Consider the following 43,231-nt stretch of genomic DNA (forward strand, 5'->3'; position numbering starts at 1 on the left):
ACCGGCCGCGCCTCGCGCTCCCGGTCTGCCCGTCATGCCTCCGCGCCCACAGGCCACGGCCGCTCCGATGGCTCCGACCGCCCAGGCAGCTCCGAGAGCGCCCGTCATGTCCGCGGCTCCCGCGCCCCGGCCTCCGCCCGCCGCCGCTCCGAGCGCGCCCATGGCCCCGGCCCACGCCCAGGCCGCCGCTCCTCGTCCTCCGCCCGCCGCCGCTCCGGTGGCCCCGGCCCACGCCCAGACCGCCGCGCCCCGGCCTCCGCCCGCCGCTGCTCCGAGCGTTCCCATGGCCCCGGCCCACGCCCAGCAGGCCGCCGCGCCCCGTCCTCCAGCGCCGCCTCCCCAGGCTCCCGCCTTCAACCTGCCCGGCGTCGCGGCCCCGGCCCCTCGCTCGAACACTCCGGCCTTTGGCATTCCAAGCGCCTCGGCTCCGGCTCCGCAGCAGCAGGCGCCTGCTCTGGGACTGCCTGTGATGCGTCCGCAGGCCGCGGCCAGCCTCCCTCAGGAGCGGCCCGTCCCTCCCGCTGCCGCGCTGGAGCTGCCCGTTGACGAGGAGGAGTCCTTCTCCGTCGACGTGGAGGAGTCCGAGCCGCCCGCTCCTCCCGTGGCCACCGCTCCCGCCCGGCGCCCCGTGACTCCCGCGCCCGTTGCCGCGAAGGTCTCCTCGGAGCCTGGGGTGACGGAGATCCACGCCCGCCCGGCCTCGCTCTGGCGACGGTTGTTGGCGCTCGCCATCGACACCGGCGCCATCGCCGGAGTCGCCGCGCTGTATCTCATGCTCGCCTCCTCCGTGGCCGGCGTGCATGCGCCCCAGACGGGCCTCTCCGGACTCGATGCCTTCGTCGTCCAGGTCCGCGCCCTCCAGTCCGTCCTGGTGCCCGGCGCCGTCCTCCTGGCGGTGCTGTCGCTCGTCTACTGCGCCGTGTCCTCCTTCCTCTGGAATGGCCGCACGCTGGGCAGGCGTCTGCTCGGACTGAGGCTCGTGGACACCCACGGGCTCGCCCCCGCTCCCGGCCGGGCCGTCCTCCGCGCCGTGCTCGCCAGCCTGTCCTTCGGGCTCTTCCTCGCCGGCTTCTGGATGGCCCTCTTCGACCGCCGCGGCCAGACGCTCCACGACAAGCTCACCTCCACATACGTCGTCCAACCGAGCTAGTGCCCCCCTCCGCCGATGCAGGGATTCGTTGTGCCTGCCGGCCGCGGCTTTAAGATGCCGCGTCCCCCATGCCTTCCCATCTCGCCCACACCCTGATCGCGCAAGGCCTCCTCCCCCAGGACAAGGCCGAGGAAGCCTTGCGTCATCAGACGGCACAGGGGGGGTCCATCGATACCGCGCTGCTCGAGCGCCGGCTCCTGCCCGAGTCCCAGGTGCTGCACGCGCTCGGAGAGGCATCGGCACTGCGTCCGGTCAACCTCGCCGACTTCGAGCCCAACGCGGACGTCGCCTCCTTCATCCCCCCGAAGATCGCCGACCGCCTGTGCGTGGTGCCCCTGTCGCTCGACGGCAACACCCTGCACGTGGCCTGCGGCTACCCGGTTCCCAAGAAGGAGCTGGAAGAGGTGGGCTTCCTGCTCGGCAAGCCGCTCGAGCTGTGGGTGGCCACCGAGGTCCGCGTCCGCGAGTGGATCTCCGTCATCTACCGGCAGCCGCTCGCCCCGCGCTACACCTCGCTCCTCGCCTCGCTCGACCCCGAGCGCCCCCAGCCCGTTCCTCCCGCCCAGCCCGCGCCTGCGCCCGCTCCGGCTCCGAAGCCCGCCGCCGCAGCTCCGGCGCCCGCTCCGAAGCCCACGGTCGACGAATCCGCCGCCCTCACCCTGGAGATGGTGGAGCGGCTGGCACGCGCTGTCGCCGCCGAGCCCGTCCCCATCGAGAGGACACCCGCCGCGCCGCCCGCGCAGCCGCAGCCTCAACCCCAACCTCAGCCCCAGCGGGTCAACGGTGCCGCTCCGGCCCCCAGCGCCGCGCCCACCCAGCCTCCGCGTCCGGCGGCTCCCGCCGCGCCCATGGCTCCCGCGACGACACCTGCCGCCGCCGTCCGTGAGCCACTGCGCCTGAACATGCCCGAGCCCGCGCGCCCCGCGGCCGTGCCTCAGCCCGCACCGGCGCAGCCCGCTCCCGTCGCGCGTCCCGCCGCTCCGCCGCCCCAGGCCCCGCAGCCGGCTCCCGTCGCGCGTCCCGCTGCGCCTGCTCCGGCTCCGGCTCCGGCTCAGCAAGCACCGGCACAGCCCGCCGCTCCCGCCGTCACGCGTCCTCCGGTCCAGGTCCAGGCGCCGCCGCCCCAGGCGCCCGCGTCCGCGCCCCAGCCCGTCGCGGCCATGGGTGGGCCCCAGCCGCGCCCTCAGCTCGAGCCGCGTGCTCCGGAGGCCGCCGCGCCCCAGTCCGCTCGCGACGAGGTGCCCGACTGGACGCTCGCGCAGGCGCGCGCCGCCCTCAAGGAGTCCACGCGAGACCGCGATCGGCTCATCGACACCGCCCTGCGCTTCGGGCGCCGCACCTTCGACTACGTGGCCGCCTTCGCCGTGCTGCGCGGCTCGGCCGTGGGCTGGGATGCGCGCGGTGACGGCCTGGGGAGCGACAAGCTCTCGCAGGTGTCCATCCCGCTCGACGCCTCCAGCGTCTTCCGCACCGTGGCCATCACCCGCGGCAGCTACGCGGGCCCCATGCCGCCGGACAGCCTGACGCGGCACTACCTGGAGCTCTTCGGCCGGCAACCTCCCCGCACCCTCTTCCTCTACCCGGTGGAGGTGCGCGGCCGGCTCGTGGCCGTCCTCTACGGCGACTGCGGCCAGAAGCCCATCAGCCAGCGCCGCCTCTCCGACTTCATCCTGTTCTGCCAGGACCTGCCCGCCGCCTTCCAGGAGCTCATCCTCTTCCGCAAGCAGCGCCTGGGCGAGCTGCGCAACGTGCTCGAGTTCGACGTGGACGTGGACGAGCCGGCCGTCGCCAGCACCGGCACGGCCCCGAGCGCTCCTCCTCCCACGATGGCCGCGGGCCTGGGGTGGAGCCCCTTCGTCACCCGCTCCGCCAACGCGCTGGGCCGCGCCGCCGCCATGGCCCCGCTCGTCATGTCCCAGGAGGAGCGCCCGCCCCCGGACTTCGGGCCCCTCCTCAAGCGCCTCACCGGCCCGGACGCCAACCAGCGCTCGAGCGCCATGGCCGAGCTGGCACGCTCGCCCGAGGCCAGCGCCAAGGTGCTCGCCACCCACTTCCCCGGCCCCACCGCGTGGAGCCGTCTGCCCGTGGTGGAGCTGCCCGAGGCCGATGAGCTGGGCCCCATCCCCGGAGCCCTCTCGCGGCTCGGCCGGCCCGCGGCCCAGGCCCTGGCGCCCCTGCTGGACTCGAGCGACGCGGACACGCGCTACTTCGCGCTCCTCACCGCCGGCACCCTGCCCTACGCGGAGCTGGTGGACGGCGTGCTGCGCGGCCTCTTCGACTACGAGCCGGACATCTCCAGCGCCGCGCGGGTGGCCGCCGCCGCCCTCAAGCACCTGCCCCGCCTGGACGCGGCCAAGAAGGATCTGCGCCAGGAGCTCACCAGCCGGGACTCGCTGCGGCGCTCGCTGGCCGCCCGCGCCCTGGGCACGCTGCACGACCGCGAGGCGATCGAAGGCCTCATCAACCTCACCGGCAGCGACGACGAGATGTGCGCCCAGGCCGCCGCCGAGGCCCTGCGCGAGGTGACGCGCGCCACGCTCGGACTGGACAAGCACGCGTGGACGGCGTGGTGGGCGGAGAACCGGCAGCGCCGCCGCGCGGACTGGCTCGTGACCGCGCTGCGCCACCCGGAGCTGGACATCCGCCTGGCCGCCATCGAGGAGCTCAGCCGCGGCCTCAACGACACCCTGGGCTACTACGCCGACGCGCCCGAGGCCGATCGCGAGGCCGCCGTGCGCCGGTGGGAGGCCGCGGTGGCGGACCCCTCGCGGGCTCGCCGGCTGGCCCTGCTGTGAGGCGCGGGTAACGGAGGGCCCATGACGACCCAGGCGTGGATCAGCCTCGGGGCCTGCGCGGGGCTGCTGGCCCTGGCGGGCCTGGCCGTGGTGCGCGTGGGGCGCAGCCCGCTGGCGCTGCCGCTGTCGGTAATCTCCATCGCGCTGTCCACGTGGAACTTCGCGGACTTCGCCCTGGCACACTCGGGCGGGCCGGGCTGGCGGCTCATCGCCACGGGCGCGGCGCTGATGAGCGCTCCGTCCGCGATGCACTTCATCCTCGCCTTCGTGGGAGAGCGGCGCCGGCTGGCCGCGCTGATGTTCACCGCGTACGGCGTCTTCGGGGCGCTGACCATCACGGCGCTGGTGGGATTGGGCTCGGAGCGCGTGGCCACGGCGGTCGTTTCCCGGGGCTTCGCCGTGGCGGTGCTGTCACTCACCGCGCCGCTGCTGCTCGGAGGCTTCGGCCTGCTCACCTGGCACCTGCGCCGCGAGGTCCGATCCACTGAGCGCACCCGGGCGGGGCTGCTGCTCACCGGACTGGCGCTGCTGGTGACCATGCTGGGGACGGACCTGGTGGCGGTGCTGGGCCAGGACGTGCCGCGCCTGGGCAACCTGGGCACGCTGCTGGGCCTGCCGGCGATCGCGGTGGTGGCCCTGCGCCTGCGACTGTTCGGCCAGGAACTGTCCAACTTCCACGCGATCTCCGCGCTGCTGCTGGCCATGGTGGGCGTGCTGTCCTACCTGGCCGTGTTCCAGATCTTCGCGGCGCAGTACGGCGTGCTGGTGGTGGGCACGTCGGCCATCACCCTGGCGCTGCTGGCCATCACCCGCCGGGGCGTCATCGCCTTCGCCGCCCAGCGCGAGCGCCTGGAGCAGATGGCCACCCTGGGCCGCTTCTCGGCGCAGATGGCGCACGACCTGAAGAACCCCATCGCCGCGCTCAAGGGGGCCGCGCAGTACCTCAAGGAGGAGCACTCGCAGGGCCGGCCCTGGGATGACAAGGGCGAGTTCCTGGACCTGTTGCTGGAGCAGGTGGAGCGGCTGGACCGGGTGGTGAGCACCTACCAGCGCCTGGGCCGGGTGGAGCCGCTGACGCAGCCCTTGGACGTGAACCAACTGGCGGCGAGCGTGCTGTCCCTGCAGGCCTTCACCGGGCTGACCGGGGTGGAGATCCGGCGCGAGCTGGCGGAGGGACTGCCGCGCTGCTCGGGGGACTGGGATCTGCTGGCCAACGCGCTGGAGAACCTGGTGCGCAACGCCTTCGAGGCCATGCCGCGCGGAGGCACGCTCACCCTGCGGACGCGGCTCGAGGGGACGGGCGTGGTGCTCAGCGTGGAGGACACCGGCGAGGGGATGAACGCGCGCACCCGCGAGCGGGCCTTCGACGACTTCTACACCACCAAGGCCACGGGGAGCGGACTGGGGCTGGCCTTCGTGCGACGGGTGGTGGAGGCGCACGGCGGGCAGGTGACACTCACCAGCCACGAGGGGAGCGGCACCACCGTGACGCTGCGCCTGCCGGCCGCCCATGCGTCCGCTGGTGTCCCCGTGCGCGGATCCGCGGAACCCTGGCCGGGCTGACGAAGCGCATGTCTCATCGCCCGGACTCCTGACACATCCGCTTCCACTTCGCGTGCATGTCACTCGGGCACGATCGAGGCCTACATTTCTAGGCCAGCGGGTGGGTCCATTCATGTCTCACGGGGGTGCCGGCCTGTTCCGCTCGGGGCCGGGTGACACATGTTCTTCTTCCTCATCGTGATGTGCGTGGGGCTCGTGGGCCTGAGCGCCATGGCGGTTCCCGGGATCTTCCACCATGGGCAGCTGGGGCACGGAGGTGGGCACTCGGCCGGGCACTCGGCCGGACACGTGGCGCATCCCGGACATATGACGCACGGGCACGGACCCGCCTCGCCCACGCCGCACCACGGCCATGTGGTGCCCACGAGCGACTCAGGCCACAGCCTCCTGCACTTCCTGCCCGAGCCCCGGCTCGTCTTCAGCCTGCTGGCGCTCTACGGAGCCTTCGGGAACCTGCTGGTGATCTTCCTCACCCCCCACTGGCTCGCGGCCCTGCTGGCGCTCGTCCCGGCGCTCCTGGTGGAGCGGTTCGTGCTCGCGCCTCTCTGGAAGCTGGCGTCCCAGTTCCAGGGCCAGCCCTGCTCGCCGCTTCCCGGGCTCCTCATGGAGGAAGCCCACGCGGTTACTCCCTTCCACAACGGCAAGGGGATGGTGCAGGTCATCCACGATGGACGGAGCGTCCAGCTCAGCGCCCGGCTCGTCGACGGCCAGGCCCTGCTGCCCGTCCGGGTGGGGGACAAGCTCCGCATCGAGGAGGTCGACGCCGAGAACGAGCGCGTCACCGTCTCGTTGTTTTAAAGGAAGGAGACTTCCGTGAATGCATTGCTGATCGCGGCCGCCGTCACCCTGCTCGTCGTCCTTCTGACCCCCCTGGTCGTCAGCGCCTTCCTCCGGGACGTGGAGGCCGGAGAGATCCGCCTGGTGAGCTGGCTCAATGGCAGGCTCCGCATCTACCGGGGACCCTGCAAGGCGACGGTGATTCCCATCTTCACCGTCAGCCGGGTCATCCCCGCGTCCGCCATCAACGTGGACATCGAGATCACCGACCAGACCGCGGACATGGACACGACCGGAGCGCCCGCGCCCGTCAAGGTCACCGTCAAGGCCTCGGCCATCGTAAGTGTCGGCGAGGAAGACGCGATGGTGAACACCGCCGCGAACAAGTTCTTCTCCAAGCCCGCGGACGAGCAGCTCTCGACGCTGACCGACGTGCTGTCCTCGGCGGGACGGCGGGCCATCAACCTGCTCAAGCACGACCAGCTCTTCAACTCCCGCACGGCCGCCCCCGCCGCCTCCGCTCCGCTCAAGGACAAGGAGGTGTTGGTGGCGCGCGGTGAGGACGATGAGTTGGCGGTCATCATCAAGGAGGCCTGCTCCCGCGAGCTGCTGGACCTGGGGTTGTCCTTCAACAGCCTCAACATCAAGGCCGTGCTGAGCGAGGTGGCCGAGGCCCGGCGGCGCGAGTCCGCGGCGCGCGCCAAGGCAAGCGCGGACGTGGTGCAGGCACGGGAGGAGCAGCGCGCGAAGATCGCCCAGCTCGAGGCCGCGCAGAAGGTCAACGACCAGGAGCGGGCCCTGAAGTCGCAGATGGCCACCAACGGTGCGGCCATCGCACGCGCCGAGGCCGAGCGCCAGGCGGTGCTCCGAGACCTCCGGCAGGCCGAGCTGGGAGCCACGCAGATCACCCAGGCGCAGGCGGACGCGGATCAGAACGTCATCGCCGTCGAGGCGGAGGGACGAGCCCAGGCGACGCGCATCCGGCTGGTGGCCGAGGCCGAGGCAGATGCCATCCGCAAGAAGGCCCAGGCACTGCTGGACGCGGGGCAGATGTATCTCGACCTGCGCCGCCTGGAGCTGGCTCCCGAGCTGACCCGGGCGGTGGCCGGAGCGCTCGCCAACAGCCAGTTCGTCAACTTCGGCGCCGCGAACTCGAACGGTGGCCAGAGCGCCGTGGCCACCGGCTCGGACGACGTGCTGCGCGTGGTGCAGACCTTGATGGCCGCCCAGGTCCTCACCCATGCACCCGCCCAGGGAGATGGCGCCTCACGCGCACCGAGCGCCCATGGCGGCGGGGGCACGGAGGGGCTGACGTCGTGGAGCACGACCACCCACGACTAGAGTCCGGCCGCACGAAACAAAAACGAGCGCGCCCCCGGCGGAACCGGAGGCGCGCCCTGTCCCCCCCCACAAGCTCACTGCGACTGCTGGCTGTCGCCCGGTTGCGACAGCGCCTTCCTGGCGACCCGGCGCCCCTGGGACTGGATGACCGAGCCCACCTGCGAGGCATTCACCTCGGCCACGCTCACCAGGCGCCCCTGCTGCTGCAGCCGGCCCACGGCCTCCCGCGTGGCCGCGGACTCACCGTGCTTCGGCTGGACCTCGAGGATGCGCACGCTGGCGTTCCTCAGCTCGTCGAGCCCCAGGCCTGGAATATCGACGAAGAAGGTTTCAACGTCCGTGACCCCGTGCTCATCCGGCTCACCGGGGTGCCCCCCCGCGGACCGCTGCTCGAAGTCGACGTCCAGGCCCTGCACGGCGAGCACGTCGTTGCCCGAGCGCACCTCATACACGTACTGCCGGTCGCCGAGGTTCTTCTCCAGCTTGAGGAAGCCGGGGAGCTCCACGGCATCCACCACCTGCAGGTACCCATTGCGCTCCCAGCGCAGGGTCAGCCGCGTGGACACCTGCTCACGTCCAGGCTGCTTCACGGCCAGGGTCTGTCGCTCGAGAGACCCGGTGTCCTGCGGTTCACTGCCCACCTGGGCCTCGCACCCTCCGAGCACCAGGGCCAGGGCCATCCACTTCAACTGTGCGCGGTTCATGGAATCACCTGATCAAGACTGGATGGAGCGGAAGGTGAGGATGCGCGACGTCTTGCCGCTCTCGACGCCCGGCAGCTGACACTGCAGGTAGAAGTGCGCGAACGTGTAGCCATCGGTGACCACGGGGATGGTGAGCCCCGTGTTGCTCGTCGTCCCGGTGGTGCACACCAGGGCGCTCTCCTTCGTGACGCCGCTGGGCAGCCGCGACACCGCCTTGCAGCAGACATCGGACGTGGTGCTCTGGTCGCTCACCCAGACGGTCGCGCTGAAGTTGGTCGCGAAGGCGCCGTTGATGACCTTGCGCTCCGAGGGGCAGATGGCCGTGACGGTGAAGGCCTGCGGGTTCTCCGCCTGGCCCGCGGTGTTGACGGTGAGCGAGTAGCCAGCCCCCACGCACATCGAGCCAGGGGCGTTGTCCATGTCATCGGCCAGCGCGGCGGTGGAAGCGGAGAGGGACAGGAGCGGAAGCGAGACGAGAGCGGCGAGACGACGGTTCATGACGTGTTCCTTTGTTTTCAAGATGGGAAGGGTTCTGGAAGGCGGCGCTCAGTAGGTCTGCTCGCCGATGCGGTAGGTGAGGACGCTCGAGGCCTTGCCGCTGGAGACGGCGGGGAGCGTGCACTTGAGGGCGAAGTGCGCGAACGTGTAGGGCATCCGCACCTTCGGGAAGTCCAGGAGCAGCTGCTGGTACCCGCTGCTGCTGCCCGTGGAGCAGACGTTCGCACCGGTGGCTAGGTCTCCGGCCGGCGTGCGGGCGAAGAGCTGGCAGCAGACATCCTCGGTGGGGCTCTGGTCGACGACGAACGCCTGGCCCATCAAATGGTTGGTGAAGGCGCCGTTCGCATCCTGGATGCGCCGGGTGGGGCACAGGACCGAGGCCGTGGCCGCGGTGTTGTTCGAGATGTTCGCCCCCGTGGTGTACGTGAGCGCCGCTCCCCCCACCGGCTGGCAGGTCGCCCCCGGGTAGTTGGCGTAGAAGGCGTAATCGGCGAGCGAGTCGGTGAAGCCCGCCAGCGTCTGGCTCAGCACGCGGCTGCACACCGGGCAGAACTGGTTGCTGTTGCCTCGCATCCGGTCATTGGATGTGGGCCGGTAGACCCCCACGCCGTAGGTCCCGCAGCCCTGGAACATGCCGACCGTGTCGTCCACGTCCATGGTCGCGCTGTCGAACGTCGATGGCGTCGGGATGGTGATGAGATCGGCCCAGACCGGGCTGGCCAGATCCGTGGAGCAGTTCTTGGTGTCGACGGAGCCGGGATAGGTCGTGCTCGAGTACGCGCTCGCGGTGTACTCGTCGAAGAGATTGGCCACCATGTGACCCATCTCGTGGCCAAGCACCTGCCAGGACGTGCCGCTCGTGACCGCGAGCGTGCCTCCACCGCCGCAGCCTCCTCCCTCGCCCGTGAGCACATTGAGGACCCGGACCTCCAGGTCCCGCTTGGGCACGAGCTGGTCGAGCAGCGTCTTGATGGCGCTCGCGGTGTTGGCGGAGCCCTCCATCCAGCAGCGGCCCCAGCAGCCCGTGTAGACGTAGTCGAAGGCGGTGTCGTGCGTGTAGCAGGCCGGGCTCGACGTGGCGTTGCACGTCGTGTTCAACACGTCGTCGTTATCGGGGCTCGTTCCACATCCCGAGCTGTAGCGCCGCAGCGAGACGCCCGACTGCGCGGAGTTCACGTCGACGCGGTAGACGTTGAACGCCGTGTGGTTGGCCCGGAAGAAGTCGTCGTGGGTGAAGACTCCGTCGATGACCGTGTCCTGCACGTACTGCTGGTAGTCGGCCATGTCGGCCGCGGAGTAGCCATCGCCGATGACGACGAGGACCTTCTTCTCGGCATCGGGACCGTTGTCGAGAATCTTGGTGACCGTCTGGGCGGAAGCGGGACTCGCGAGTGTCACCAGCGCGAGACCTCCGACGAGGAGAAGCGGTTTCATGGAGAGCGTCACCCCGAGGGGTGCTCCTTTCTGCGTGTGAGTCGAAGAGGTGTTGGCCTTCGCGGAGACGGGATTGCAGCCGCGATGCCAGCCGCCGGAGACGCGGAGGACTCGCGCCCGGCACACCTCCGGAGCACTTCGCCGTCACGCGTTTCCCCCTCGGAAACCAGCCCGGAGGGTGAGTCACCCGGCAGGCAGCGCGTGCCGGTGCCGTGGCACAGGTCGCCCGGCACTTGAGGCACTTGAGGCACAAGGTGGCACGTGCCACTGTGCCAGCCTCCCTCCGCACCACCCGCCCCTATGTCGACCCCCGGTAAGGAAGAGCGGACCCTCGAGCCGACCCTCGAGCCAGAGCCCACCGCCGCGCCCATGGCGGACCGCACCCTCCCGGGCGAGCGGGAGCCCCAGGCCGCGAACCCTCCAGCGCCCGCTCCCGCCGAGGGTGCGCGAGAGTCCTTCCCGGTTCCCCACTGGGACCGCTACGAGTTCCTCGAGATGCTGGGCCGCGGCGGCATGGGCGAGGTCTACAAGGCGAGGGACAGACGGCTGGGCCGCGTCGTCGCGCTCAAGTTCATCCGCGGGGCGGACCCCGATCGCGTCATGCGATTCCTCCAGGAAGCCCGAGCGCAGGCGCGCATCGACCACCCTCACGTGTGCAAGGTCTTCGAGGTCGGCGACGTCAGCGGCAAAGCCTACATCGCCATGCAGCTCATCGGAGGGCAGCCGCTCGACCGGGCCGCTCCCGGCATGTCCCTGCACGAGAAGGTGCAGGTGATGAAGGAAGTCGCCGAGGCCATCCACGAGGCGCACCGGCTCGGCGTCATCCACCGCGACCTCAAGCCCTCCAACATCATGGTCGAGCGCGGCGAGGACGGGCGCTGCTTCCCGGTGGTGATGGACTTCGGCCTGGCGTACGACATCGGCCAGGGGCACGGCCTCACCGAGACGGGCGCGCTGATGGGCACGCCCTCGTACATGGCGCCGGAACAGGCCCGAGGGGATGTGCGGAGCATCGACCGCCGCTCGGATGTCTACAGCCTGGGCGCGACGCTCTACGAGCTGCTCACCGGCGTGACACCGTTCTCCGACACCTCGCTCGCCGGCACGTTGCAGAAGGTGCTCCACGAGGACCCGCCGTCCCCGCGCTCGCACGCGCCCCACCTCCCGAGCGACCTGGACACCATCGCACTCAAGTGTCTGAACAAGGAGCCGGACCAGCGCTATCCGTCCGCGCGGGCCCTGGCCGAGGACCTCGGGCGCTACATCGATGGCGAGCCCATCCTCGGACAGCGCCCGAGCCTGCTGTACCGGCTCCAGCGGCGCGCTCGAAAGCACCGGGCCCTGGTGGCCGTCTCGGCGGTGTCGCTGGCGAGCATCGGGGTCGTCGGGGCCTTCGGTGCTCTCTCCTGGCTGGAAGCGCGGCACACGCGGCAACAGTCGGAGGAGCGCGCACGGCTGGCCGGGGAGCTCGGACAGCAGGTCAAGGAGATCGAATGGTTCCTGCGCGCGGCCTACACCCTGCCCCTGCACGACACCAGCCGCGAGCAGCAGCTCGTCCGCGAGCGCATGGCGCGGATCGCCACGCAACACCATGAGCTGGGAGACCATGGCGAGGGGCTCGTGCACTACGCCCTGGGCCGCGGCTACCTGGCGATGCACGAGTTCGAGCTCGCCCACCAAGAGCTGACGCACGCCCGGGAGAAGGGCATCGACTCTCCCGAGCTGCACTACGCTCGCGGCCGGGTACTCGGCGAGCTGTACCACCGGGCCATGGAGGACGCGCGGCACAGCGGTGACAAGGCCTGGGTCGCCGAGCGCCAGCGGGTGCTGGAGAAGCAGTACCTCGAGCCCGCGCTCCAGTCGCTCGAGCGCAGCCAGGGCCTCGAGCTGGAGTCCCCGCGCTACCTCGAAGGGCTCATCGCCTTCTACCGCCGGCAGTACGACGTGGCGGCCCAACGGGCGGCGCAGGCGGTGGACGAGGCGCCCTGGATGTACGAGGCCCAGAAGCTCGCCGGGGACGTGGCCTACGCCCGCGCGATGGAGCAACTGGAGCGGGGCGAGTATGACAAGGCGCGTGCGGGCCTCGAAGCGGCTGTCTCTCTGGATGAGCAGGCGGCCGAATCCGGACGCAGCGATGCACGCATCCACGAGTCCCTCGCGGAGGCGTGGCTGCAACAGTCGGTGCTCGACTCGCGGCAGGGGAAATCACGCAAGGCTTCGCTGGAACGCGCGCTGACGGCGGTCGGCAAGGGCCTCCACGCGGCCCCGCAGCGCGCCTCGGGGTACACCAAGAAGGCCCAGGTCCTGATGCAATGGTACCGGGTGATGAGATTCGAGAACGGCGGACTGGACCCGAAGCCGATCCTCGCCGAGTGGACCGCCACCGCCATGCAGGCCGTGAAGCTGGATCCGCGTGATGTGTATGCCTATGACATGCTGGGCTACAGCCACTTCACCCGCGGTCTGCTGCAGGCGGGAGAAGGCTCGCCGCCCAACGCCGCCTACGACGAGGCCATCTCCTGGTTGACGCGGGCACTGGAGCTCCAGCCCGAATACCCGTGGGGACACAACGACCTCGCGCAGGTCTACCTCTGGAAGGGCAACTATCAGTGGGAACACGGCGAGGATCCGCGCGCGGCCTACGCGCAAGCCGAGCACCACCTGCGCCAGGCGGCGCGGAGCGACCCGGCCTACCTCTTCGCGCACGTCAACCTGACGGACGTGTACAGCCAGCGGGCCGCGTACGACCTGTCGCGCGGGCGCAACCCCCAGGAGGACGTGGACAAGGCGCTCCAAGCGGGCCAGCAGGCCCTCGCCATCGACGGCAACTTCGTCCTGGCGCTGAACCAGGTAGCCCTCGTGGAGCAGACGCTCGCGAGCTACCTCATCGACAGCGGCGGTGACCCGCGCCCGCGGCTGGAGCAGGCGGTCCAGCACCTCGAGCGCTCCTCGGCCGTCAACCCCACCTTCGGGCGGACCCCTCTCTACCGTGCCATGGGCCACCTCCTGGAGGTGGACCACGCGATGCGGGAGGGCCGGGAGCCCACGGCCGCGCTCGAAGCGGGCTGGCGGGCCCTGGCTGAGGCGAGCCGTCATGACCCCGGTTGGGTCGAGTGCCGGCTCACCAGCTCGCGGCTGGCCCTGGCGGAGGCGGCATGGGCGAAGCGGCGGGGACGCCCGGAGCTGCCGTTCCTCCAAAAAGCGCTCGCGGAGGCCCGGCGCGCCTTGGAGATGTATCCCTATTACGAGACCCACCAGCAGCTGGCGCGGGTCCACTGGCGGCTGGCGGAAGCGCAGCCGGGCAAGGCGCCATCCTCCATCACCGAGGGCCTGGCGCAGGTGGACCTAGCGCTCCGGCTCGACCCGAACCTGGCGCACGCCCATGCCCTGCGCGGGGCGCTGCTCCTGAACCGGGCGCGGACGATGCGCGAAGCGGCGGAGCGCCTCGACATCCTCCGCCAGGCCCGGGCCGAGCTCGCGCGAGGCCTCGAGCTCAACCCGCTGCTGCGGCGGGAGTACGAAGCGCCGATCCGCGAGGCGGAGGCCCTGTACTCCCGGCCTGGACCGGACGGCTCAGGGCTTTGAGGGCTCCTGCTGCTTCTCCGCCGGACCGGTGGCGAACTTCCCCTGCAGGCTCCAATCCGCGGGCGAGCATGGGGGGACCCCATGGGTGTTCAGGTTGTTGGGATCCTGCCCCGCCCAGGCCTCCGCATCCGGGCGGCGCCGGTTCTCCGGGTTGAAGCACACCGCGCCCTGCGGGCCCCAGATCGCCTCGACACGAGGGATCGTGTCCTGCTCGAAGCCGTAGCCATACTGGTCCCTCTTGAGGATCAGCGTTCCCTTCTTCGTGTAGCTCTTGAAGTCACTTGCGCCGACGAAATAGGCGGCGCGCTTCGCCTGCAGGCAGGAACGGTAGACATAGTCGCGAGTCACGTCCCGCTGGCCTGTCGAGACATCCCAGGGCGTGTAGCCCCAGGCCAGACACGTGACGATGGAGCCCGACTCACAGGCCATGGTGGTCACGGTCGCGTCATCCGTGACGCTGGCGCTCACGCTATTGACCCGCTGCCCCTCGAGGAAGGAGACGACGAAGGCATCCGCCTTCTCGTCATTCGCCTCACAGTGCCTGGACCAGTTCGCCGGTACGTCGGGCAAGGTGGTGTTCCGGTAGCGGAGCTCGTACCGGGACACGCCATCCTTCGCGGTCTTCTCCGTCTGCACTGGGAAGAACTGGAGCTCGTAGCTGACGCCCGACGACCCTCCCGGCGACAGGCCAGGGACCTGGAGAATCAGCTTGCTCACCTCGGCCCCCGTCAGGGAGTAGTCCTGCCCATTCACCCGGTACTTGATGGTGAGCCGCGTACCGTCGCCGTGAATGGCATACACATAGACGGACGTGGAACTGCCCTCGAACCTGGCATGGACCGGCCTCTGGGTCCTGTTGCTGGGGTCGTCGAGGTAGTGGCCCTCGAGGAAGAGCCCCTTCTCGATGGTGACGAAGGCTTCCGGGCAGAAGAAGGCCGTGTTACCGGCCTTGAAGCAATAGTTGCCGCCCGTGGCGGCGTAGATGCCCTTGGCATTTCCAGTGCCCCCCGTGTCGCAGTTCCCCGAGGGGCAGATGCTGGCCAGCAGGGCTTTATCGATGCCGCACTTGGACCCCTTGGGACAACCCCCGTTGGACAAGAGCTCGCTCGTCCCCGAGCCGGGGGTGGAGTCCTCCGGGAGGGGCTCCCGAATCCCCTGCCCGCACCCGGCACACCCGTTAGCCGCCACCACCATCGCCACAGCGAAAAGCCACGCGAACATCCGCAGCGTGCTCTCGCGGCCGTGCACTCCGTGATTCCTGATCGTTTCCACTTCGCGCATCCCCCTTGGCGGCGAGTGCTGTCCGGCCCTTCCCAGCCCTGTTGCCCCTATCGCCGCGCTCACTGTTTGTCGGCTGGCATAGCCAACGTCATGCCAGCGGGTCAAAGGAGGAGGAGCACCAAGGAATCCGGGCACCTGGCTCGCGGCGAGGTCATGAGGCGACAAACCCCGGGCCCACGGCGTGACACAATGACACAGCTGCTGACACAGCTGCTGACACAGCTGCTGACACAGCTGCTGACACAGCAGGCTGTGCCAGGAGTGCCCGCCTATAATGCCCGCCCATGGAACAGGACGGGTCGACCCTGAAACCCAGTGGTATCCGCGGCAAGGACGCCTCCGGCGTGGAGCGCGTGCCGGGACTGATGCGCCTGTTCGCCCCGGGGAAGGCGATGGCGGTGGCCCTGCCGCTGCGCGGCGGCGAGCTGGAGCTCGGACGAGGCTCCCCCGCGTTGGGCGAAGCACAGGACCCCCGGATGTCACGCCGTCATGCCCGCATCCACTTCGACGGGCGGCGCTTCCAGGTCACCGACCTGGGCAGCCAGAATGGCACCTTCGTGGATGGAGAGCCCATCCCCGCCGAGACGCCCCGCGAGGTGCAGCGGGTCATCCGCATGGGGGACTCGCTCTTCGTCCCGTGCGCGGACGTGAATCCGCTCGAGCAGCTCGGAGTCGTGACGCGCAGTGGCTTCGTGCGCGGCCCTGCCGTCCAGGCGTTGCTCGAAGAGGTCTCGCGTGCGGCCCGGCTCGGCTTCCCCCTGCACATCCATGGGGAGAGCGGTACGGGCAAGGAGGGCGTGGCACGTGCGTTCCACGAGAACGGTCCCCGGAGCACGGGGCCCTTCGTGGCGGTCAACTGCGCGGCCATTCCGCAGACCATCGCCGAGCGCCTGCTGTTCGGAGCCAAGCGCGGTGCCTACTCGGGCGCCGAGGCCGATGCCCAGGGCTACCTCCAGGCGGCGGACGGCGGCACGCTGTTCCTCGACGAGGTGGTGGAGCTGGACTTGTCGGTCCAGGCCAAGCTGCTGCGGGCGCTCGAAACCAAGGAGGTGCTCTCCCTGGGAGCGGCGAAGCCGAAGGTGGTGGACATCCTCATCTGCTCGGCGAGCAACAAGGACCTGCGCGGGCTGGTGGCGGGCGGAAAGCTGCGCGAGGACCTGTACTTCCGCATCGGCCGGCCGGAGGTGACGCTGCCGCCCCTGCGCCAGCGCCCCGAGGAGCTCGCGCTGCTCATCCAGCGCGAGGTGCAGCAGGTGGCTCCCGAGCTGGGGTTGCACATCTCCCTGGTGGAGGCGTGTCTGCTGCGGCCCTGGCCGGGCAACGTCCGCGAGCTCCTGGTGGAGACGCGCAGTGCCGTCCAGGCGGCGCTCATGCAGGGAGCCCAGCGTGTGGAGGCCCGTCATCTGAGCCCGAACGCCGGCACCGCGTTCAGCACCGCCGCGCATGCTCCGCCCGCGCCCGAGGAGCGGACGCCACCGAGGGAGACCCCCTCGCGGGCCAGGCCCATCGACTCGGACGAGCGTGCCCGCATCGAGGAGGCCTTGCGGCAGCAGGGCGGCAACGTGGCCGCCACGGCGCGAGCGCTCGGCATGCACCGCACGCAACTGCGGAGGCTGCTCGAGCGCCACGCGATCGCCATTCCCGCGGGGAACGAGCCCGACTGATCAGTCCCGCTTGCGCTTCTCCAGCGCCTGAAGCGTGGCGAGGTTGGCCTTGTCCTCGCTGGTGAGGAGGGCGTCGGTGTACTGGGGGTTCTGCTTCAGGGTGGGGAGGTGGGCCCGGGTCCAGTCCTCGGGCCGGGGCGAGCCATAGAACAGCTCGTTCAGGTCCGGGTCCTTGAAGACGCGTCCGTGGCGGGCGAACACGCCATTGCGCAGCTTGCGGTAGGACAACGGGCCGAGGTTGTCCAGGAAGGAAGGACCTGCGGCCTTGCCCCGAAGGGGCTGACCCGCCAGCACCTTTTCCATGAGGGGACTGATGTCCTCCAGGAGACGTGGGTCGATCAGGTTCAGACGGAAGCGGATCTCATTCTCGAAGTATTCGATGGCGCGATTGTCCCGGTCGGTACACTTCTGGCCACAGGCCTTGCGCACGTGCTCCGCGGCGCGTTTCAGTCGAGCCGTGGAGACCTGCTCGCCCTGAGGCTGGGTCGCGGGTGGATCCATCGTGAGGCTGTCCTCGGTCACCAGTCCCTCATAGGCAACGGTCAACCACCACTCCCGGCAGGTGGTGGTGTCACGAGCGAAGGGCGAGGTCTGGTCCGGCCAGCGATGGGTGCACAAGGCCGCGGTGTCGGCGGCCCGGGTGTTCTGCGCGAGCAGCAGGCTGAGGAGGAGTGGCAGCATGAAGGGAGTGTGCCAGAGGCCGGCTGCGCGGGCGCTGCTGCTCGTCGTGCTCTCCTTCATCGGGTGGGGAAGCTGGACGCTCGCGAGCGACTACAGGCCCCTCTACGGAGGACTGACCGGGTATTTCTCGGATCAGGTCTCGCACATGAGCGCCGCGCTGCTGCTCGGCGAGTGCGGCACCCGCCTGTGGAGCCAGCCCGCCGGTCAGCTCATGAGGCGCTACAGCACCGAGGAACTGCGGCAACTGCCCGATGACCTCCGGCCCCACGTGAAGCCCGGCATCGACCTCTTCGTGAGACCGGGTGGGCCGCTCGACAAGCCGCTCGTGCTCAACTGGCCGCGCCTGCCACGCCCCTACCCTCCGGGGGCGCTCGTGCTCGCGGCACCCACGGCGCTCGCCTACCACTTCACGTCCCTCTCGTTCTCCAGCGCCACCCGGCTGCTGGACCTGAGCTATCTGCTGTATGCCCACGTCGGCTTCTTCTTCCTGCTGTGCTGGCTGCTGGCGGGGCGCGGCCAGCCATCGGCGCTCGGGCTGCTCGGTGGGCTGCTGCTCTACAGCGAGTCCATCCACTGGGCGCTCGAGGGTTTCTACGACGTGGCACTGCTCGCTCCGCTCGCGCTCTGTGGCCACTTCCTCTTCCAGCGGCGGGGACTGGCGGCGCTGGTGTGCTACTGCGCCGCGGCCTTCATCCACTACCGCGCCTACTTCTTCGCGCCGCTGGCGCTCTACGCGCTGTACCTCGCCGCAAGGGATTGGAAGCAACGGCCCTGGGGTGCGCGGCAATGGCTCGCGCTGGGGGCCATCACCGTACTCGGGGGAGCGAGTCTCTATACCTTCTGGCTCACCTGGCCGTGGCTCACCCGGTTCCCGCTCACCAATGTCTTGCAGCGTCCGGAGAGGCCGGCCATATGGCACGTGCTGCTCACGAGCGGCATGGCCGCCGCGGCGCTCTTCTACGCGCGGGCCTGGATGGACCTGGCGCTGACCGGCTGGGTGGCGTGGATGAGCACCCGCATCTACCAGACCCAACCCTGGCATGTGCTCTCCCTGCTGATGTGGCTGGCGCTGCCGGTGTTGAGCGCTCGCCCTGAGCGGGTGCCCGTGGTGCGCGACGTCCGGGTGGTGCTCCTCTGGGTGCTATCGGTGCTCGTCTATGGCCAGACGCTGCTCCCCTCCCGGTGGATGGAGCACCTCTGACTCGCGAGCGCCCTACTTCTCCGCCTCCTCGCCCCACAACTCATGCAGGCGCGCATCCCTGCCACAGGCGTACCGGTATGCCTGGTACTTGAGTGGGTTCTTGCGGGCATAGTCCTGGTGGTACGCCTCGGCCGGGTAGAACGCCTGGGCGGGGAGGATCGCGGTGACGATGGGCTGCTTGAATCGACCCGACTCCTCCAGCTTCCGCTTCGACTCCTCCGCGAGCCTCCGCTGCTCCTCGTCGCGCGCGAAGATGGCCGAGCGGTACTGGCTGCCGTGGTCGCAGAACTGTCCGTCCGCGTCGAGCGGGTCCACGTTGTGCCAGAAGGCGTCCAGCAACCGCGCGTAGCTGACCTTCGCCGGGTCGTACGCCACCTCGACGGCCTCGACGTGGCCCGTGCCGCCGGCCGAGACCTCCTCGTAGGTGGGGTTCTCCTTCTGGCCTCCCGTGTAGCCCGACGTGGTGGACACCACGCCCTCCACCTTGTCGAAGGCGGACTCCATGCTCCAGAAGCAGCCTCCCGCGAACGTCGCCTTCGCGAGTGGGCGTCCTGAGTCCTCGGGCGCCGCCTGTCCCATCCTCCCCGCCAGCCCCATCCACCCGAGCGCACCGGCAGCCACGAGTACCGCGAGAATCCGAGAGAGCCTGTTCATGACGCACGCTCCTCCTGAGAGAACCCCTGGGCGCTGCCCCATATGCCGGGTGCGGGGTGTCCGGTCGTCGAGGGCCCGGTGTAGCGTTCCCCATCGGGAGGTGTCCGGTGCCACGAAACACGCACGTTGTCGGAGCCGTGGTGGGAATGAGCCTCGTCCTCTCGGGCGGCCTGGCGGGAGCCGGGCCAGCGAAGCCCCCCGAGCCCGTGAAGAAGGAAGCGAAACAGCTCGAGGGCGAGATGCTCATCTGGTCCGGCGGGAAGACCCGGGACGAAGCCGAGCGCCAGCAGCAGGACCTGGCGGCCTACCAGAAGGTGCTCGACACCGTCCTCCCGCTGAGTCCCCAGGTCCTGGAGAGCGCCAGGATCCAGGGGCTGAAGCCCGGGTTCTTCGTCGTGGCCCTGGGGGTCTGTCCGAAGGACGAGGTCTCCGAGCCCCTGGGTGTCCTCCAGGCCATCTACCCCGATGTCTATACACGAACCGTGAAGTACCCCGCGGAGGAGAAGACACCCGCGCTCGGGTGTCCCGAGCTGGAGAGCGTCGCCAACGACAGCGCCGACGAACCGGTCCGCTGGAGCCTGCACCGGACCGAGCGTCTGGAGCAGGGTGGGAGCACCCTCATCGGACTGGCCTTCACCTACAGCTGGGAGGAGGCGGGCGATTTCGCTCGGGCCTACCACGACGTCAAGACGCTCTACCTGCTGGTGGGGAAGAAGCGGCGGCTGGTGGATTCCGAGGTCCAGGACGGCCCGAGCGACGCCACCACCCTCGAGTCCTTCACGAGTGAAGAGGGGCACCTCGTCTCCCAGTTGAAATACGCAGACCCCCGGTGCGACCCCGGCGGGGACTTCTTCAAGGGCTGGAGGAAGAAGGTCCGGGCCTCCATCGAGAAGGGCCGTCTCAAGCTCTCGGAGGACAAGCCCGTGCTCCTCGACCAGGGCGCCTGCGGCTTCGCGGACGAGGCCCGGATGGTGACGGGCCAGGACCACCTGGAGCAGGAATCCGGGAGCAACGAGGAGGAGTAACGCCACGCCCGGAGCGTCCTGGTGGAGGTGGCGCTGACGAAGCCCCGACCGGCGCGGTAGCATCGGAAGGATACGCCCTGTACCAGGAGACGAAGCACCGTGGCCGAGTTGCTGAAGGGAAGCGTGTTGCTGGTGGATGACGACCCTGCCGTGGCCAAGGTACTCGGCGCGCTGCTGGGCCAGGCGGGGCTCACCGTGCACACGGCGGCCCAGGGACAGGAGGCGCTCGCCCTGCTCGGCCGCAAACCCATCGACGTGGTGGTGAGCGACGTGCGCATGCCCGGCATGAGCGGCATGGAGCTGCTCACCGAGGTGGGGCGCTCCTGGCCGGACGTGCCCGTCATCCTCCTCACCGCGCACGGCACCGTGCCGCTGGCCGTGGAGGCCATGAAGGCGGGCGCCGCGGACTTCGCCCTCAAGCCGTTCGACCGGGAGGAGATCCTCTTCAGCATCCGCAAAGCGCTCCTGCGCGCGCAGCAGCAGCAGGAGGGAGCTCGCCCCCTGGTGAAGGAGGCCAGTTCCTTCGTGGGCCGCAGCACCGCCATGGCCGAGGTGCAGGCCCTGCTGGAACGGGCGGCCACGGGCACGGCCACGGTGCTGCTGCGCGGCGAGTCCGGGACGGGCAAGGAGCTGGCCGCCAAGGCGGTGCACGACGCCAGCCCCCGGCGCACCGGCCCCTTCGTGAAGCTGCACTGCGCGGCCCTGCCGGACACGCTCCTGGAGAGCGAGCTGTTCGGCTATGAGAAGGGCGCCTTCACCGGCGCGGCCACGCGCAAGCCCGGCCGCGTGGAGCTGGCCAACGGCGGCACCCTCTTCCTGGACGAGATCGGCGACATCACCCCGCAGGTGCAGGTGAAGCTGCTGCGGCTGTTGCAGGAGCGTGAGTTCGAGCGGCTCGGTGGCACGCAGACGCTGAAGGTGGACGTGCGCTTCGTGGCGGCCACGCACCGCAACCTCGAGGACATGGTGCACAAGAGCGAGTTCCGCGAGGACCTCTTCTACCGGCTCAACGTGGTGCCGGTGTGGCTGCCCCCGCTGCGCGCCCGGCCCGAGGACATCGAGCCGCTCGTGCTGCACTTCCTGGACGTGCACGCGAAGGCCAACGGCAGGCCGCCGTTCACCCTGACGCCGGACGGGCTCGCCGCCCTGCGGGCCCAGCCGTGGCCCGGCAACGTGCGCCAGTTGCAGAACTTCATCGAGCGCCTGGTGGTGCTCTCCGACGGGACCATCCTCACCGGTGACGAGGTGAGCCGCGAGGTCGCCCGGCAGCCGGGCATCGTCCCCATGGCTCCAGCCCCCGCGCCCGCGAGCCCCTCCCCGAGCACCCCGGCCATGCCAGCGGCGGGCGGCACCAATAGCGAGGGGCGCACCCTGGAGTCACAGCGCAAGGAGATGGAGCGGCAGGCCCTGGTGGACGCCCTGAAGCGGGCCGGGGACAACCGCACCCTCGCCGCGCGCCTGCTCGGCATCAGCCGGCGCACCCTCTACAACAAGCTCGAGGAGCACGGGCTGGTGTGAGAAACCACTCCCGTTCCAGCGGTTTCGCCTTCAAGGAGGAGCCCCGTACGGGCGTCTACTCCTGTTCTCACGTCAAGGAGGGAGCGCCCATCCTCTACGTGACGCACGATCGCGAAGGGGACTGGCAGTTCCTCTGCGGCCGCATCCACGATCCGAGCGAAGGCGTCCTGCTGTGCCTCGCGGACGTCGTGGCGCGCGACCCGTCCCTGAACTCGCTGGCGGGCCTGCACCACCATCATCGGGCGGAGCGGCAGAGCACCTCCCACCCCTGGAAGCTCATCGACGAGGCCGATGAGCGCATCGCGCGGCACATCGAGGAGACCGGGTGGTCCGTCCAACTCATCCCCGAAGGGAAGAGCGAGGCCGAGCCCGCGTTTGCCTATACCATCGGGCTCTTCCACCAATACGAGCACCCGGAGTTGATCCTCTTCGGGATGTCGCTGGAAGACATGCACGTGGTGCTCAACGACTGCGCCAGGCTCGTGAAGAAGGGCCGGAGGCTCCGGCCCGGACAGAAGCTCGGAGACATCCTGGCCGAGGGCTACGAGCTGCTCCTCCGGGAAGTGAAGGCCCCCCAGAGCTACAAGGAGCATGTCGGGTACGCGATCGCCTTCTACAAGGGGCTCAATTTCCCCCTCCTGCAGGTTCTCTGGCCCGACGCCCGGAAACGTTTCCCCGGAGAACCGGGAGCCTCCGAGATATCGGGCAGGCACCAACCCCTGCTGCCCTGAGCACCCCGCCACGCCATCGGACGCGGCGGAGGACGAGGAGCGGAACGAGCGCACCCCTTCCCTGGAGGCTCGCGATTCACCTCCCCCGAGCCCTGGAGGATGGGCATAGTCTGTGCGCCGCATGACCATTGAAGAGCACGCCTTGGAGAAGCTCGGCTGGGGGCCCCCCTTCCAGGAGGCCTGGGGTTCCCGCGCGAGCGAGGGAGAGGAACCGGCGCGCATCGCCGCCGACTATGGCGTGGAGTACGTGCTGTATTCGGCGCGCGGAGACCTGCGGGCCACCGTGCCGGGCCGGCTGCGCATGGCCATCCGCAAGGGAGAGTCCGTGCGCCCGGTGGTCGGGGACTGGGTCTCCTTCGAGCCTCGCCTCCAGGAAGGCACCTCCGTCATCCAGGCCGTGCTCCCCCGGCGCACCCAGCTCGCCCGCAAGGCGGCCGGCCGCGCTGACGAGGAGCAGGTGGTGGCCGCCAACGTGGACTCCGTCTTCCTCGTCTCCGCGCTGACGCGTGACCTGAACCCGCGGCGGCTCGAGCGCTACCTGGCGCTCGCCTGGGACAGCGGCGCCCAGCCCGTGCTGGTCCTCACCAAGGCTGACCTCTGCGAGGACGTAGTGGCGGCCCGCGACAACATCGTCCAGCTGGCCCCGGAAGTTCCCCTCCACGTGGTCAGCAGCGTCACCGGCGAGGGCCTGGACGCGCTCTGGCAGTACATCGGGGGCAACCGCACCGTGGCGCTCATCGGCTCGTCGGGCGTGGGCAAGTCCACACTCATCAACCGCCTGGTGGGCGCCGCGCGCATGGTGGTGGGCGAGGTGCGCGAGGACGACAAGGGCCGGCACACCACCACCCACCGCGAGCTGTTCGTGCTGCCGCAGGGAGGCCTCGTCATCGACACGCCGGGCATGCGCGAGCTCGGGTTGATGGAGAACGAGGAAGGCGTGCGCACCGCCTTCACGGACATCGAGGAGCTGGCAGCCCGATGCCGCTTCAACGACTGCCGCCACGAGAAGGAGCCTGGCTGCGCCGTCCGGCAGGCCGCCCAGGACGGGCGGCTCGCCCCGGAGCGGCTGGAGAACTTCCACAAGCTCGCCCGGGAAGTGGCCCGCCTGGAGCGCCAGTACGAGCCCCAGGCCCAGGCCCGCGCGAGGCAGGACACGAAGAAGGCCCCGCGCGCCTTCAATGACTCCCAGAAGAAGCGCGGCCGGTGAACACCGCCTCCTCGGGTTGCGCCCCTCCCGTGCTCCACCGGGCAGACCGGGATTGCAAGGCCTGTGTCTGGAGCACCTCGCCGGCCAGGGCCAGCACGGCGTAGACCTGCGCGAGCAGCAGCAGGCTCAGCATCACGAGCACCCCGAGGAGCAGGGGGCCTCGATGCCTCGGAGGAAGCCGCGAGATGCCGCTGTGGAAGAACAGCCAGGTGAACACGAGGGCGAATCCGAGCGAGCCACCCACGACCGCCGTGGGAAGGTATTCGGGTGGTGCCGCGTGGATGACGAGCGCGCCAGCGACGAGGAGGGCCACCGTGGTGCTCCTCGTCCTCCGGGATGCGAGAGCTCTCACGAGCTGTGTATAGACGTCGGTCATGGCGCCCTCCTTGTGTGGAGAGGGTTGGCACATGGCGCACCAGGGGCTGGTGCCAGCCAGGCGCCGCGCGAATGGGTTGAGGGCTGATGTGGCGAGGTGGAATGGTTCGGACAGCCACCGAGCAGACAGGCATCAGGGGTTACATCACCCGGACACCCACAGCATGGGACAAGTCGCCCTGCAGTCGAACAAGGCAAAGGCTCGCATTGTCTCCACGCGGCTCGAGTTCCATGACGTCGTCCCCCGTTGCGAGGGTTCTCTCAAAGAAGACACACGGACCCGCGTTTGTGAGTGAGGCCCGCGTCGCGCCTGCTCTCCGAGGTGCGCACCAGACCGGGCCCCGAAGGGTTCAACCCGGAGGGCGAGGGATCAGTGCAACGGAAGGGAATGTCCCGACTCCCTGACGGCTTCGGCCAGGGAGTCGAGCTCCGCCTCGAAGTCCTCGATGAGCTCGCGCGGCTCCGGCACCAGGCCCTCATCCGCCGCCACGCCCAGCGTCACGTGGCCCGCGTAGCTGAAGATGCTCAGGCCCAGTCCCAACCGCGCCGCCATCGGCACCCAGAACATCACTCCCGACAGCCTCGCCCCCGCCAGGTACACCTGCCGCTTCGGCCCCGGTACGTTCGTCAGCACCAGCGACGCCTTCTTCCGCATCACCTCCACCGCCATCCGCTCCACCGGCGCTGGCGCCATCCCCGCCGCCGACAACATCCCGAACACCACCGCCGCCTCCGGCGAGCGCTTCAGGCTGTCCATCCGCCGCTTCAGCTCCCACAGCCGCGCCACCGGGTCCTCCACCCCCAGTGGCAGGGGCAGGAACACCACCCCGAACCGGTTGCCCAGCTCTCTCGGAATGGGCTCCCTCAGCGAGCGCAGGTTCACCGGCACCACCGCCCTCAGGTCCTCCGGCGGCTGGCCCCTCGCCGCCACGTAGCGGCGCAGCATCCCCGCCACCACCGCCATCACCACGTCGTTCACCGTGCTCCCGGTGCCGTGGCCTATCTCCCTCACCTTCCCCACCGGCACCGGCCTCGACCAGGCCACCCGCTTCTCCCGTCCGAGCTGTCCCTTGAAGGGCGACGGCGGGTCATTCATCAGCGTCAGCACCCGGCTCAGCGCCGAGGCGCCCCGCGCCCCCTCCACCGCCAGGTCCATGAGCTGGATGGGCTCGGCCAGCAGTTGCGCGCCCCGCTTCCATGCCGCCCGCGTCGAGCCCACCACCGTCCGCGCTCCCCGCAGCAGCCGGTCCAACGTCCCCGAGGCCTCTCCCGCTTCCTCGAAGTCCGTGGCCATCCCGCCACCGGCCGCGCGCTCGTCCGTCAGCGACAGCAGCACCCGCGCCAGCGAGATTCCATCCGCGATGCAGTGGTGCACGCGCATCAGCAGCGCGCACCCGGCCTCGTAGCCCTGGATGACGTGCAGCTCCCACAGGGGCCGTGAGAACTCCAGGGGCGTGCTCATGGACTCGCCCACCCACCGCTCCAGCTCGGCATGGCCTCCGGGTGCCCGCAGCTTCGTGCGCCGCAGGTGGTCCTCCAGGCGGAAGTCCGGAGCATCCTCCCAGCGCGCTGTCCCCAACAACCCTCCCGGCACCACCCGCTGCCGGAAGCGCGGGTAGCGCTCCACCAGCCGCTCGCGCACCACTTCCTTCAGCCGCTCCCAGTCCACGGGCTCGTCGAACCAGAGCACCGCCGTGATGACCATGAGGCTCGTGGGTTCCTCCATCTGGAGCCACGCGGCGTCGGCATGGTGCATCCGCTCGGACATAGGTCTACTCGGGCTGTTCCTTCGTCTGACGGCTGAATTGGAACGTCTGCTTGGAGGGCGCCTGGGACGTCAGCGTGAGAGTGTCTCCCTCCACGTCGTACTTGTACACGGGCTGCTGGAACTTCCCCTTCGACAGGCCGATGACGCGGGGCTTGCCACACACCGGCCCCACCGCCTGCCCGGACTTCGTCCGCAACTCCACCGTGCCCTTCTTCTCGTCCACCTGGAAGGCGCCCCAGGAGCGGATCTCCAGGGCATTGCCTCGCCCCAGCGTGGCTTCCTCCAGCTTCGTGCGCAGCAGGAAGCAGCCCCCGGGCGTCACCACCAACGCCTGCTTGAAGTCCGGGCGCGGCTTCACGTCCGTGCCCTCGTCAGTGGCGACCCGGGGCCTCTCCTCCGGCCGGATGCTCGCAGCCTCCAGCGTCCAGCGGCCCACCACCTCCTTGGGCACCGTCCCCGCCCCCACCGAGGCCTCCGCGCATGGATCCTTGGACTCCTTCTCGGGGCTGGGCGGCGCGGGCTCGAAGGTGCGGTCGCATTGCTTGCCACAGACGCGCGCCACGCACACCGAGTCGTCCGGACCGCAGCCGGAGCTCGCGGCGCACTGCTCGAGCGCCTTCAGCGCTTGCTCGCACCCCTCGGCCAGGCACTGGTCCACGCACGTCACATCGATGCACTGGGACACGCACACCCAGTTGGTCGAGCCACACCGGCCGGCCAGGGTGCGGGGCTTGCCCGAGACCTGCGGGGCCTCGGGGGATTGTGCTCCAGCGGACGCAGTCAGCAGCAGGAGGAGCACGACGGAGCTGGAGACACGCAGACGGATACCCTCACACGAAGCTCCACCGCCATGTGGTGACGTCCGACAGTTCCGGCAACGACAGCTCCACGCCGATCGTCTCGTAGCGGGCAAAATCCCGGGGATCCATCCTCAGCAGGAGCACCGGCGTCCGGGACTGGCGGCGCTCGGGGAAGGTGTCGAAGGACAGCTCGGAGTCGAAGCGGGCCCGGAAGAAGAGGCACAGGCCGTCCACGCGTCCCTCGCGCACCGCCGGCCGCTCCAGCCTCAGGCGCTGCGGCAGCGAGCCCGTGCGCAGCGTCTCCAGGTCGAGCGCGAAGGCAGGCTCCGGGTCGCACAGCAGCCGCTCCACGTCTTGAGGCCGGATGAAGCGCGTGAAGTACGCGGGGCTCAGCGTGTCCCGCAGCATCTGCAGGCAGCTGAAGTCCACGTCGGGCAGGCGCTGGTTCCAGATGAAGGGCAGGCGAGCCTCCTCGCGCAATTGCACCGGCTCGAAGAAGACCTCGAAGCGGTTGGGCAGGATGCGGCCCCCGGGAGCCAGGATGCGGTCCCTCAGGTTCAACAGCTTCGGCACCAGCCCCGCGTCGAAGAGCGCGTCTCCCACCTGCTCGTGCAGCAGCACGTCCACCTTCTCCGGCGGCTGGAAGCGCGAGCTGTCCGCGCGGACGAACTCGATGTCCGACAGCCCGTTGCGGCGTGCCACCCAGCGGGCCGTGTCCAGGTTGCGCGAGGCATCCACCGCGTACAGCCTGCTCGGGCCGCGCCTGGCCGCGAGGAAGGCCCGAAGGCCGCTGCCCGTCCCCACGTCCACCACCACCTGGCCGGGCTTCACGTAGCGCTCGATGGCGCGCTGGTAGGCCTCCACCCGCTCGGCGTCCACCAACCCCGAGTCCCGAGGCACCGGGCTCGACAGCTCCGGGGGTTTGTCCACGAGCAGGTTGCGCAACGTCCCCATCAGCGGCAGGTGGCGCAGTCTCGACTGCAGGTCACCCCATGCATGACGCGGCAGGTTCCTCAGGTTCGCCATATGTCCCCCCACGGCGCGTGGCGCCGGGCTTCCGGCCCTGACAACTGACAGTCCCGGATACCCGGAATCCATGGAATCGGAAAGAGCCAGGACTCCAGACGTCACCCCGTGGACGGAGAGAACTTCCGCGGATGAACACTCTCCAGGCCAACCGTCATGGCCCGGGCAGTGGGGCCCAGGCACTCCGGACACGAAACAGGGGGTGGTGACAGCAGTCATCAGGGGGTGACAGCAGTCACCAGGGACGCCCGGCCCGAAGGGGTGACAGCCGTCACCCGGGACAGCGGGAGGCCGGCGCGGAGCCTCGTGGAATCGAGGACTTGCGGGCCCACCGGGAGCGATCGGTGCATGGCACACATCCTGCTCTGCACTCCCCACATCGAGCATCCGCCACTCCGAGGGATCTGCACATGAGCGACTACCGCATCAAGTCCGGGGACACGCTGAGCAGCATCGCGCAGCGCAACCACACCACTGTCGACGCGCTGACGAAGGCCAACAAGCAGATCAAGGACCCCAACCTCATCTTCGCGGGCGACAAGCTCAAGATCCCGGGCGGCAAGGATGATTTCGTCGCCGCGTCTGGCGGCAAGGGCAAGGGCGTCAACCTCGACGGTGGCGCCCCCACCCAGGGCACCCAGAAGAGCGCTCCCGTGGGCGACGTCCCCAAGGGCCAGGTGGGGGATTGGATCAAGGAGGCCATGCAGAAGCTGAGCGCCGCGGGCGTGCCGGCCGACAAGATGAACCCCCAGGACATCGCCCGCATCATCCAGCACGAGTCCAGCGGCGATCCGAACGCGCAGAACAACTGGGACTACAACGCCGCCGCGGGCCACCCGTCCATCGGCCTGATGCAGACCATCCAGCCGACGTTCGACGCGTACAAGCTCCCGGGCCACGACAACATCCGCAACCCGGTGGACAACATCATCGCGGGCGTTCGCTACTCCATCGCGCGTTACGGCTCGGTGTCCAACGTGCCCGGCATCCAGGGTCTCAACAAGGGCAGTGGCTACGTCGGCTACTGACGGAGAGGCGAGCCGCCCGGGTGGAGTCACCCCTGGCGGAGCGCCTTCGAGAAGGCCATCAACCGCTCCCGGGCCTTCAGCAGTTTCTCGCGAGGAATGGAGAAGACCACGCGCACCCGCGCGGGGTCTCCACACCAGTTCCCGCCGTTGAGCACCACGTGCGTGTGCGCGTACACCACGGCGGGCAGGTTCTCCACGGTGAGCCGCTCGCCGCCCACCTCCCGTCCCAGCCAGGACGTCACCCGAGGCGCCAGGAAGAGGCCCCCGGCCTCCACCGTCTCGGCCCGCCCGTCCTCGGGTAGCGCCTCGGCGATGAGCGCCCGCTTCTCCGCCAGGTCCCTGCGCATGCGCACGAGGAACTCGCGCAGCGCGCGGTGCCGCTCCGGGTAGAGCAGCTTCCCCTCCGGACTGCGCGCATACGCCGCGTAAAGGCGCGAGGCCGCCCGGGCCGTGGCCAGGTGCAACACACCCGGAGCGCTCTCGTGGACCGCCGCCGCCAGCGCCCTGTCGCGCACCGCCATCCACCCCACCCGCAGGCCTCCCGCCGCGAACTCCTTGGACAGTCCCCCGAGCAGCACCGTGCGCTCGTCGATGCCCGGCACCGTCGCTTCCAGGCCCACCGGGGCGTGCACTGTCTCCGCCGTCGGGTTGGTGAGGTTCACCAGGCCGAAGATCTCATCCGAGACGAGCAGGCAGCGCTGCTCCACCACGTAGGCGGCCAGCTCCACCAGCTCCTCGTGGGAAAGGTAGTGCCCGGAGGGATTCGAGGGCTGCGAGACGACCACCACATCCGGCGCGTTCCGCCCCCGCTGAGCCTGGAGGGAGGAGAGCGGTGCCAGCTCCACCTCGGCCCCGGCGGCCACCCACGCGGGAGGCAGCACCCCGTAACAGGGCGTGGCCACGAAGACGCGCGGCGCACGTCCCAGCAACCGGCGCAGCGCCACTCCCAGGTGGTGCACCAGCGGCCACACGCCCGGCGCGAGCGTGAGCTCCTCCGGCGCGTAGCGCACGCCCCGCGTCTCCAGCAGGAAGGCGGCCACCGAATCGGCCAGGCCGTGCTGCGTCCCCGAGTCCCTCGGCGCCGCGCACGCCGCCACCAACCCCTCCATCAACGGAAGGGGCAACGGGTACTCGTTCTCCCCGTAGTCCAGCCGGACGAGCTCCGGATCGTCCTCGTGGAACACCTTGGGCGCGAAGGCCGGGAGGCCCGCCAGCCGGGCGATGCGCCTGGAGCGCGGCAGCGGCACCTTCGGCGTCGGCCGCGCGGGCGGGGGCTCCGGTGCCGCGAAGGCGATGCTGAAGGTGAGCAGCTCCGCGAAGGTGCGCTCGTAGAACCACTCCAGCAGCGTGCTGATGCGCGAGTACGTCACCTCCGCCGCCACCTCCAGGTCTCCCCGGAGCGTCGCGGGCACCGGCAACAGCAGCGTCAGCTCCCAGTCCGGGAAGACGGCGTTCTTGATGAGCCCGTACAGCACCACCAGGTTCGAGGTGCGCGCCTCGCGGGCGAGGAACTCGAAGAGCGTGCGCGGCTCCACTTCGGCGGTGATGTTGAAGAAGAGGCTCTCGTCGAGCACCACCAGGATGCCGCGCCGCTCCGCCTCCTGGAGGATGTCCCGCAGCTCCGCCATGCTGGCGCGCTCCTCGGGCTCCACCGACAGCAGCAGCACCTTCACGTCGAAGGCGCTCAGCAGCCGTTTGATCTCCCCCAGCGTGTTGTGGGTGACGGTGACGCGCACCCCCGCCTTGTCCAGCACCCGCGCGTAGACGGCGTGCAGGTTGCGCGACACCATCACCCCGTCGCCCTCGTCACAGGTGGCCAGCAGCAGCGAGTACACGGCCTGCTCGCGCTCGGGCGCGATGAAGATCTCCTCCTCCGAGAGCCGCAGGTCGAAGAAGCGCCCGAGGTAGCGCGCCACGAGCTGGCGCAAGCCGAGGTCTCCGGACTCATGCGCGTACGGGAGGAAGGGCGAGCGGGCCAGACGCTCGGCCAGGCCGGCCACGAAGCCGAGCTGCTCCGGGGAAGCGCTCGCCAGGTCCATCTCCTCCTGCAACCCGGGACGGCCCAACGCCCTCAGGGCGGCGCGCAGCGCGAGCGTCTCACGAGGCAGGGCGAGCCTCGACTCCCATACCGCCACCTCGTGCCAGATGGGATGGCCCGCGGCGAGCCACCCGAGCGCCGTGGCCGCACGCAGGGGCTCGGGGCTGTGGGCATCCATGAAGAACTCGAACTCGCGGCCCGTGCGCTGCTCCAGCGCCACCAGCGGGCGGATGTCCGTGTCCGCCGCCTGCATCACCCGCCGCGCCACGCGGACCCGGGTGGTGAAACCCCGCCGGGTGAACATGCGCTCGATGATGGCGCGTCCCGGCCTCCCCGCGAGGTTGAGCAGCAGCCGCCCATCCGGCGCCAGCCGCTCCGGGGCCTCGTCCAGCAGCCGCGCGATGAGCCCCAGCCCGAAGTGGTCCTCGTAGACGTTCTGGATGGCGCAGTAGTTGGACAGGTCGTAGAGGCTCTGCTCGTCGGCCTGGGACACCTCGGCCGGCAGGCCCTCGCCGCGCAGCACCTGCGGAATGCAGCCCACGATGAAGTCCCATGGCTCGGACTCGGGCACCTGGCGCAGCAGGTCGCTCTCACCGAAGGACAGCCGGGACACCAGCTCCTCGTCCCCGTTGAGCCACGCATTGCACCACGCCACCGGCGCCGACTGAGGATTGAGGTCCACGCCGAGGACGTGCGCCAGCCGGGTGAGCCGGGCCAGCGCGATGCAGATCCACCCCGAGCCCGCCCCCACCTCCACCAGGCGCTTGCCGGCGTACTCGTCCAGGGGAACCTTCAGCAGCCCTTCCAGGAAGGTATAGGCCCAGGACTCGGGAGCGAAGATGGTGGGCAGCAGCAGCAGCTCCAGCCGCACCTGGGAGGCGCCCACCACCACCACCACCGAGGTGAGCCGCAGGGGTGCGCCCTCGGGCTTGTCACGGGCGAGCGCGGCCAGCTCACGCAGCTCGGCGAGCGCATGGGGACGGCGCTCGGGCACCGAGAGCTGCTCGGACAGGGAACGGAGTTGCAGGAACGCATCCCGGGGCGACGCGGGGTAGGAGGCCATAAGGGACGCCGATGCTTCTGACGCCCCCTCTTCCTGTCAACCCGTGCTTCTCGCCATGAGCCCGAGACGTTGGAGATGAATGAATCCCATCAACCAGTTCGGACCCTGGCACTCCGCCGGGCGAGCTGGACGAGGGGCAACCCCGCCGCGAGGACGAGCATCGCCAGGTACTGGAGCGGCAGGCGGCCCCCCTTCAGCCCCATCATCATCCCCATCAGCCCCTGGATTCCCAGAGCCGTCACCAGGGTGAGCACCCAGGGCACGGGCTCGCTGGCGGGCGGGACGGAGCGCACCGGGGAGGGCTCGAACAGCACGCCCTTCCAACGCGGGTAGTCCCAGCACACCAGATAGAGCACCGCCAGCAGCATCAACCCCGTCACGAGCCAGGTGCCATCGAAGCCCACCGACACGGTGATGACGAAGATGTTGAGGATGATGGGCAGGAAGAGAAGGGCGCCCACGGTGGGCCCCGAGCGGGGCATCAGCAGCAGCAGCCCCGCGAGGACCTGGGAGATGCCAATGAAGCGCCAGTAGCCCCCGGTCCGGTACATCGCATCGAAGAAGTAGCCGATGGGTGTCTCCACCGACTGCTCGGTGAAGCGCCCGCCGAGCGCCTTGATCAACCCCGGCCGGATGAAACCGATGGCCAGCAGTCCTCGCGTGAAGGCCGTGAAGCGGCGCAGCCAGGGACTCGCGGCCACCCGGGCGTGCAGGTCGTCCAGAAGGACTTCGAGACTCATGGTGGGCGCTCTACGCCAGGAAGTCGTGGGACACCACGGACTGGAGGTGCTTCAACGCCACGGAAGTCGGCAGGGTCCGCAGCGCGCGGACCGCGTCATAGGGCTCAGGAACGGCCCAGCACCCGGAGATTCAGCGAGCCCTCGAAGGTGTGACCGTAGTCCGTGACGAGGTAGCCCCGCATGCGCATGTGCATGTCGGCCTCCACGCGGGTGCGGAAGATGGTCCAGGGCTTCTGGGCGATCGTCGCCACCGTGTAGGCCATCATCCGGGGGATGGGCGCGGGGATGGCGCACACCACCTCCGTCGTCCGGCCCATCAGGTCCCGGTCCAGCTCCTTGAACGCGTTCGCGTAGCCGATCCTCGCGTTCACCATTCCCGTACCATCGTGGAAGAAACAGAGCGTGCCCGGATGGTTCTTCACCAGCTGGCGGATCTGATCACACAGCAGCTTGCCGTTGACGTCATCCCCGTGCTCGGGGTGTTTGATCAACACCAGGCAGGCCGCCAGCGACGGCGACTTGATGGCTCCCAGAGCCCCTCGTGTCATGGGTACTCGTTCGGACGCTGGAGGTTCGGGCTTGGATGAAGCGGGCATGACGGGTCGATTGTACTCTCAGCAGCGACATACCTCGGAGCGAGTCGGCAAATGCCACCGTTCGTGGCACTCGAGACGCGATTCCGGCGGAAAGATGTGCTGACACGTGTGTTGGATTTCCCGTGTGCTCCAGGAGAGCGGGGAGCGGCCATGAGCAGGAAGAAACAGAGGGATGAGGACACCTGGGCCCCCATCCTGGAGAGCCTCGACTCCTTCCAACCCGCGCATCTCGCGGCACGCCTGCGGCACTACCTGGCCCCGCATATTCCCCCGGGCACCCGGCGCCTGAACGAGCGGACGCGCCGGGAGCTCTTCGAGGGGGTGGATGCGCTGCTCGCCGAGCATGCCGGGGCCTGGTACACGAAGGCCGACGTGCGGCTCGGCAACGAGAGCCTGGGCGGGTACAGCCCCCTCAGCCTCTTCCCCAGCCAGGGAGGCCCGGCCGACCAGGGCGTGGAGAGCAACATCCAGCGCATCCTCTCCGCGCTCGGCGTGGCCCACGCGTGGCTGTGCACGCTCGACACGTACTTCCGCTCACTGGCTCTGCCCCTGGACGAGGCCGACCGAACCGAGGTGCTGTCGGACGCGATCCGGCGGGTCATCGACCTCACCGCCGAGGCGACGAGCGGAGAGGGAGCCTGGTACCACTACGCTCACCTGGCACTGGGCTGGCTGTTGGAGTCCCTCGGAATCCGCCGGACCGAGCGCATGGAGCAGGCGCTGCAAGAGGCCCTGGCGGACTTCGCGAACTGGGCGCTCCCCTCTCGCGAGGAGACGCAACAGGCCGCGCGAACCATCGCCCTGGCGGTGGTGAAGGAGGGCTTCCCCCGGCCCTATCCGGAAGAAGACGTCTCCTGAGACGAGACAGGCGTTGACGGGCTCAGGCCGGCAGGATGCCGAGCCGCTCGTCCCTGCGCCGCAACCAGGCGACCAACGGCAGCGACAGCAGCACCATCCACGCCTTGCCCACCACCTGCCCCATCAGGAAGTCGAGGCCCCCGAAGGCGAGCTGGAGGAAGAGGACGCTGTCGACGACGAGTCCCACGAAGCTGCTGGCGAGCACGGCCAGCACCAGGCCGCGGCGCTGCAACGGCGTGTAGACGGCGAAGTCGGCCAGCTCGGAGATGGCGAAGGCGCCGCTCGAGGCGACGACGAGCTGCGGCGGAGCGAGCACCGCCGAGAGCAGCGCGCCCAGGGCGATGGCCAGCAGCGTCCAGCCCTTGCCCAGCCGGCGCTGCACCATGTCCCGCAGCACGAAGGCGATGCCGACGATGAGGACCCCGCTCGGCGCCAGGAGGCCTGGTCCCACGGGGAGCAGGCAGGGGCCCTGGTCCGGGCACACCACGCCCACGTGACCAATCATCCAGTTGGAGAGCGGAATCGAGGCCCCGAAGGCCGCCAGATAGATGAAACCCTCGGTTCGACGCTGATCCATTGCAACGTGCTCCACGACACAAGACGGAGGGGGGCCTGGGTCACCCCGGGGCGCGCGACATAGCACGTTTTCCAGAGGCTGTCAGAATGGCCCCCATGAGCCAGACGCGCATCGGGATGAGGGGCACGCACATGGCACAACGGCAGGGACTCGACTGAGATGCCGAGCTTCGATCGAGCCACCTTCGACGACTCGCGCTGGCCCCTGCTGCGGGTGAGGCTCCCGGGAACCCTCCCGCCACAGGGGCATGAGGAGTGCCTCGCGGGGCTGAGCGACTACCTGCGGCGCGGCGAGCGGTTCCTGCTCCTCATCGATCTGAGCCGGGTGGGCCTGGTGCCCATCGAGCAGCGCTGGCGCCAGGTGGAGTGGTTCGAGGAGTACGAGACCCTCCTGCGCGAGCAGCTGGTCGGCGTGGCCTCCATCATCGTCTCGCCCGTCGTCCGGCTGTCGGTCACCGCCATCCTGTTCTTCAAGCCGTTCCCCGTCCCGCACATGACCTTCCCGAGCCTGGCCGCAGCGGAGGCCTGGGCGGCCGAACGCCTCCAGGAGGCGGGGCTCACCCAGGCCGGGAAGGGACGCTGACGGCGGCGCCCGCTACATCATCGGCGCCGTGGACTCGAGCTCCTGCGTCTCCAGCAGCCCCGTCTGCTTCAGCAGCGGCTGGGTGCTGGGAGCGCGGCCACGGAACTGCTGGAAGACCTCGAGCGGGTGGCGGCTGCCACCGAGCGCGAGCACCGTGTCGCGGAAGCGCCGTCCGGTGCTGGCGAGCGCTTGCGAGTCGGCCAGCCCCGCCTCCTCGAAGGCGGAGAAGGCATCCGCGGAGAGGACCTCGGCCCACTTGTAGCTGTAGTAGCCCGCGGCATAACCGCCCGCGAAGATGTGGGTGAAGGAGCAGAGGAAGCGATCCTCCTGGAGCGGAGGGAGCACGGTGTTCTCCGCGGCCACGCGCTTCTGCACGTCGAGGAAGCCGGCCTGCCCGTTGCCGCCGGGCTGGTAGCGGTGGTGCAGGTCCAGGTCCAGCGTGGCGAAGTACACCTGCCGCAGCGACATGGAGGCGGCGCGGTAGATGCGCCCGGCGCGAATCTTGTCCTGCAGGGGCTTGGGCAGCGGCGCACCGGAGTCCACGTGGCGGGCCAGCCGGGAGAGCGTCTCCTCGTGGAAGCACCAGTTCTCCATGAACTGGCTGGGCAGCTCCACCGCGTCCCACTCCACGTTGTTGATGCCGGCGGCCTCCGGGTAGTCCACGCGCGTGAGCATGTGCTGCAGACCGTGGCCGAACTCGTGGAAGAGCGTCTCCACCTCGCGGAAGGTGAGGAGCGCGGGCTTGTCGCCCACCGGAGGCGTGGCGTTGCAGACGAGGTAGGCCACCGGCAACCGCAGGCTCCCATCGGGCTTGCGCTTGCGGTCGAGCGCGCCGTTCATCCACGCCCCGCCGCGCTTGGTGGCCGGGCGGCTGTAGGGGTCCAGGTAGAAGGCGGCGATGTCCTTGCCCGACTCATCCGCCACGCGGAAGAAGCGCACGCTGGAGTCCCACACGGGCACCTCGCCATCGGCGGCGCGCACCGAGACGCCGAAGAGACGCTTCGCGGTGTCGAACAGGCCCTCCAGCACCCGGGGCAGCGCGAAGTAGGGCCGGAGCTCCTCGTCGGTGTACGCGTAGCGCTCCTCGCGCAGACGCTCGGCCCAGAAGGGCACGTCCCACAGCTTCAGCTCGAGCGAGGCGTTACCCGACTTGCGGCGCGCGTACTGGGTCAGCTCGGTGTGCTCGGAGCGGGCGCGCGAGCGGGCGGCATCCCGCAGCTCACCGAGCAGCTTCTCGACGGCCGGCACGCCGGGCGCCATCTTCGCGGCGAGGCTCACCTCGGCGAAGGACGGGTAGCCGAGCAGGCGGGCCTTCTCTTGGCGCAGGGTGAGGATGCGCTCGATGAGGGGAGCATTGTCCGAGTCCCCCGAGGAGGCACGAGTGACGAAGGCGCGGTAGAGCTTCTCGCGCAGGTCCGGCCGGCGCGAGTGCTCGAGGAAGGGCACGTAGCTGGGCGCATCCAGGGTGATGCGCCAGGGACCCTTCTCGGGGGTGGGCTCGGGGGCACCCTCGGCCAGCCCCTGCTTCGCCATGTGGGCGGCCATGGCGAGCGCGCTGGGCGGCAGGCCCTCCACCTCCTCGGGCTTCGTGAGCGTCATGGACCAGGCCTTGTTGGCGTCGATGACGTTGTTGGTGAAGCGGGTGGAGAGCTCGGCCAGTTCGCGCTCGATGTCCTGGAAGCGCTCGCGGGCCTCACCCTCGAGCCCCACGCCAGACAGCTCGGCATCGCGGATGGAGGCGTCGACGACGCGGTGCTGGGCCCCGTCGAGCTTCTTCCACTCGGGGCCCTCGCGCAGGGACTTGAGCGCCCGGTAGAGGGGCACGCTCTGGCCGATGCGCATGAAGGACTCGACGACGTCTCCCTCGACGGCGGAATGGGCCTGGCGCAGCTCCGGGCTGTTCTGCACGCCCATGAGGTGGTTCACCGCGCCCCAGGCCAGGCCGAGGGGCTCCGTGATGGCGGACAGGCGGGCCACCGTCCCCTCCCACGAGGGCTTCACGTCGCGCTCGAGCGCGTCGAGGTCGGCATTCAGGCGCGCGAGCAGCTCGCGGATGGCCGGCTCGACATGCTCCGGGCGGATGCGGTCGAACTTCGGGAGTCCTTCGGTCTGAAGCAGCGGATTGTCGGTAGTAGGCGCAGTCATCACCTGCTGACGTTAGGGCAGCCGTTCGCGGTTGGCAGCAATCTTGGCAAGGAAGGGGGGCGGGCAGTCAGGGAGTTCACGCTCAGGGGAATTGACCGGCCGGAGGCGAACCTGCTGACCTGGGTGCCATGACACGGGCGCTCGAGCCATTCGTCCGTGGATGATCGCGGCGGGGGGGGACCACATGGTGTTGCTGGACATCCTGGAAGAGCACCTGGACGAGGCCGCCTTCCAGTGGGTGCAGTGGGAGCGCGCCCTGGAGGCGCCGGACTTCAACCTGGTAGAGACCGCGGAGCGGGAAGAGCGCCTCCTGGCCCACCTGGAGGGACTCGAGGATGAGGCCGCGACCGACGCCGTGCTTCGTCCGTCATTCGATTCGGAGGATGAGACACGGATATCCGCCGCGGCACATGCGCTGCTGGCCCAGGGGGAAGTAGACGAGGTGCTGGCGCGGCTGCGGGGGGCCGGACGCGAAGCACGCGCCGCCATTCGCCGGGCTCTGGAGGTGAGTGAGGCCCCCGGGCTGGACGCGCGCCTGCTGGAGTTGCTGAAGCTGGATGACGCCGCCTTGCAGGCTCACGCCCTGGAGGCGCTGGCCTTCCGCCAGGAGGCGACTCCCGAGATACTGGCCCGCTTCTTCGTCCATGAAGAACACCGTGCGCGGGTGGTGGCCCTGCGCGGGGCCATGCCGCTACCCGAGGATTCCGCGCGAAGGCTGTTGCCCGCCCTGCTGGACTCCTCGCACCCCGGCATTCGTACCGCCGCCATGGAGGCGGGCCTGGCTTCGGGAATGCGTCTGGCATGGGAGGCATGCCGCCAGGCGGTGAAGGCGCGCAACGCGCACGGCCTGGAAGCCATGGTGCTGCTGGCCTTCGGCGGAGACGACGCGGACGCGGCCCTCCTGGTGGAACTGCTGGAGGTAGCCGAGCTGCGTCCGCATGCCCTCTGGGCCCTGGGCTTCAGCGGAAGGGAGGTGGCCATGGAGGCCTGCCTGAAGTACCTCGGCGAGCCCTCCGTAGCGCGGCTTGCCGGGGAAGCATTCTCCGCCATGACAGGCTTACGCCTGGAGGGCCCGTATGCCCTGCCTCCCGGCGAGCGGCCGGAAGGGGCCCCTCCGCCACCGGAGTCGCAGGAGGACCTGGACGCGGACCTGGTGCCCAGGCCCGAGGACGACCTGCCCTGGCCGCACGTGGCTGCCGTCAGGGCCTGGTGGGACGAAGCACGCAAGCGCTTCGACAAGGGGACGCGCTACCTGCTGGGGCAGCCCTTCAGCGGGCCCGTGCTGGTGGACGCACTGGAAACCGGCCCCATGCGGCGGCGGCACGTCCTGGCGCGAGAGCTGGCCATTCGCACCCAGGGGAAGCACGTCATCCCCACACGCGCCTTCACGCACCGCCAACGGGAGGCCCTCGCCAGGGCCAGGGCCTCCTGCGCGAACGTGAGGGGGACCCCTCTGGCCCGCACCTTGCGATGAGGCGGGAAGGCCTGACTCCCCATGCCCACACTCGAAAACCTCACCCCTTTCGCGGCCACCGACTTCCTCTCCCTGACGAAAGAGGGCGTGGAGTGCCTCGTCCTCGTCGTGGCGGGCAGCTTCGTCATGCCCGCTCCGGGACGGACCTCGACGGCACCGCTGTCCCTCTGTGACGAGCAGCTCGCGCCACGGGCCGAGGACGTGTACTGGGGCGAGCCGGAGAAATCGAGCCTCCGCTATGAAACCCAGGCCACGTACACGAGGCCCGCCACGGACGTGCTGCTTCACGGCCGGGCCTGGGCGCCGCGGGGCCGCAAGGTCACACGAATGCAGGTGGCGGTGCGGGTGGGCTCGCTGGAGAAGCGGGCCGTCGTCTCGGGCACGCGTGTCTGGTACCGGAGCCTCGTCGGGCTGAGCGCCTCGGACCCGCTGCCCTTCGAGTCCCTGCCGCTCCGCTACGAGCACAGCTTCGGCGGCACCTCCGCCTCCCAGTACGAGGCACGCAACCCGGTGGGCGTGGGCTTCTACGAGAGCGCGAAAGAGGCGCTCGACAAGCCCCTGCCGTACATCGAGGAGCCACAGGCGCCCGTGCGAAGCTGGTCGGACAGGCCGGCCCCCTGCGGCTTCGGCCCGGTGGCGCGCCACTGGCAACCCCGCCTCGGGCTCGGGGGCACGTATGACGCGGAGTGGATGGAGCGGAGGGCTCCGCTCTGGCCCATGGACTTCGACGAGCGCTTCCTGCAGGCCGCGCCCCAGGGGATGCAGGCCTCTCCCCACCTGCGCGGCGGAGAGCCCGTGGTGCTCGAGGGCGTCTCGCCAGAGGGGCCCATCGCCTTCTCGCTCCCCGCGCCCCGGCTGCTCGCCCGCTGCACCTTCGCGCGGCGCCGGGAGCGGCGGCGCATGACGCTCGACACCGTCTACCTGGAGCCGGAGGAGCGCCGTCTGGTGCTCGTCTGGCGCGCGGCGTTTCCCGCGCACCGCGAGCTCGCCACACATGAGGTGAGCTCGGTGCGGCTGCTCGAGCCTTGGGAGGATGCACCGTGAGCGGAGAGCTCGTCGTCGGTCTCGGCCTGTGCACGCCCATTGGCACCTCGGCGCGGATGACGCTCGCGTCCCTGCGCGCCGGGCTCGTGCGCTTCGCGGAGACGGAGGTGCTGGACGAGGTGGGCAGGCCGGTGAGGGCGTCGAGGCTGAGTCTCCTCGAAGCATCCCTGTCGCGGACGGAGCGGATGGTGGCACTCGGGCGGCAGGCGCTCGCGGGAGTGCGGCCGCTGCTGGCGGGCCTTCCGAAGGGGCGGGTGCCGCTGTACCTCGGGCTGCCGGAGGCCGGCGTGGGGGCGGAGGTGGAGCGGGAGTCGCTGGTGGCGGGATTGCTGGCGGGGGCGGAGGGACGGCTCGAAGTGGTGAAGGTGCACGAGGCGGGGCGGGCCGCGTTCTTCGAGGCCCTCGCCGCGGCCCGGGCGGATCTGCACTCGGGACGAGCGGGGGCCCTGGCGCTGGTGGGGGCGGTGGACTCGCTGGGTGACGGCGCCTCGCTGAAGACGCTGGCTGCGGCACGGCTGCACCTCGGGCGCCAGAATCCGGACGGCCGGATTCCGGGCGAGGCGGCGGGGTTCGTCGCACTCGCCCGTCCGGGGGCACCGAAGGCGCTGGGGCTGGAGATCACGGGTGTAGTGCTGGGCACGGCGCTCGGGGTGGAGCCCCGGCCCTTCGCGCAGCGGGCGCCGAGCCTGGCGGAAGGCCTGACGGCGGTACTCCGGACGCTGAGGCTGGACGCGGTGGCGGGAGGACGGCGCGTGGAGGGCGTCCTGGCCTGCCAGCCGGGAGAGTCGTTCTGGGGCACGGAATTCACCCGGGCCTACCTGCGCAATGCCGCGCTGATGCCGGAGCCGCTCCGGGTGCACATCGCGGGAGAGGGCCTGGGCGACGCGGGAGCGGGAGCGGGCCCGGTGATGCTGGGGGTAGCATTGCACCGGGCGAGGTGGCGGGAGCACCGGGCTCGCAGGACACTCGTCTACGGGTGCGCCGACGGAGGGCGTGTCGGGGCCTGCGTGGTTGAGATGAGATTCCAGGGAAGGGAAGTGAGGAGGAACCATGAGTCGTGTCTTCGCCAATGGCCGCTCGATTCTGCACAAGGGGGACGGCAACACACACGTGGCGGCACCGCCCGACGTCTGCAAGGTGCCGACGCCCGCGGGGCCAGTGCCCACGCCCTTCGTCAACACGGCCCAGGACTCCATGCTCACCAAGGGCAGCAAGAGCGTCACCATTGACGGCCACCCGGTGGCGCTGACGAGCTCGGAAATCAGCACCAGCTCCGGGGACGAGCCGGGCACGGCCGGGGGCCTCATCTCCTCCAAATTCAAGGGGAAGCTCACCTGGGGTGGCGGCAGTGTGGATGTGAAGATAGAGGGCAAGGGCGTAGTGCGCTTCCTCGACCCCACGCTGCACAACGGCAACACCTTCAACACGTCCTTCATCTCCGCCGGAGGCACGGGGCTGGCCTACGGCGACGACACGGAATGCACCGCCTGCGGCAAGTCGGTGGAGAACCACCGGGTCCTCGAGACACCTGAAGCCGTGGCTCACGTGGAGATGGTTTTCGTGGAGCTCATGAAGCGGTTTCACGAGCAACGGCCTCTCATCGAAAAGTACCTTCAGTTGAGAGAAGAACGAAACGCGGTGCAAAACAAGTCGATTGAGGAGGCCGGCGACGCGAGCAGGGCCTTGGCCACGAAGATACAGAGAAGGGAAGAGCTGCTCTTGCAGCTCAAGTCCAAGCATGCGGAGAACAAAGCGGCCATCAAGGATGAACTCGCCCCGCTCCAAACAGAGCTCAAGGCTGCCGAGCAGAAGATCAAAGATAAAAGGGCCGAGGGCATCAAGGCAGTCCAGGCGCTACAGCAGGAAATGGATGCGCTCAATGAACAGCTCAAGCGCATGAAGCCCGTGCTGCGTCGTGACGAAAGGTTCAATACATTTGTTGAGGGGTACATGGTCGGTGTCTGTATCTGCAAATGCCCCGATAGCCCGAAGATGTTGGCAGTCTGCTCAGGAGACACCCCTCCCGGCTTCCAGGAGGCTGTGGCCGCCACGCCGTTCAAACATGTCGAGGGATTCCAGGTGAGCGAGCGTCAACTGGAGCGACTCGAAGACATGAAGCGTAAGAGGTGGGACTGCGCCGCACCCAAGCTCCTCCAGGCTGGCGGTGCGGGAGGTCACAAGATCAGCACCATGTCGGAGCGCTACTTCTCGCCCATGCTGAATGTCACGGTAGGGGTAGAGTACAGATACACGGACGATAAGGGGACGCGGCCGGAGAATGGGAGGTTTGGCCATGGCGAGTCGGTCCCCTCTTGCGACGCCTGCCAGAAACTCGTCCCCGAAATGCTCTGCGACAACCACAAGGAGTGCGCCTAGGCCATGGACGAACTACTTGCACTGCTTGAGCGGTACTCTCCCGGCTATCGCGACCGAATCAAGGGATACCCCGACTTTCTCCTCGACGAACTGGAGGAGGTCTTCGGCCGCCCGCTTCCTGCCTTCTATCGAAAGTTCGCTCAAGCCATGGGGGCGGAGGGCGGGCCCCTCCTCTCCGATGTGCGCTCGTACGACCCACTCCTCAATGTCGCCGAAATCTACCGGCTCACCCCGAAGAGCGAGTTGCCACCAAGCCGGTTCCTCTTCGTCTTCGGAGACCCCGACCCCTTGGCGCCCCATCACTACTGGCTTGACATGGAGGCCCCATCGGAGGAGGGAGACTGCCAAGTGGTCCGGATGCCCTTCGGCGCGGAGACGTGGAAGAGGCGCTTGTCCCGGGACTTCACAAGCCTCCGGGAGATGCTCTTCGTCTGGGCGATGGAGAACGTCATCCTGCCGACCTTTCCCCACCAAGCCAAGTATCACCACGGCAAGGGGAATCAGACGCCCGAAGCAGAGGACCTTGCTCGCTTTTTCGAGCGGATGGGCTTCGTCCGCCTCCCGTACCCCAGGCACTGCCTGCTTTTCGAGCGGGACGGCGCGGCCATCAGGCTCTACCGGCCTCCCGAGGCTCCACGCTTCTCTTTCCAATTGGGCATGCGCAATCCCAACGAGCTCAAGCACTTCCAGGCCCTCGTGGAGGACAACACGGACATGGTGAGACTGTAAGTCGGTCTGTTCTCTCTGGACCAAGCGGGCATGCCGTGGAGCCATGTCGGAACGCTACTTCTCACCCATGCAGAACCTGAGGCATCCCCTCATAAAAGGCCAAAGGCTTCACGGAAAACGAGCTGCTCGTAGACGAGTTGGGCGAAGCGTTCAATGAGAGGGCGCAACCGGGTTTCGGGCATGTTGGGAAGAGCCTGGTAATA

At 69.5% G+C, this 43,231-nt stretch carries 35 protein-coding genes; 20 read left to right on the forward strand and 15 right to left on the reverse strand.

Features of this window, described 5'->3' with window-relative positions; genetic code table 11:
- Positions 1-106: 106 nt before the first annotated feature.
- The 5 genes from DAT35_RS20995 to DAT35_RS21015 all read left to right on the forward strand — a co-directional run bounded on the left by DAT35_RS20995 (position 107) and on the right by DAT35_RS21015 (position 7,626).
- Positions 107-1,150 carry an RDD family protein gene (locus DAT35_RS20995; RefSeq protein ID WP_233261607.1) on the forward strand — a complete coding sequence of 348 codons (1,044 nt, stop codon included), beginning with the start codon at positions 107-109 and terminating at the stop codon, positions 1,148-1,150.
- 68 nt (positions 1,151-1,218) lie between these two features.
- Entirely contained in the window at positions 1,219-3,945 is a 2,727-nt protein-coding gene (locus DAT35_RS21000) for a FrgA protein (RefSeq protein ID WP_108068847.1), read from the forward strand.
- Positions 3,946-3,966: 21 nt separating this feature from the next.
- Entirely contained in the window at positions 3,967-5,508 is a 1,542-nt protein-coding gene (locus DAT35_RS21005) for a nitrogen regulation protein NR(II) (RefSeq protein ID WP_108068848.1), read from the forward strand.
- A gap of 159 nt (positions 5,509-5,667) precedes the next feature.
- On the forward strand, positions 5,668-6,306 hold the full coding sequence (locus tag DAT35_RS21010; protein ID WP_108068849.1) for a hypothetical protein: 639 nt from the start codon (positions 5,668-5,670) through the stop codon (positions 6,304-6,306).
- A gap of 15 nt (positions 6,307-6,321) precedes the next feature.
- Positions 6,322-7,626, forward strand: coding sequence for an SPFH domain-containing protein (locus tag DAT35_RS21015; RefSeq protein ID WP_108068850.1), 1,305 nt, complete (start codon positions 6,322-6,324; stop codon positions 7,624-7,626).
- Between the two features lie 74 nt (positions 7,627-7,700).
- Here the strand turns inward: DAT35_RS21015 and DAT35_RS21020 are convergent, their stop codons facing one another.
- Genes DAT35_RS21020 through DAT35_RS21030 form a run of 3 tightly spaced genes read right to left on the reverse strand, consistent with a single transcriptional unit; the run spans position 7,701 to position 10,262 of the window.
- Positions 7,701-8,330, reverse strand: a complete 630-nt coding sequence (locus tag DAT35_RS21020) for a hypothetical protein (RefSeq protein WP_108068851.1) — start codon at positions 8,328-8,330, stop codon at positions 7,701-7,703.
- Between the two features lie 12 nt (positions 8,331-8,342).
- The gene (locus DAT35_RS21025) at positions 8,343-8,828 is read right to left on the reverse strand and encodes a hypothetical protein (RefSeq protein WP_108068852.1); all 486 of its coding nucleotides are present in this window, start codon (positions 8,826-8,828) and stop codon (positions 8,343-8,345) included.
- A 48-nt stretch (positions 8,829-8,876) separates the two neighbouring features.
- The gene (locus DAT35_RS21030; RefSeq protein WP_146209812.1) at positions 8,877-10,262 is read right to left on the reverse strand and encodes a M64 family metallopeptidase; all 1,386 of its coding nucleotides are present in this window, start codon (positions 10,260-10,262) and stop codon (positions 8,877-8,879) included.
- A 300-nt stretch (positions 10,263-10,562) separates the two neighbouring features.
- On the opposite strand from DAT35_RS21030, the gene DAT35_RS21035 reads away from it, so the two are divergent.
- Positions 10,563-13,847 carry a serine/threonine-protein kinase gene (locus DAT35_RS21035; protein WP_233261608.1) on the forward strand — a complete coding sequence of 1,095 codons (3,285 nt, stop codon included), beginning with the start codon at positions 10,563-10,565 and terminating at the stop codon, positions 13,845-13,847.
- Here the strand turns inward: DAT35_RS21035 and DAT35_RS21040 are convergent.
- A complete protein-coding gene (locus DAT35_RS21040) occupies positions 13,836-15,119 on the reverse strand; it encodes an ADYC domain-containing protein (protein ID WP_146209813.1) in 1,284 nt (427 codons plus the stop codon). The two genes, DAT35_RS21035 and DAT35_RS21040, sit on opposite strands and share 12 nt — an antisense overlap.
- A gap of 293 nt (positions 15,120-15,412) precedes the next feature.
- On the opposite strand from DAT35_RS21040, the gene DAT35_RS21045 reads away from it, so the two are divergent.
- Complete coding sequence (locus DAT35_RS21045) at positions 15,413-16,792, forward strand: sigma 54-interacting transcriptional regulator (protein ID WP_108068857.1); 1,380 nt, start codon at positions 15,413-15,415, stop codon at positions 16,790-16,792.
- Here DAT35_RS21045 and DAT35_RS21050 read toward each other — a convergent pair whose 3' ends face one another.
- Positions 16,793-17,473, reverse strand: coding sequence for a YARHG domain-containing protein (locus DAT35_RS21050; protein WP_158501811.1), 681 nt, complete (start codon positions 17,471-17,473; stop codon positions 16,793-16,795).
- Between DAT35_RS21050 and DAT35_RS21055 the strand changes: the two genes are divergently transcribed.
- Positions 17,472-18,674 (forward strand): hypothetical protein, encoded by a 1,203-nt coding sequence (locus DAT35_RS21055; RefSeq protein ID WP_108068861.1) that lies wholly within the window; start codon positions 17,472-17,474, stop codon positions 18,672-18,674. The two genes, DAT35_RS21050 and DAT35_RS21055, sit on opposite strands and share 2 nt — an antisense overlap.
- A gap of 12 nt (positions 18,675-18,686) precedes the next feature.
- On the opposite strand, the gene msrA is transcribed toward DAT35_RS21055, so the two are convergent.
- Positions 18,687-19,328 carry a peptide-methionine (S)-S-oxide reductase MsrA gene (msrA, locus tag DAT35_RS21060; protein ID WP_108068863.1) on the reverse strand — a complete coding sequence of 214 codons (642 nt, stop codon included), beginning with the start codon at positions 19,326-19,328 and terminating at the stop codon, positions 18,687-18,689.
- Positions 19,329-19,474: 146 nt separating this feature from the next.
- Between msrA and DAT35_RS21065 the strand changes: the two genes are divergently transcribed.
- The 4 genes from DAT35_RS21065 (at position 19,475) to rsgA (ending at position 23,809) form a co-directional block, all read left to right on the forward strand.
- On the forward strand, positions 19,475-20,353 hold the full coding sequence (locus DAT35_RS21065; protein WP_108068864.1) for a hypothetical protein: 879 nt from the start codon (positions 19,475-19,477) through the stop codon (positions 20,351-20,353).
- Positions 20,354-20,452: 99 nt separating this feature from the next.
- Positions 20,453-21,871, forward strand: coding sequence for a sigma-54 dependent transcriptional regulator (locus DAT35_RS21070; RefSeq protein ID WP_199242953.1), 1,419 nt, complete (start codon positions 20,453-20,455; stop codon positions 21,869-21,871).
- Positions 21,868-22,602 carry a DUF4262 domain-containing protein gene (locus DAT35_RS21075; protein WP_108068866.1) on the forward strand — a complete coding sequence of 245 codons (735 nt, stop codon included), beginning with the start codon at positions 21,868-21,870 and terminating at the stop codon, positions 22,600-22,602. Before DAT35_RS21070 ends, DAT35_RS21075 begins: the two co-directional genes overlap by 4 nt.
- A gap of 121 nt (positions 22,603-22,723) precedes the next feature.
- On the forward strand, positions 22,724-23,809 hold the full coding sequence (rsgA, locus tag DAT35_RS21080; RefSeq protein ID WP_108068868.1) for a ribosome small subunit-dependent GTPase A: 1,086 nt from the start codon (positions 22,724-22,726) through the stop codon (positions 23,807-23,809).
- On the opposite strand, the gene DAT35_RS21085 is transcribed toward rsgA, so the two are convergent.
- From DAT35_RS21085 to DAT35_RS21100, 4 genes are all read right to left on the reverse strand, one after another.
- On the reverse strand, positions 23,778-24,185 hold the full coding sequence (locus DAT35_RS21085) for a hypothetical protein (RefSeq protein WP_108068870.1): 408 nt from the start codon (positions 24,183-24,185) through the stop codon (positions 23,778-23,780). The two genes, rsgA and DAT35_RS21085, sit on opposite strands and share 32 nt — an antisense overlap.
- Positions 24,186-24,554: 369 nt before the next feature.
- On the reverse strand, positions 24,555-25,952 hold the full coding sequence (locus tag DAT35_RS21090) for a wax ester/triacylglycerol synthase family O-acyltransferase (protein ID WP_108068872.1): 1,398 nt from the start codon (positions 25,950-25,952) through the stop codon (positions 24,555-24,557).
- Positions 25,953-25,956: 4 nt separating this feature from the next.
- Positions 25,957-26,751 carry a hypothetical protein gene (locus DAT35_RS21095; RefSeq protein ID WP_233261609.1) on the reverse strand — a complete coding sequence of 265 codons (795 nt, stop codon included), beginning with the start codon at positions 26,749-26,751 and terminating at the stop codon, positions 25,957-25,959.
- 31 nt (positions 26,752-26,782) lie between these two features.
- Positions 26,783-27,778, reverse strand: a complete 996-nt coding sequence (locus tag DAT35_RS21100) for a methyltransferase domain-containing protein (protein WP_108068873.1) — start codon at positions 27,776-27,778, stop codon at positions 26,783-26,785.
- A gap of 410 nt (positions 27,779-28,188) precedes the next feature.
- On the opposite strand from DAT35_RS21100, the gene DAT35_RS60820 reads away from it, so the two are divergent.
- Complete coding sequence (locus DAT35_RS60820; RefSeq protein WP_108068874.1) at positions 28,189-28,806, forward strand: LysM peptidoglycan-binding domain-containing protein; 618 nt, start codon at positions 28,189-28,191, stop codon at positions 28,804-28,806.
- A 26-nt stretch (positions 28,807-28,832) separates the two neighbouring features.
- Here DAT35_RS60820 and DAT35_RS21110 read toward each other — a convergent pair whose 3' ends face one another.
- The 3 genes from DAT35_RS21110 to DAT35_RS21120 form a co-directional block, all read right to left on the reverse strand.
- The gene (locus tag DAT35_RS21110) at positions 28,833-31,907 is read right to left on the reverse strand and encodes an aminotransferase class I/II-fold pyridoxal phosphate-dependent enzyme (protein WP_108068875.1); all 3,075 of its coding nucleotides are present in this window, start codon (positions 31,905-31,907) and stop codon (positions 28,833-28,835) included.
- 89 nt (positions 31,908-31,996) lie between these two features.
- Positions 31,997-32,647: a hypothetical protein gene (locus DAT35_RS21115; RefSeq protein WP_108068876.1), complete on the reverse strand. Its 651-nt coding sequence runs from the start codon at positions 32,645-32,647 to the stop codon at positions 31,997-31,999.
- Between the two features lie 104 nt (positions 32,648-32,751).
- Positions 32,752-33,195: a hypothetical protein gene (locus tag DAT35_RS21120; RefSeq protein WP_108068877.1), complete on the reverse strand. Its 444-nt coding sequence runs from the start codon at positions 33,193-33,195 to the stop codon at positions 32,752-32,754.
- 198 nt (positions 33,196-33,393) lie between these two features.
- Here DAT35_RS21120 and DAT35_RS21125 point away from each other — a divergent pair, with 198 nt between their 5' ends.
- On the forward strand, positions 33,394-34,101 hold the full coding sequence (locus DAT35_RS21125) for a hypothetical protein (protein ID WP_108068878.1): 708 nt from the start codon (positions 33,394-33,396) through the stop codon (positions 34,099-34,101).
- Positions 34,102-34,123: 22 nt separating this feature from the next.
- Here DAT35_RS21125 and DAT35_RS21130 read toward each other — a convergent pair whose 3' ends face one another.
- Positions 34,124-34,678, reverse strand: coding sequence for a VUT family protein (locus tag DAT35_RS21130; RefSeq protein ID WP_108068879.1), 555 nt, complete (start codon positions 34,676-34,678; stop codon positions 34,124-34,126).
- Positions 34,679-34,837: 159 nt separating this feature from the next.
- On the opposite strand from DAT35_RS21130, the gene DAT35_RS21135 reads away from it, so the two are divergent.
- A complete protein-coding gene (locus DAT35_RS21135; RefSeq protein ID WP_108068880.1) occupies positions 34,838-35,260 on the forward strand; it encodes a hypothetical protein in 423 nt (140 codons plus the stop codon).
- A 12-nt stretch (positions 35,261-35,272) separates the two neighbouring features.
- On the opposite strand, the gene DAT35_RS21140 is transcribed toward DAT35_RS21135, so the two are convergent.
- Positions 35,273-37,405 (reverse strand): M3 family metallopeptidase, encoded by a 2,133-nt coding sequence (locus tag DAT35_RS21140; RefSeq protein ID WP_108068881.1) that lies wholly within the window; start codon positions 37,403-37,405, stop codon positions 35,273-35,275.
- 160 nt (positions 37,406-37,565) lie between these two features.
- On the opposite strand from DAT35_RS21140, the gene DAT35_RS21145 reads away from it, so the two are divergent.
- From DAT35_RS21145 to DAT35_RS59970, 5 genes are read left to right on the forward strand one after another with little or no spacing between them, the layout of a single operon-like run.
- The gene (locus tag DAT35_RS21145; RefSeq protein WP_233261610.1) at positions 37,566-38,879 is read left to right on the forward strand and encodes a TIGR02270 family protein; all 1,314 of its coding nucleotides are present in this window, start codon (positions 37,566-37,568) and stop codon (positions 38,877-38,879) included.
- A gap of 21 nt (positions 38,880-38,900) precedes the next feature.
- The gene (locus DAT35_RS21150) at positions 38,901-39,923 is read left to right on the forward strand and encodes a DUF2169 domain-containing protein (RefSeq protein ID WP_108068882.1); all 1,023 of its coding nucleotides are present in this window, start codon (positions 38,901-38,903) and stop codon (positions 39,921-39,923) included.
- Entirely contained in the window at positions 39,920-41,152 is a 1,233-nt protein-coding gene (locus tag DAT35_RS62110; protein ID WP_304466061.1) for a 3-oxoacyl-ACP synthase, read from the forward strand. Before DAT35_RS21150 ends, DAT35_RS62110 begins: the two co-directional genes overlap by 4 nt.
- Entirely contained in the window at positions 41,034-42,299 is a 1,266-nt protein-coding gene (locus DAT35_RS21160) for a DUF4150 domain-containing protein (RefSeq protein WP_304466062.1), read from the forward strand. The genes DAT35_RS62110 and DAT35_RS21160 overlap by 119 nt, the downstream gene beginning before the upstream one ends.
- A 3-nt stretch (positions 42,300-42,302) precedes the next feature.
- The gene (locus DAT35_RS59970) at positions 42,303-43,028 is read left to right on the forward strand and encodes a hypothetical protein (protein ID WP_199242954.1); all 726 of its coding nucleotides are present in this window, start codon (positions 42,303-42,305) and stop codon (positions 43,026-43,028) included.
- Positions 43,029-43,231: the final 203 nt, after the last annotated feature.

This window comes from Vitiosangium sp. GDMCC 1.1324 (genome assembly GCF_003044305.1).
Classification (GTDB): Bacteria; Myxococcota; Myxococcia; order Myxococcales; family Myxococcaceae; genus Archangium.

Bases quoted from the DNA above. Each gene is read 5' to 3' on its own strand.
- DAT35_RS21050 (WP_158501811.1), bottom strand. From the start codon at position 17,473: ATGCTGCCACTCCTCCTCAGCCTGCTGCTCGCGCAGAACACCCGGGCC.
- DAT35_RS21035 (WP_233261608.1), top strand. From the start codon at position 10,563: ATGTCGACCCCCGGTAAGGAAGAGCGGACCCTCGAGCCGACCCTCGAG.
- DAT35_RS21065 (WP_108068864.1), top strand. From the start codon at position 19,475: ATGAGCCTCGTCCTCTCGGGCGGCCTGGCGGGAGCCGGGCCAGCGAAG.
- DAT35_RS21085 (WP_108068870.1), bottom strand. From the start codon at position 24,185: ATGACCGACGTCTATACACAGCTCGTGAGAGCTCTCGCATCCCGGAGG.
- DAT35_RS21130 (WP_108068879.1), bottom strand. From the start codon at position 34,678: ATGGATCAGCGTCGAACCGAGGGTTTCATCTATCTGGCGGCCTTCGGG.
- DAT35_RS21140 (WP_108068881.1), bottom strand. From the start codon at position 37,405: ATGACTGCGCCTACTACCGACAATCCGCTGCTTCAGACCGAAGGACTC.
- DAT35_RS59970 (WP_199242954.1), top strand. From the start codon at position 42,303: ATGGACGAACTACTTGCACTGCTTGAGCGGTACTCTCCCGGCTATCGC.
- DAT35_RS60820 (WP_108068874.1), top strand. From the start codon at position 28,189: ATGAGCGACTACCGCATCAAGTCCGGGGACACGCTGAGCAGCATCGCG.
- DAT35_RS21150 (WP_108068882.1), top strand. From the start codon at position 38,901: ATGCCCACACTCGAAAACCTCACCCCTTTCGCGGCCACCGACTTCCTC.
- DAT35_RS21005 (WP_108068848.1), top strand. From the start codon at position 3,967: ATGACGACCCAGGCGTGGATCAGCCTCGGGGCCTGCGCGGGGCTGCTG.
- msrA (WP_108068863.1), bottom strand. From the start codon at position 19,328: ATGAACAGGCTCTCTCGGATTCTCGCGGTACTCGTGGCTGCCGGTGCG.
- DAT35_RS21100 (WP_108068873.1), bottom strand. From the start codon at position 27,778: ATGGCGAACCTGAGGAACCTGCCGCGTCATGCATGGGGTGACCTGCAG.
- DAT35_RS21125 (WP_108068878.1), top strand. From the start codon at position 33,394: ATGAGCAGGAAGAAACAGAGGGATGAGGACACCTGGGCCCCCATCCTG.
- DAT35_RS21025 (WP_108068852.1), bottom strand. From the start codon at position 8,828: ATGAACCGTCGTCTCGCCGCTCTCGTCTCGCTTCCGCTCCTGTCCCTC.
- DAT35_RS20995 (WP_233261607.1), top strand. From the start codon at position 107: ATGTCCGCGGCTCCCGCGCCCCGGCCTCCGCCCGCCGCCGCTCCGAGC.
- DAT35_RS21045 (WP_108068857.1), top strand. From the start codon at position 15,413: ATGGAACAGGACGGGTCGACCCTGAAACCCAGTGGTATCCGCGGCAAG.
- DAT35_RS21120 (WP_108068877.1), bottom strand. From the start codon at position 33,195: ATGACACGAGGGGCTCTGGGAGCCATCAAGTCGCCGTCGCTGGCGGCC.
- DAT35_RS21030 (WP_146209812.1), bottom strand. From the start codon at position 10,262: ATGAAACCGCTTCTCCTCGTCGGAGGTCTCGCGCTGGTGACACTCGCG.
- DAT35_RS21110 (WP_108068875.1), bottom strand. From the start codon at position 31,907: ATGGCCTCCTACCCCGCGTCGCCCCGGGATGCGTTCCTGCAACTCCGT.
- DAT35_RS21115 (WP_108068876.1), bottom strand. From the start codon at position 32,647: ATGAGTCTCGAAGTCCTTCTGGACGACCTGCACGCCCGGGTGGCCGCG.
- DAT35_RS21010 (WP_108068849.1), top strand. From the start codon at position 5,668: ATGTTCTTCTTCCTCATCGTGATGTGCGTGGGGCTCGTGGGCCTGAGC.
- rsgA (WP_108068868.1), top strand. From the start codon at position 22,724: ATGACCATTGAAGAGCACGCCTTGGAGAAGCTCGGCTGGGGGCCCCCC.
- DAT35_RS21055 (WP_108068861.1), top strand. From the start codon at position 17,472: ATGAAGGGAGTGTGCCAGAGGCCGGCTGCGCGGGCGCTGCTGCTCGTC.
- DAT35_RS21145 (WP_233261610.1), top strand. From the start codon at position 37,566: ATGATCGCGGCGGGGGGGGACCACATGGTGTTGCTGGACATCCTGGAA.
- DAT35_RS21090 (WP_108068872.1), bottom strand. From the start codon at position 25,952: ATGTCCGAGCGGATGCACCATGCCGACGCCGCGTGGCTCCAGATGGAG.
- DAT35_RS21000 (WP_108068847.1), top strand. From the start codon at position 1,219: ATGCCTTCCCATCTCGCCCACACCCTGATCGCGCAAGGCCTCCTCCCC.
- DAT35_RS21135 (WP_108068880.1), top strand. From the start codon at position 34,838: ATGCCGAGCTTCGATCGAGCCACCTTCGACGACTCGCGCTGGCCCCTG.
- DAT35_RS21020 (WP_108068851.1), bottom strand. From the start codon at position 8,330: ATGAACCGCGCACAGTTGAAGTGGATGGCCCTGGCCCTGGTGCTCGGA.